General features: G+C 64.3%; 46 protein-coding genes and 2 tRNA genes (2 of these 48 cut by a window edge). 26 read left to right on the top strand and 22 right to left on the bottom strand.

What is annotated here, in order from left to right; genetic code table 11:
* Nucleotides 1-1,649, top strand: the 3' portion of a protein-coding gene (locus VN634_16585) for a hypothetical protein (protein HXC52500.1). Its footprint begins 463 nt before the window's first position; 1,649 of the gene's 2,112 nt are visible here — the last part of the coding sequence; its start codon lies off the left edge, out of view; its stop codon occupies nt 1,647-1,649.
* A gap of 23 nt (nt 1,650-1,672) precedes the next feature.
* Here VN634_16585 and VN634_16580 read toward each other — a convergent pair whose 3' ends face one another.
* Nucleotides 1,673-2,089 carry a hypothetical protein gene (locus VN634_16580; GenBank protein HXC52499.1) on the bottom strand — a complete coding sequence of 139 codons (417 nt, stop codon included), beginning with the start codon at nt 2,087-2,089 and terminating at the stop codon, nt 1,673-1,675.
* A 15-nt stretch (nt 2,090-2,104) separates the two neighbouring features.
* A complete protein-coding gene (locus VN634_16575) occupies nt 2,105-3,133 on the bottom strand; it encodes a hypothetical protein (GenBank protein HXC52498.1) in 1,029 nt (342 codons plus the stop codon).
* A gap of 228 nt (nt 3,134-3,361) precedes the next feature.
* Here VN634_16575 and VN634_16570 point away from each other — a divergent pair, with 228 nt between their 5' ends.
* Nucleotides 3,362-3,694 (top strand): hypothetical protein, encoded by a 333-nt coding sequence (locus VN634_16570; GenBank protein HXC52497.1) that lies wholly within the window; start codon nt 3,362-3,364, stop codon nt 3,692-3,694.
* 144 nt (nt 3,695-3,838) lie between these two features.
* Here the strand turns inward: VN634_16570 and VN634_16565 are convergent, their stop codons facing one another.
* Entirely contained in the window at nt 3,839-4,150 is a 312-nt protein-coding gene (locus VN634_16565) for a hypothetical protein (protein HXC52496.1), read from the bottom strand.
* A gap of 478 nt (nt 4,151-4,628) precedes the next feature.
* Between VN634_16565 and VN634_16560 the strand changes: the two genes are divergently transcribed.
* Nucleotides 4,629-5,264, top strand: coding sequence for a Fe-Mn family superoxide dismutase (locus VN634_16560; protein ID HXC52495.1), 636 nt, complete (start codon nt 4,629-4,631; stop codon nt 5,262-5,264).
* Between the two features lie 735 nt (nt 5,265-5,999).
* On the opposite strand, the gene VN634_16555 is transcribed toward VN634_16560, so the two are convergent.
* Nucleotides 6,000-8,936, bottom strand: coding sequence for an AAA family ATPase (locus VN634_16555; protein HXC52494.1), 2,937 nt, complete (start codon nt 8,934-8,936; stop codon nt 6,000-6,002).
* A gap of 138 nt (nt 8,937-9,074) precedes the next feature.
* On the opposite strand from VN634_16555, the gene VN634_16550 reads away from it, so the two are divergent.
* The 4 genes from VN634_16550 to VN634_16535 all read left to right on the top strand — a co-directional run bounded on the left by VN634_16550 (nt 9,075) and on the right by VN634_16535 (nt 12,887).
* On the top strand, nt 9,075-9,281 hold the full coding sequence (locus tag VN634_16550; protein HXC52493.1) for a hypothetical protein: 207 nt from the start codon (nt 9,075-9,077) through the stop codon (nt 9,279-9,281).
* 32 nt (nt 9,282-9,313) lie between these two features.
* Nucleotides 9,314-10,492 carry a hypothetical protein gene (locus VN634_16545; protein ID HXC52492.1) on the top strand — a complete coding sequence of 393 codons (1,179 nt, stop codon included), beginning with the start codon at nt 9,314-9,316 and terminating at the stop codon, nt 10,490-10,492.
* Between the two features lie 288 nt (nt 10,493-10,780).
* The gene (locus VN634_16540; protein HXC52491.1) at nt 10,781-11,194 is read left to right on the top strand and encodes a hypothetical protein; all 414 of its coding nucleotides are present in this window, start codon (nt 10,781-10,783) and stop codon (nt 11,192-11,194) included.
* A gap of 304 nt (nt 11,195-11,498) precedes the next feature.
* Nucleotides 11,499-12,887 (top strand): ATP-binding protein, encoded by a 1,389-nt coding sequence (locus VN634_16535; GenBank protein ID HXC52490.1) that lies wholly within the window; start codon nt 11,499-11,501, stop codon nt 12,885-12,887.
* A gap of 875 nt (nt 12,888-13,762) precedes the next feature.
* On the opposite strand, the gene VN634_16530 is transcribed toward VN634_16535, so the two are convergent.
* Both VN634_16530 and VN634_16525 read right to left on the bottom strand, forming a co-directional pair.
* Nucleotides 13,763-14,647, bottom strand: coding sequence for a hypothetical protein (locus VN634_16530; GenBank protein HXC52489.1), 885 nt, complete (start codon nt 14,645-14,647; stop codon nt 13,763-13,765).
* An 86-nt stretch (nt 14,648-14,733) separates the two neighbouring features.
* Nucleotides 14,734-14,898 (bottom strand): hypothetical protein, encoded by a 165-nt coding sequence (locus VN634_16525; GenBank protein ID HXC52488.1) that lies wholly within the window; start codon nt 14,896-14,898, stop codon nt 14,734-14,736.
* 213 nt (nt 14,899-15,111) lie between these two features.
* Here VN634_16525 and VN634_16520 point away from each other — a divergent pair, with 213 nt between their 5' ends.
* Nucleotides 15,112-16,650 (top strand): anti-phage dCTP deaminase, encoded by a 1,539-nt coding sequence (locus VN634_16520; GenBank protein HXC52487.1) that lies wholly within the window; start codon nt 15,112-15,114, stop codon nt 16,648-16,650.
* Nucleotides 16,651-17,116: 466 nt separating this feature from the next.
* On the opposite strand, the gene VN634_16515 is transcribed toward VN634_16520, so the two are convergent.
* Nucleotides 17,117-17,193, bottom strand: a tRNA-Val gene (locus VN634_16515).
* Nucleotides 17,194-17,349: 156 nt separating this feature from the next.
* On the opposite strand from VN634_16515, the gene VN634_16510 reads away from it, so the two are divergent.
* Nucleotides 17,350-18,159: an enoyl-CoA hydratase/isomerase family protein gene (locus tag VN634_16510; GenBank protein HXC52486.1), complete on the top strand. Its 810-nt coding sequence runs from the start codon at nt 17,350-17,352 to the stop codon at nt 18,157-18,159.
* Between the two features lie 110 nt (nt 18,160-18,269).
* Here the strand turns inward: VN634_16510 and hemQ are convergent, their stop codons facing one another.
* The 5 genes from hemQ to infA form a co-directional block, all read right to left on the bottom strand.
* Entirely contained in the window at nt 18,270-19,103 is an 834-nt protein-coding gene (gene hemQ, locus VN634_16505) for a hydrogen peroxide-dependent heme synthase (GenBank protein HXC52485.1), read from the bottom strand.
* A gap of 167 nt (nt 19,104-19,270) precedes the next feature.
* Nucleotides 19,271-20,827, bottom strand: a complete 1,557-nt coding sequence (locus VN634_16500; protein HXC52484.1) for a HAMP domain-containing sensor histidine kinase — start codon at nt 20,825-20,827, stop codon at nt 19,271-19,273.
* 9 nt (nt 20,828-20,836) lie between these two features.
* Nucleotides 20,837-21,724 (bottom strand): hypothetical protein, encoded by an 888-nt coding sequence (locus VN634_16495; protein HXC52483.1) that lies wholly within the window; start codon nt 21,722-21,724, stop codon nt 20,837-20,839.
* A 73-nt stretch (nt 21,725-21,797) separates the two neighbouring features.
* Nucleotides 21,798-21,873 (bottom strand) — tRNA-Gln (locus VN634_16490).
* A 72-nt stretch (nt 21,874-21,945) separates the two neighbouring features.
* Entirely contained in the window at nt 21,946-22,167 is a 222-nt protein-coding gene (gene infA / locus VN634_16485; GenBank protein HXC52482.1) for a translation initiation factor IF-1, read from the bottom strand.
* Nucleotides 22,168-22,404: 237 nt separating this feature from the next.
* Here infA and VN634_16480 point away from each other — a divergent pair, with 237 nt between their 5' ends.
* Nucleotides 22,405-23,187 carry an enoyl-CoA hydratase-related protein gene (locus VN634_16480; protein ID HXC52481.1) on the top strand — a complete coding sequence of 261 codons (783 nt, stop codon included), beginning with the start codon at nt 22,405-22,407 and terminating at the stop codon, nt 23,185-23,187.
* Nucleotides 23,188-23,437: 250 nt separating this feature from the next.
* Nucleotides 23,438-23,623 carry a hypothetical protein gene (locus tag VN634_16475; protein HXC52480.1) on the top strand — a complete coding sequence of 62 codons (186 nt, stop codon included), beginning with the start codon at nt 23,438-23,440 and terminating at the stop codon, nt 23,621-23,623.
* Nucleotides 23,624-23,835: 212 nt separating this feature from the next.
* On the opposite strand, the gene VN634_16470 is transcribed toward VN634_16475, so the two are convergent.
* On the bottom strand, nt 23,836-24,399 hold the full coding sequence (locus VN634_16470) for a hypothetical protein (protein ID HXC52479.1): 564 nt from the start codon (nt 24,397-24,399) through the stop codon (nt 23,836-23,838).
* 8 nt (nt 24,400-24,407) lie between these two features.
* Nucleotides 24,408-24,662 (bottom strand): hypothetical protein, encoded by a 255-nt coding sequence (locus VN634_16465; protein HXC52478.1) that lies wholly within the window; start codon nt 24,660-24,662, stop codon nt 24,408-24,410.
* 155 nt (nt 24,663-24,817) lie between these two features.
* Between VN634_16465 and VN634_16460 the strand changes: the two genes are divergently transcribed.
* The 5 genes from VN634_16460 (at nt 24,818) to VN634_16440 (ending at nt 33,645) form a co-directional block, all read left to right on the top strand.
* A complete protein-coding gene (locus tag VN634_16460; GenBank protein ID HXC52477.1) occupies nt 24,818-26,215 on the top strand; it encodes a TldD/PmbA family protein in 1,398 nt (465 codons plus the stop codon).
* A 21-nt stretch (nt 26,216-26,236) separates the two neighbouring features.
* Nucleotides 26,237-27,592: a metallopeptidase TldD-related protein gene (locus tag VN634_16455; GenBank protein ID HXC52476.1), complete on the top strand. Its 1,356-nt coding sequence runs from the start codon at nt 26,237-26,239 to the stop codon at nt 27,590-27,592.
* 133 nt (nt 27,593-27,725) lie between these two features.
* A complete protein-coding gene (locus VN634_16450; GenBank protein ID HXC52475.1) occupies nt 27,726-30,209 on the top strand; it encodes a chondroitinase-B domain-containing protein in 2,484 nt (827 codons plus the stop codon).
* 204 nt (nt 30,210-30,413) lie between these two features.
* Nucleotides 30,414-32,972 (top strand): DUF4215 domain-containing protein, encoded by a 2,559-nt coding sequence (locus VN634_16445; GenBank protein HXC52474.1) that lies wholly within the window; start codon nt 30,414-30,416, stop codon nt 32,970-32,972.
* A 109-nt stretch (nt 32,973-33,081) separates the two neighbouring features.
* Nucleotides 33,082-33,645, top strand: coding sequence for a hypothetical protein (locus VN634_16440; protein ID HXC52473.1), 564 nt, complete (start codon nt 33,082-33,084; stop codon nt 33,643-33,645).
* 67 nt (nt 33,646-33,712) lie between these two features.
* Here the strand turns inward: VN634_16440 and VN634_16435 are convergent, their stop codons facing one another.
* Together VN634_16435 and VN634_16430 are read right to left on the bottom strand one after the other, a co-directional pair.
* A complete protein-coding gene (locus VN634_16435) occupies nt 33,713-34,804 on the bottom strand; it encodes a PLP-dependent aminotransferase family protein (protein HXC52472.1) in 1,092 nt (363 codons plus the stop codon).
* A gap of 120 nt (nt 34,805-34,924) precedes the next feature.
* Complete coding sequence (locus tag VN634_16430) at nt 34,925-37,003, bottom strand: sulfatase-like hydrolase/transferase (GenBank protein ID HXC52471.1); 2,079 nt, start codon at nt 37,001-37,003, stop codon at nt 34,925-34,927.
* A gap of 321 nt (nt 37,004-37,324) precedes the next feature.
* On the opposite strand from VN634_16430, the gene VN634_16425 reads away from it, so the two are divergent.
* The 4 genes from VN634_16425 to VN634_16410 all read left to right on the top strand — a co-directional run bounded on the left by VN634_16425 (nt 37,325) and on the right by VN634_16410 (nt 45,534).
* Nucleotides 37,325-39,343, top strand: a complete 2,019-nt coding sequence (locus VN634_16425) for a hydantoinase/oxoprolinase family protein (GenBank protein ID HXC52470.1) — start codon at nt 37,325-37,327, stop codon at nt 39,341-39,343.
* A gap of 2 nt (nt 39,344-39,345) precedes the next feature.
* Nucleotides 39,346-40,929: a hydantoinase B/oxoprolinase family protein gene (locus tag VN634_16420; GenBank protein ID HXC52469.1), complete on the top strand. Its 1,584-nt coding sequence runs from the start codon at nt 39,346-39,348 to the stop codon at nt 40,927-40,929.
* A 268-nt stretch (nt 40,930-41,197) separates the two neighbouring features.
* Nucleotides 41,198-44,143: a hypothetical protein gene (locus VN634_16415; protein HXC52468.1), complete on the top strand. Its 2,946-nt coding sequence runs from the start codon at nt 41,198-41,200 to the stop codon at nt 44,141-44,143.
* Nucleotides 44,144-44,286: 143 nt separating this feature from the next.
* Nucleotides 44,287-45,534 carry an MFS transporter gene (locus VN634_16410; protein ID HXC52467.1) on the top strand — a complete coding sequence of 416 codons (1,248 nt, stop codon included), beginning with the start codon at nt 44,287-44,289 and terminating at the stop codon, nt 45,532-45,534.
* Here the strand turns inward: VN634_16410 and VN634_16405 are convergent.
* On the bottom strand, nt 45,531-47,048 hold the full coding sequence (locus VN634_16405) for a hypothetical protein (GenBank protein ID HXC52466.1): 1,518 nt from the start codon (nt 47,046-47,048) through the stop codon (nt 45,531-45,533). The two genes, VN634_16410 and VN634_16405, sit on opposite strands and share 4 nt — an antisense overlap.
* Before the next feature lie 159 nt (nt 47,049-47,207).
* Here VN634_16405 and VN634_16400 point away from each other — a divergent pair, with 159 nt between their 5' ends.
* From VN634_16400 to VN634_16375, 6 genes are all read left to right on the top strand, one after another.
* A complete protein-coding gene (locus tag VN634_16400) occupies nt 47,208-47,909 on the top strand; it encodes a class I SAM-dependent methyltransferase (protein ID HXC52465.1) in 702 nt (233 codons plus the stop codon).
* Nucleotides 47,910-47,934: 25 nt separating this feature from the next.
* Entirely contained in the window at nt 47,935-49,560 is a 1,626-nt protein-coding gene (locus tag VN634_16395; protein HXC52464.1) for a hypothetical protein, read from the top strand.
* 26 nt (nt 49,561-49,586) lie between these two features.
* On the top strand, nt 49,587-50,339 hold the full coding sequence (locus VN634_16390) for a methyltransferase domain-containing protein (GenBank protein HXC52463.1): 753 nt from the start codon (nt 49,587-49,589) through the stop codon (nt 50,337-50,339).
* Between the two features lie 78 nt (nt 50,340-50,417).
* Nucleotides 50,418-52,364, top strand: coding sequence for an asparagine synthase (glutamine-hydrolyzing) (gene asnB, locus VN634_16385; protein HXC52462.1), 1,947 nt, complete (start codon nt 50,418-50,420; stop codon nt 52,362-52,364).
* Complete coding sequence (locus VN634_16380) at nt 52,361-53,263, top strand: glycosyltransferase family 2 protein (protein ID HXC52461.1); 903 nt, start codon at nt 52,361-52,363, stop codon at nt 53,261-53,263. The genes asnB and VN634_16380 overlap by 4 nt, the downstream gene beginning before the upstream one ends.
* Complete coding sequence (locus tag VN634_16375; protein HXC52460.1) at nt 53,260-54,783, top strand: hypothetical protein; 1,524 nt, start codon at nt 53,260-53,262, stop codon at nt 54,781-54,783. Before VN634_16380 ends, VN634_16375 begins: the two co-directional genes overlap by 4 nt.
* Before the next feature lie 212 nt (nt 54,784-54,995).
* Here the strand turns inward: VN634_16375 and VN634_16370 are convergent, their stop codons facing one another.
* The 5 genes from VN634_16370 to VN634_16350 form a co-directional block, all read right to left on the bottom strand.
* Nucleotides 54,996-55,496: a hypothetical protein gene (locus VN634_16370; protein HXC52459.1), complete on the bottom strand. Its 501-nt coding sequence runs from the start codon at nt 55,494-55,496 to the stop codon at nt 54,996-54,998.
* 284 nt (nt 55,497-55,780) lie between these two features.
* On the bottom strand, nt 55,781-56,062 hold the full coding sequence (locus tag VN634_16365) for a zinc ribbon domain-containing protein (protein ID HXC52458.1): 282 nt from the start codon (nt 56,060-56,062) through the stop codon (nt 55,781-55,783).
* Nucleotides 56,063-56,114: 52 nt separating this feature from the next.
* Nucleotides 56,115-56,435, bottom strand: a complete 321-nt coding sequence (locus tag VN634_16360; GenBank protein ID HXC52457.1) for a DUF167 domain-containing protein — start codon at nt 56,433-56,435, stop codon at nt 56,115-56,117.
* Nucleotides 56,432-57,259 (bottom strand): pyrroline-5-carboxylate reductase, encoded by an 828-nt coding sequence (gene proC / locus VN634_16355; protein ID HXC52456.1) that lies wholly within the window; start codon nt 57,257-57,259, stop codon nt 56,432-56,434. The genes VN634_16360 and proC overlap by 4 nt, the downstream gene beginning before the upstream one ends.
* Nucleotides 57,260-57,337: 78 nt before the next feature.
* Nucleotides 57,338-57,671, bottom strand: partial view of a YggS family pyridoxal phosphate-dependent enzyme gene (locus VN634_16350; protein ID HXC52455.1) — the 3' end only. The gene runs 428 nt beyond the window's last position; only the last 334 of its 762 coding nucleotides appear in the window; its start codon lies off the right edge, out of view; its stop codon occupies nt 57,338-57,340.

Here is a 57,671-nt window from a genome sequence, read left to right as displayed (position 1 = left end):
GTTGCAAGACTGCGACGGCTTACGATTTCGGCTGGGACGGCACCGCCCATGGTCAGACGCTCAACGGCGAATCGAGGCTTCGTGTGCGAGTGGCGTGCTCGCCGCAGGAGGACGGGAGTTGCGGTGTCTGCGAGATTCTCGGCATCGACCCTTCCGCCGGAAACTGCCGCTGCAAGAGCGACGTTCACCAGACCTGCGACAAACCGCTTGCAACCGATGCGGACAACTGCCGGATCTGTGCGGACGGCCACTATCGCGGTCATCCATGCGACGACGACGGAGATTGTGATGCGACACCGTGCGCAAGACGCTGCCTGACCGACCGCTCGAAGCTCTGCAGCAGCAACGAGGATTGCAGCGACGGGCACTGCCTGGAAGAGTCGCGCTGCGAGACCGGCGCGATCTGCTCCGCCGACGCCGACTGCATCTCGACCTGCACTGCGGCAGCAAGCTGCAACTGCTTCGACGGCGCCCCTCAGCCGCTGGCGACGCCCGGATACGAGGCATGCATGCTGCCGATCTTCGAAGCCGACGTCCGCGGGACCGTCAACGTCGACACCGGTGAGAGCGCAATCGTCAAAGAACGGCTGATGTCGCCGTATTTCCGGAAAGCTACCGGAAGTCCTTGCGCCTACTGCGGCGGTGTCTGCGACCAGAACAGCTCCATCGGCTGCCTGGACGATCTCGATTGCGAAGGCGCAGGTCATTGCATGCTCGACGAAGTTGCGAATGACGGTGAGCGTGGCGGGACCTGCGTCGGTACGAGCGACGTTCCCGGCCCGGCGTGTGACGTCAATGGCATCAATTCGAGATATCCGCTGGGGGCTTTGCGTGGTGCATCCGGCTACAGTCTCGACTGCCTGAGCACTTCCCTGGTCGCGTTCGCCTGCTTGCGGGGCAGTTGTCCTGTGGGCCCGGCCATCGTTCGCGCGACGGAGACGACCGACCAGGCCGAGCTCGACTCGAACCTGTCGTGCGGCAGCAATCATCCCGATCTTCGTTGCCCGTGCCTCATCTGCAGCGGCGACCTGGCTACGCCGTGCAATACCAACGCCGAGTGCGCGAGCCGACAGGGCCGCTGCACCGGCGACGACGTTTTGTGCGACAGCAACACCGATTGCGTCGACATCCCGAGCACAGGCCCGTGTCTGGCCGGTCATTGTTTGTCGTCCTACGCGAAGACTTGTTCGAACAATGCCGATTGCAATAGCAGCTGTGTGCCGTCGACGTGCTCGGCGCACCGTGGCAGCTCGGATCCGAAGCCGAACGCGTGCAGCGACGGAGTCTGCACCGATCTCGGAGACGGCAGCGGCGAGTGCGCCAACGGACCGATCGACAAGAGATGCGACGGAGTGCTCACCATGGACAGCCGCGGCGTCGTCCCGTGCACGAGCAACGGAGACTGCGAAACGGCGGCAGACTGCCCCGGCGACGGGTGCTCCACCTGCACGCTGATGCAGCACCGCTCGTGTTTTCCGTCTCCGATTTCCGACATCGGAGAGGCCGATCCCGAACATCCCGTTACGACATCGGCGTTCTGCGCGTCCGTCGGGCCGTCGCTGTTACGGCGGCAGAATGTGCTGCGGGCTTATTGCGGCGGATCACCGGAACGAGTTTATGTTCCTGGTGCGGGCGGATGTGTGCCGTAGCCGGTACGTGAATGCCGCAGACTTCAGTAGAATCGGTCTTCGCCGGTCCACTCCAGCGATGAGTCACCTGCCGCGAAAAAGATGAAACTGTTGTAGTCCATGACGAACATCCAGATCGGGGTAGTCCCTTCTGGCGCGTCCGGCAGTGTCGGCCGGTACTTCCCGGGACTTCCTTCGCCGGTGTCGATCGAGATGCCGCCTGGCGTGGCAGAACCTGGACAGGAAGCATCCGGCGGCTCGACAACGAAGTAAGCGACGTCGCGACAGGTCACAGTCGCGAGGCGATACCTTTCACGACGCGGCGGCGGCTCATCCATGCTGCCGATCCACACCTCCAGGTTCAGGCGCAGGATTCGAGCCGCATAGTCCATCTCAAAGCTGCTGAGCTCGGCGTCATGAAATCGGTTCGGCAAGGTGCCGGCTAGTTCGACAAAAGTCACTACAGAGCCGCTGGGTCAGCGGACCTCAAAATCGAAGAGCTCGCCCGTCGGCAACGTGACGCGGAAGAGACCGGCATCGATCGTCACGACGGATGGTGCTCGAAATTCCGCAGGATCGGAGTCGGCCAGGAAGAGCTCAGGGCCAACCTCGCCGGTGTGAACGTTGAATGCTCTGGCATAGTAGCCGAGCGACTCTGTGTTTGAGTAGTACTCGTCCTCTACGGTCGTCCGGGACAAGATCCAGGTTGCCACGCAAATGCCGCGTTCGTCGCACTCGATCTGGTTGTGTCCCGCGCCGGTCGAGATTTCGGTATCGCCTTCGCCTTCCCTCACAACTCCCTTGAGGATGACCGTGCCGCGATGATCCACCGCATCCACATCGAATACCGTCGCCAGAAAAAACCTCTCCTCTTGGGAGAACGCCCTCGGTGTAGCCACGCAGCGATCGCTGCCCGCCGAGCAGTCCAGGCGTCCGTCCACATACACACCTTCGAAGAGAACGACGTTCGAGACCAGTTCGCCGTTCTCGTCGAGCAGCAGCAGCCGTGTCGTCAGCGGGTCCAACTGCTGCCGTCCGATCTTTGCCGTGCGCCCATCAGGAAGCAGCGTGGAAGAAATATTGAACCACTGCGGCGGAAGAGCAGAGCCATCAATGGTCGGGCTAGCGGCGGTGCTTGTCGGGTCGTCGCTGTTCGCCTCACCCTCGACCGCGTAAAGCGTCAGCGAGTTACACGCAGGACAATTGAGATCGCCGGCCGTGCCGACAGCGCTCCGTAGAATCCGGATCGCATCACTGGCAGTGACGCTGCCGTTCGAATCGACGTCGCAGCGACACGATGCGCAGTAGGCTGAGCCAACGGCCGCTTTCAGTGCTTCCAGTGCGTCCGCGGCCTGGACGCCATCTTCTGGACAGATCGACTGCCCGCAGGAGCCTTCCGTGGCCGCAACCTCGGGGCACTCCCACTGAGCAGCGGCAACACAAGGAACCAGGGTTCCCACAGCGAGGAGAAGGAAACCTGACGTGACTCGGAGGTATGTCTTCATCTTCGCTACTCTACGACCCTGATTCGCGCCTGGCAAAGAGGAAGATCAATACAACGCTGCTGGAAGGGACTGGTGTGTCATACAGTTCACTCTTCCGATAGCCGGTTTCGAACGACCGTGAGCTCCTGCGGCACGCGGCGTCGAAGGGGGCGACAATGTAAACAAGATCGCGGTAACCCGCGTCGGGATCTGGCGTCTCATAGGCAAAGCCTGCGGAGAGTTGTTCTGATGCGAGACAGCCGCGCGAACATTCTTAATAACTGTGTGGGCCGGAGAAAATACATGACACGTAAAACCGCATTCACCATTTCACTGGTCGGACTGACCTTGGCGACCGGCCTCAACAGCTACGCCGACACGGGCACCAATCGCGGGGAGGAGTGGCGCGTCGATCCGAGAACCGGCATTTCGGTGTACCGAACACTGCCGGAAATGCCGTATGCCTTGACTGAAGGCCTCGAGCCAGGAGTGTCGGCCTCCGCCCACCGATGCATCGACGTGCGGCGCTTTGACGGAAGCAGCAAGACGATGACCGTCGCATCGAGGTGCCCGGCGCGCTAGCGCCCAGTGGACACGACCAGTCCTGCGCATACGCCAGGCGGCGTGCTGCCGATCGAAACGTCGAAGACGATGGCGCCGTCGATGCTCGATCGCCGGCAAGCATAACTCGCTCACCGGCGATCCGGGTTGGTTCAGCGCGTAGGGTTACTTTTTTCGGCCCTGGCTTTCGGCTTTCTCGTCGTGCGAGCTCATGTACGTGCCATCGGCTGCAACCTCGATGCCCGTCTCCTTGCCGTCTTTCAGAACAACGGCTTCGTACACCGTCTTGCCGTGCTCCTGCTCCTTCTCCATGCGGACTATCTTCGCACCGGCTGCTTTCTCATTGATGGTCTTTTGAACTGCCGCCGGTGCATCCGACAGTTTCAGCGTCTCCTCTTTCTCTCTGGCCGATGCCGCGGTCCACGAGGCAAGGCCGAACGCGAATGTGATTGCGAGTAATGCAGATATTCGTTTCATGTTTGTTACCTCCGACTTCTCGTCTGGACTGAGATGAACTGCGTCATGTGAGGCGAGATCTTGTTTATCCCATGCAGCCCTCGCGACCGATGAGCCCGCTTCGAGATGACTCCCGAGGCCCCGAGTGGTGCAGCTGCATCATCTTTGACCTGATCCGCGATTCAACTGTATCTTTCACCCCGTGGGAGCTCGCTCACCCGGACTGGCGACGCACATCGATGGGCCGACTGCGCTGCACCAGAGTGACGAGGCTCGGCTCGCGCGCCGCAGCGATATGTTGGATGCGTTTCTCGCCTGCTTCGCGAAAGCGCTGCATTGAGCGGCAATGTCCCGCTCCACCCGCAAGCCATTCGATCCATTGCTCACGCGCCGGGAGGCGCTTACCGTCATCGCAGTCGGAAGTGCGGCGCTTGTCGCGGGAACGGCGTGCATCGACGCACTTGCTTCCAATGCAGGTCAAACCTCAGGAGATCACGACATGAGCACACCTGTCGCGCTCACGGGCAGCAATACGGTGACTCCGCTTCCGTTCGCCGCAGGTTCGCTGAGCGGCCTTTCGGAACGGATGATCACGTCGCACCACGAAAACAACTATGGTGGTGCGGTCAAGAACCTGAACCGCATCGAGCAGGAGCTGTCGAAGATCAACGCCGAAACGCCTCCTCCGATTGTCGCGGCGCTTCGCGACCGAGAGCTCACGTTCCGCAATTCGAAGACGCTGCACGAGGCATACTTCGCGAATCTCGGCGGCAACGGCAAAAGGTCGGGCGCGATCGAATCGGCAATCGCTGCGGCCTACGGAACGACGGCGCACTGGGAGGAGCAGATCCGCGTTACTGCGATGGGGCTCGGCGGCGGCAGCGGTTGGGCGATCCTAGGCTATGAGCTCGACACCGGCGCACTGCGTACTTTCGCGGGCGGCAATCATACGCAGGTTCTGGCGACGAGCGTTCCCCTGCTCGTCCTCGACATGTACGAGCACAGCTACCAGATGGACTACGGTGCAGCTGCAGCGAAATACATCGATGCGTTCTTCGCGAACGTGAATTGGGATGAGGTGAATCGCCGGCTAGAGGGTGCGCAGCGCGCGTCGGAGGCGCTGCGGGGTCGCTAGCGGTGGGAGTTCCACCGCTCCGCGCGTTCACCGGACTACCATTGTGGTCCGACGCTAGCCGCTCCGACGCAGAGAACACCGAAGAAGGCAGTTGATGGCCTCCTCGAACTCGCAGATTCCACTGACAGTGGCTCCGCGTTCCTCATAGCAGTTCCAGACTGGATCGAACTCGCACTCTTCGTCCGAGCCGCCGTGGAATGTGTCATACCGGATACCCGCCGAGTAGGACGCAAAATCCTGGAAATAAAAAAGCGCGGGGCGTCGATTGTGATCGTCGGGGCTTAGATTTCGTCCGGCAAAAATTAGCGGTGTCAGCTCGGGCACGAGCATCGTTTCGTCCATGTACGCGATGTGGAAATACGGAACGCCAACTTCCAGCTTTCTTATCGATACGTGTCTTATGTACGGCTTCAGATCGCGCGCTGGGAATCGGAGATGTTCTCTATCGACCATAAACAAACCCTACTTTACGAGTCCGTGAACGCCGGTCGCGGGTGGCGGAGCGGACGAACGGAGGATGGTAGAGATCTGTGGACAGCATCGCCACGACACGGGGTTCGCGTCCGATACTAGCCGCACCGTCAATCATCAACGAATTGGAGGCAGGCGGTGAAGTTGCGTTGGCGTCCGCGAATGCGGGAACTGCCGCACCACGCTGCCTAACTCAGATTACCAGCGTCGGACACGCCCCTGCGAGACGGCGACGAGGCTCTTGCGCGCGGCTCAGACGGAATTTCAACGCCTCATTTCTTCGAGCACCTCACGCGCCTCCCGCAGGTCGATTTCATCGTCGTCACCATCGACGCTGCCGATCACAGCCTCGAGTCGCTGGCGCGCCTCATCGCGCCAGCCGTCGCTCGACCGCAGTCTGCAAAGCTCGACGAGAGCGCGCAGCTCGAACAGCTTCGCGCCCTGCGAGTGCGCCACGTTGATCGCCTGCTCGAGCAGCTCTCCGGCCTGCTCGGAGCTCGAACCGCCCTGCTTCGAACGAGCCAGCACGATCGCCGCGCGCTGGCGCAACAACTCGGCGTCGTAGAAGCGTCCTTCCCCACGCGTTTCGAACGCCGCAGTGTTCGCTTCGCAGGCATCGTCGATGCGGCCCGCCGCCAGACACGCGTCGGCGAACATGCTGCATCCGCGCGAAACCTGCAGCGTCCCTGTCCCGAGAATGGAGTCGAGGATCTCGCGCATCCGGCCGAGCGGTTTCGGATCGAGAGTGCGGCGAACGTCGGCCCAGCCGCAGACGATCTGGTTCATCTCCCGGCCGTACGGCAGCGAGTTTTCTTCGCCAATAGCCAGCGCCTCGGCCGCCAGCTCGTGAGCCCGAGCAGGATCCCGGAGGATCAGCGCGACCAGTCCCGCCATGCTCACGTTGAAGATCAGATAGAACGGTTGCTGCTTGGCGCGAGCCATGCGGATCGCCGACTCGGTCAACGCTCTTCCTTCGCGCAGGCGCCCGGCAAGGACCAGACACCATCCTCGCGAAAGCGTCGCCGGCGCCGACGGATCGTAGCCGGAAGCGTCAAGGCGGAGCGCTTCGGGCGCTTCGAGATCGATCGATGCGACAGCGCGCTCGGAATGGACGAGCGCCGCGTCGATCTCGCCGAGATACAGCAGGCTCTGCCCCATCGACATGTGCGCGACGGTGACGGCACTGGACGATTGATCGCTTCCGGCGAGCAGGAGGCTTTCCTGAGCAATGGCCAGCGCTTCCCGGACCTGTCCCATATAGGTCCTGGCCATGATCGTCGCGCTGAGCGACGCCACGTACTCCGGTGTCCTGTTCAGCGCCCGCCCGAGCTCGCGCGCTTCCTGCCATACTTCGGCGGCTTCGGCGCTACCGAGCCCGTGCACGGTGCTCATCGCGATGCCGAGCGCAGTCATCGACTTGAGCAGCCGTTCCTGCCGCGCCGGAGTCATCGGGCCGCTTTTCAGCAACGCGACGGCGTGCCGGTACATCGCCTCGGCTTCGTGGGTGGCCGAACGCGAGTAGGCCTGCTTCGCGAGGACGTCGATGTACTCGGCCGCGCGCACAGCGTCGCCGGCCTGCTCGAAATGCACACTGAGCTGTCCCGCAATTTCATTGCAGCGCTCGCCATACGCGCTTTCCAGAGCGCTCGCGATGCGCTGGTGCAGAAGCGCGCGCCGTGCCGGCGTGACGTGGCGACTGAGAACCTGCCGGTAGAGCGCGTGTCGAAATCGATACTCGCGACCACGAATGCCGTTTGGCCAGACGACCTCGCCGCTGCTCTCGATGAACTGCCCAGCCCGCGCCAGCGGCTCGAGCTGCGTTTCCACATCCGCGCACGTGCCGCCCTCGGCTGCAGCGACGGCCTGCGCGGCGAATCCCGCTCCGACGATGCTGGCTGCCTCGAGAAGCATGCGTGTCGCTGCCGGCAGCTGCTCGATACGAAAACCGACCAGCTCGCGCGTGCTCTCGGGAACCGAGGCCACGATCGAGTCGAGATCGACGGTGCATCGCCAGACGTCGTCCTCTTCGCGTAGCCATCCGCGCTGACGGAAGTCGTCGAGAGCGTTCAGCAGAAACAGCGGATTGCCCGCGCTCTGTTCGTGAAGCGGGATCGCAAGCCCGGCCGGAAACTGGTGCCCGGAAAACTGCAGGTCGAGAAAGGATGTGACGCCGTCGATCGAAAGCCCCTCGAGCGCGATTTCGACGCATAGCCGCTTCGCGCTCAGCTCATGCTTCATCCGGATGATCGGGTGCTGCTGCGCAATGGCGTCGACGGACCGGTAGGTGCCGACGATCAGCAGCCTCGCGGGTTCGCGCCGCGCCGCCAGGCTCCATAGAAGCGATACCGTCGCAGGATCGCTCCAGTGCAGGTCTTCGATGACGAGCACGACGACAGCCCTGGTGCTCGCTGCTTCTAGCGCACGTTCGAGCTCGCGCTGCACACTGTCGCTGGTCGCGCCGATGACGGCGCGACGAAGCTCCTCGAGCTCGGCAGCGCTCGAAAGCTCGGGCATCGAAAGCAGCCAGCTCGGAGCGTGCCGGCGAAACGCCCGCAGCGTGTCGGGGCCGCTTCGCTGCAGCATCTGCTCGACCGCATCGCGCACCGGTCGGTACAGGTCGCCGACGCCGTAAGCTTCGATGCACTCTCCACGCCCGACGTTGACGCTCGCAGGATCGGACGCGGCGAGTCCACGGAGAAAGTTTTCGACCAGAGCGGACTTTCCGATGCCCGGCTCGCCGGTCACGAAAACGAGCTGGCGCTGACGCGCGGCCGCGCGCGCAAGATGACGCGCAAGCTCGGCAAGGGTCTCCGCGCGACCAACGAAATCGTCGGCGGCCGCGAAGCCGACACCGATCTCGTCACCGATCGCAGCCGGTGGCAGCGCGGAGGCAGTTTGTGACGGCCCGATCCATCGGAAGCCGCGTCGGTGAACGGTCTCGATGAACCTCGGCCGCCGTGTGTCGTCGCCGAGAGCCTGACGAAGCTGGCCGACGGCATTGTTGAGCACAGTCTCGGTGATGAAGGTGCCCGGCCATACCGTATCCAGCAGGTCGCTCTTCGTGACGAGCTGCCCCGGCCGTTCCATCAGTCGCCGCAACACGAGGAAGGCCTTCGGAGGGACGCCGATCTTTTCGCCGTCGCGCCAGATGCATTCCGCGGTGTCGTCGATGCGCGGTGCTTCGCGATCGGCCTCAGGCATTCCGCCCACTTACCATCCAGCCGGGCGGGCAGTCCAACAACGTAGACCGATGCGGCTGAAACGGGGGCGGGTTCAACGTGACGCAAACGTGAAGGTTTCGTGAAGACTCGCCGGCCGGCCGAAGTTTAGCCTGCACCCATGAACGATCCGCGACGAACCGGCCGCCCCGGGCTCTGTGCCGAGCAGGCCTTCGTAGTGCACCTCCTCGAGACGGAAGCCGTACACGGACGCGTCGAGCACGTCAGCTCGGGACGAGCGACGAGATTCGGCTCCGCCGCCGAGCTGATCGACTTCATGCGAGGCACGCTCGAACCGGCCGTCGTCTCGGAACCTGCAACGAAATAACCGCCGAAGTTTCGGCGAGGGGAGAGAGTTTCATGAAAGCGAACAGCAACCGTTTCCGGTCGTTCCTTGTGGCATTCGTCCTCATCGCTGCCGCTGCCGCTCCGGCGCGCGCAGCCGAGCCTTGCGATCCGACGTTTCTGGACGGCGGATTGATGGAATCGACAAGGGGCTGGATCGATCTGGCCTGTCCCTGCGCACAGTACGATGGCAGCGACGGGAAGGGGCGCGCCGAGTTCAAACGATGCGTCGCCGGGCAGATCAATCTGGCCATCGAAAGGGAAGGCCTGAACAAAACCTGCAAAGGCTTGCTCAAGAAAATGTACGCGACGTCCGTTTGCGGAATCGGCAGCGACGAGCTGGCTCCATGTGTGGAGCAGAGCGCCGCCGGCAAGGTCCGCTGCAAGATCAGAACTGCAACCGACTGCCAGGAGCGCTCCGGCGACGTGTGCTTCAACCGGCCGACCTGCATCGACGGAGCGGACACCAACGGCGACTACGCCGTCGATGCCAACGACTCCGGCGTGTGCTTCCCGCCTCCGCCGACGACCTCGACGACTTCGACAACGAGCACGACCACGTCGACCACCACGACGACGACGCTGCCGCTTTTGTGCGGCGACGGCAGTCCTGACATCGTCGTCGAGATCGATCGGGGTACGGATTTTTACGAGCTCGTGCGGGAAGAGGGCTTTTGGCCGGATTGTGGGATGCAAACCCCGAGCGCCGGCGGATGCAAGACTGTCGCTGATCTTGACGGATCGGGCGACGATATCGAGGGTCAGTTCCTCTATGCCGACCGGACTATCGACGAACGAGTCTGTTCGCAGGTTAACGCCGCACTGTCGTACCAGTGGGAAATCCTTTTCCCATCGACGCTGCAGGGAGGCCCGGTACAGATGCCATGGCTCACCGCCCACGCCAATTCGCCCGTACTGAAAATTCCGCCGAGCGGCCTCCCGAGTCTGGAAGATACCGATGCCGGCACCGACACGTACTGGCGGGTGCGCCTCACGGTCACACCGCTACCGCTCGATGGCGAAGAGATCACGCCAGCGCCCACGGTTCTGTACTTCCGCTTCAGGTACCTCCAGACGGAACTGACTCTGTGGTGCTACATCGGATTGCTGTACGATCGCGACTGCACCGGTCCGGATTGCCAGTCCCGATGCAATCCTCAGCACTGCGAGCTCTACCCGGAGAATTGCGAGTAGATAGCTCGCTCTACGAGGCGGCCCCTGCGTGCTCGCGCGGTCAATGCGTGAGTACGCCGGGCGCAGCACTGCTCGTCCCGCTCGCGACGCTAGAGATCGACACGTGTGTGGCACCGCTCGTCTTCTAACTCTGCCGTTCTGCGAGCCGCTTCCAGTGGTTCTATATCGCAGTCCCAAGCGTGGGCGGTCATTCGGCCGAGTTGCGCCAGTACCGAGCCTTGTAACGATTTCTCCGCTTCGATCGTTTTCAGATCCATGAAGTCCAAATCTGTTCTCGTCGTGGGCGTCGTGTTGCTGCTCGCCGCTTCCGCTGCTTTTGCGACGAAAGCCCAGCCAATCGAAGTGGCACGCGACTCGGCGCAAGTCGTATTCGTGTGCCGGAACGGGGTGTCCATGAGTGTGTGGTCCGCCGCCTATTTCAACCGGCTCGCATCGGCGCGCGGCCTTCCTGAGCGCGCCATCGCACGGGCGGCTATCGCTAGCTATTCCGCCGTACCGTACCGCATGATGTTCGCTCTGGCGGTCGACGGATTCCGCCTCGATGGCTACCGACCGCACGTCGTCTCCCCGGAGGATGTGAAGGACGCTGAGCGCGTCGTCGTCGTCCAGAGTACCGACGATACGGTGCTTCCAACCGACGTCCAGGCTGCGGTGCGCAACAGCGAAGTCTGGCAGGGATTCCCCGCAATGCGAGATCACTAGTTCCCATCGCGTTCGGCGCTTCGGGCCAGGATCGAAGATCTGGTCGAACGGTTGGCGACAACGAGCCGGTAGTGTGTCCGGTATGAAATGAACCTATGTGACCGGAATAGACCGTTAGAAGATGGTGCGCACCTGGAATCGCATTGATGCGGTAAGTACCTGACCTCGCGGCAAGAGTCGGAGTTCTGCCTCGCCGAGTGCCCCCAAAGTTGCCCCCACCTCCCAACGCTGCGATTGCGGCTACCTCCTCGCAATCCGCACAACGCAGTTCGCCGGGTGCGGGACCGCCGCTCAAAGTAGGAGGATGCTCGACTACATTCGCATTCACGGGCTGCGGGGGTTCCAGACAGCCCAGCAGCTCAACCTTGCCAAGCCCACAGGAACACCCGGCAGCGGACTGACTGTGGTCCTTGGCGCAAACAACTCGGGCAAGACGACGATCATCGAGGCCTTCCGCGCGATCCGAATGGCGGAACCTCCTTCGTTCTCGCAAGGCCGTCGAAACCTGCCTGCCGGAGATAGGGTGGAAATCGTCGCTTCGTGCGATGGTGGTATAGCTACGCTTCGAAGCCTCCGACGTGGGCAGAGCGAAACTGAGCGAGAGACCACGGGCGACCTCATAACGCTTCGGAGACTGCTCGTTCTGCCGTCTCGCCGGTTCTTCGACCCGTACTTCAGCAAAGCGACGTGGAGCAGAGTTGACTATGCGCAGCACGCTGGGGGGCTTCCGTCCTCTCGATCTACCAACCTCCATGAGCTGACTCACCGACTCTTCGCCGTTAATCGCGACCGAGGAGGTTTCGACGAGTTATTCTCCAAACTCGTTTCACCCCTCCCTAACTGGACTATCGATCAGACTGACCAAGGGACTTATTTTCTCAAGTTTCAAGACGCGCGCGGCACACATAGCAGCGAAGGGTTAGGTGAGGGGTTGGTGAGCCTCCTCTACATCGTAGACGCGCTCTATGATTCGAAAGACGGCGACCTCATCATAATCGATGAACCGGAACTCTCACTCCACCCGGCTCTTCAGCGGCGGTTGGCAAACATAATATTCGAGTACGCGGCGAGCCGTCAGATCGTCATCGCAACGCACTCGCCCTACCTGATCGATCTCAGGGCACTCGAAAGCGGCATGGCGATTGCGCGTGCGCACCTCCGTGAGGATGGAGTGCGAGTCTCCCAGTTGTCGGTTGAAACGGCCGGACATCTCTACGGACTTCTTCGCGATAAAAACAATCCTCACTTGCTCGGACTCAACGCGAGAGAGATTTTCTTCGTCGACGATCGGGTAGTCCTCGTCGAAGGACAGGAGGATGTGGTCTTCTATGACGTCGTGCTCACGGAACTCAATCTGCAACTCGGTGGTGACTTCTTCGGTTGGGGCGTTGGAGGAGCGGGGAATATGGCACACCTCGCCGCTGTCCTGGCGGAGTTGGGCTATTCGAAGGTTGTAGGAATCCTCGACGCCGACAAAGCAGAACTCGTCGGTGAGCTTCGGCGACGGTTTCCCGACTACAGATTCTTTGCCCAACCTGCGAACGATGTCCGCACGAAGACTGAAAGACCTGGTCGGGCTGCAGTGGAGGGGCTACTTAACGAGAAGAACGAAGCCATTCGGCGGGAGCATCTGGAATCCATTCGGACGCTGTTCACCGACGTGAATCAGTACTTGGCCGATGCGCCAAGATGAAACGCTTGCCCACGCCCTGAAGGTTCTAGTTTCTCACCATCTCAACTTGTGAGCACTCGCGGCCACCGAGGACTACGGACTCATCCAAGTCACGTATGCCTGAACAATTCCGATGATAACGAGCACGACCGTGAGACGAGTCATCGCTCTAGCCGTACGGAAGTTCTCACGGTGACGTCGCTCGGCTTCTTGAAACTCCGCCAGGGCAAGAACCGCTTTAGGCTTCACTCGATAGCCAGTGGCTGTCCGCTCCAAAGAATCAGAACTCACAAGCGCATCGAGAAACAATTGTGTGCTCCCGCGGACGGTTTCCCAGTCTGGGTGCTCTATGCATCGTTCGCCGTAACGGCGAACTAGCAACGATACGGAGGAGTGTTCCTCGGTTGGATGAAGTTGTGCGGCTTCCACAAGGGTATCTAGCAATTCAGTTAGGCTGTACCGAAGTAGTGGCTTCCGATTGAACCCCAACTGCCGTGCGCGATCGTAGAGAAAGCTTGCTCTATCGAAGCCGGTCAATCCTTCGAGGACGTAACGCCACAGCCCATCGTATCGAAAACTCGTCAATCCATACCAGTGGATAATCTCGACATCCCCAGCTGAAAAATCTTCGTAGCTGAGAGACAAGGGTACTTGAAATCGACCCGCCTCTCGACGAAGGCCCGTAACTTCCGACGCTCCCGCGGATTGGACAAGAACCTCCGGCTCAGGCTCTGTTCGGCGAATGTACGCGACACGACAGTCAACTTGTCGCGCCGCCTCACCGCTTCGTGGGACGACATCCGGAGAGGGTTTCTTTAAAACATGCCTCAGCAGTAATCGCTTGAGGAAGTTAGGCATGGGGAGAACGGCTGGCACTGCGACTGTAGCGTCGCGCGCTACGCGTTCAGGTAAGCGCGAATCAGTGTCAGGGCATATTCGTTGCCCTTAGAGTGACCTTCGGTTTTTGCCAAGGCCAACTTGTACTGTGAGGCAAATGCGCTGCTAATCCCCGGCTTCACAGTACCAAGAGATTCATAGTAGTTGTGAAAGTGAATCATAGGCTCGAAATCACCGATATGGTTCTTGACAAGCACTGAATCGATGGCCTTTGCGGATTTCGAGATTACACCTAGCCACTCCTTAAACTTTGTGTCGTCAATAGTTCGCATGCGTTCCGTCGTTCGCGCCGTGAGATTTGGTTCTACCGTCAAATCCCTCCCAAATGCGTGCCCAGCGTTGTTACGAAAAATTCTGATCTGATCTAATTCTGGAACACGACTACTCAGCGCTGGAATTTCACCAAAGATATTCCGAACAGCCGCATAGCGCTGGAACCACGTATCCTTCGTAACCCGCTTCTTGATGTCACTGTAGTCCGGTCGAAGTCCCAACTTCAGCCAAGTCGCTCCATCGATTGCTCGAGACTTGCCATGCAACGCGGCAGGATCCGACATCAACGCAGTTAACACGACTCGCCAGATGTACGTTTCAAAGGCTCCGGTTGCTGCCAAAATGAAGCTGGCTCTGTTCCACTTAAGAAATTCGCCGAGATTCGCAACAAAAGCGGGACCCTCAGCCGAGATTCGCTGCGCGTCCGTTCCCGTGGCATGCATTACCACCCTTGCATTGACGGGCGGTGCACTACGCCGAATCTCGTAGCTGGCGCGAGAAACTGCCGCGACCCCAGACCAGTACGCGCTGTTGATCTGAGTTTCGTACTCATTGAACTGCCAAAATGCCCAGCTCGTCCCTTCGAACCGATTGAATCTGTCGTATTTCATTGGTGGCGTCCGTGGGTTGGTTCCATTGAGCGACTAAGATCACGCACGCCTAGCGAGATCGCCATATGGAGAGCAGGCAAGCGCATCTATGTTACCGGCCCCTTCTTCTTGTTTACCTTTTTCGCGAGTACCTTCAGCGACTTTCCCTTGCCTTCGTATACTTCGGACAAGATGTGTTCGAGCAGGTCGTAGGCGACACGCACATCCGCGACGCTGGCTTCTCCGCCGTCGTGACTGCCCGCGTTGCCCATTCTTCGCCCATTGCTGAAAGGAATTGTTGCTGTGTCGCTTCCGCTGTCGAAGAGCGTGGCATGGGCAGTCCTCCCGAAGTGAGCCAAGTTACTGTTCGCCTCACGAGAAGCAGCCCAGCCAAATCGTCGCTGCAAGGGTCCGGACGGCGACTTCAGTGAGAAACGCACAGCTCAGCTGCCAGGAAGCCGTCAAACCTCTATAGTCTGAGGCGCGTGGGGACATCTGAGGTTTCACTCTTTGCGACCGCCAACTCCGAACTCATCATTGGACTGGTCGCACCAATTGGCTGCAACCGCGATTTCGTCACGTCGGTTCTACGCGACCTGTTCGCCGTTCGGCGGTACGAGGTCAACACTGTAAAACTGAGCGACGACCTTCCGAATTTCGCCGAGATTCTCGGCGTGCCGATCGAAGGCGACCCCTACTTCAATCGCGTCAACTCATATATGACCGCCGGAAACGAACTCCGGCGACGGTCCGGTTACTGCAATGCGCTCGTGCTGTCAGCCGTGTTCAACATCTCAGAGCGCCGCGCACAGGCGACGGAGGACATCGAAGACCCGGATCCGACTCTGCCCCGGCACGTTCACGTTCTTGATTCGCTGAAACGCCCGGAGGAAGTCCGGACCCTACGTCAAATCTACGGACCCGGGTTCTATCTGATCGGCGCTTTCGCCCCACGCAACTTGCGCAAGCGCCATCTCCAAGTCTCGCAAGGTCTCTCCGAAGAGCAGGCGGAGAAGCTTTTGAGACGTGATGAGGACGAAGAGGAGGACAAAAAGTTCGGGCAACAGACCCGAGATACATTCCATCTTTCAGATGTCTTCATCGATGTTTCCAGCTACGAGTCCACACAGGCGGCCCTCCATCGCTTTCTCGACTTGGTATTCGGCAACCCTTTCCACACCCCCACGCTCGACGAATTTGGGATGCACGCAGCGTTCGGAGCATCGATTCGTTCGGGCGCGCTCGCACGACAGATCGGAGCTGCTCTCATCGCTGAAACCGGGGACCTGATCGGCGTTGGGCACAATGAAGTCCCACGTCCCGGCGGCGGGCTGTATAGCGCTGAGGACAATCCCGACATGCGAGACCTCGCCATTGGGTTCGACTCGAACACCGCACGTCTCCGAGTAATCGCGGCGAGGGCTGCCGAGGCCCTTAGGGAACAGGGCTTGGTGGATGATGTCGAGAAAGCGACACGCGTGCTTTCCGAATCAAAGCTACGGGACATCACCGAGTATGGACGAACCGTTCATGCGGAGATGGAGGCACTCTTGTCGGCGGCGCGTGTTGGCGTGAGTGTCCGAAACGCGGTCCTCTACACGACCACCTTCCCGTGTCACAACTGCGCTCGGCACGCGGTTGCGGCGGGAGTGAAGCGAATCGTCTATATCGAGCCATATCCGAAAAGTGAGGCTCTACCTCTCCACGGAGATGCGATCCATCATGCGGGAGAGGATTCAGCGGTGGATGCTCAAGCGGCCCGCATGGTGCTGGGACCCTTCCTCGGCGTTGCACCTCGTCGGTATGGCGACCTGTTTAGCATGGTGAGGTCAGACGGGGTGGTTTTGTCCCGAAAGGACGAGGAGGGGAATCGCGTTGAGCTTCCGACAGGTGAGGCCAGCCACCCGCGGACCCCAATGTTACCCATCGCTTACCCCGTACGAGAACTGCTGGCGGTTGCGGCGTTAGATGAGTTGCGACAGAAGTTGGAGGAGGACGAGGCGGATGTCGAAGCAGAACCATAGCAAGTCGTTTTGGACCGGAATAGAAAAGACCGCCCAACGTGTGTCTGCATGGCCGGAGTGGAAACGACGATCGTCGACCTCATCTTCCGCCAATTGCGTTGGCGGCGCTTCGGTCGGCCATACCGAACCACGGACTGCGCCATCGGAGGAACGGCCCCCTCGTCGCAAGTAGCGATCGATATTTGGTTCCGGTTCTAGGCGCTGCGAAACAGCGGCACTACCACCGCCCCAGCCTTCAGGCCATTCAGGTAGCTCGCCCACGCTTACATCATTCTGCGCCGCTCCGGCAGATGCTCGGCGAAGTTGTACGCCGCGCTGACTGCGAGTTCCCCGAGAATGGCGACCGCCTGCTCTGACAGCGGAACAATGTGCTTCACCCGCATCTTCATCCGAGCCGCGGGGCATCTGCCATTCGCCCTTGACAATTCGTGTTTCGGACTTCGCGGGACGTGCAGGGAATCAAAGATGGTGGTCGCACCTGGATTCGAACCAGGGACCTCTCGCATGTGAGGCGAGCGCTCTAACCAGCTGAGCTATGCGACCGAACGAGCAGTGGAAGGCCCTTCTGCTAGCCACTTCGTCGCCCGATGTCCACTCGCCGGCAGGCGACGCGCAGGAAGCGCGCCGCAGCACGCATTTCGCCGCCGATTTTACTCGCCGACGGCCTTCGGCTTTGAGCCGATGCCGGAGGACCCGCGCATGCCCACCGATCTCGTCCGCACCGAAGACCTTCGCCTCGACCTTGACGGCAGCGTCGCCACACTGACGCTCACGCGACCGCATCGCCTGAACGCGATGTCGCCCGGCCTCATCGACGACCTGCACTCGTGCCTCGACGTCCTCGCAAAAAACCGCGAGGCGCGCGTCGTCATCCTGACCGGCGAAGGCCGCGGCTTCTGCGCCGGCCTCGATCTGCAGGAACACGGCAAGTGGCCGATCACCGAAGGCCTCGATTCGGTCGAAGGCGGCCTTGCGGTGCAGCAGCGAATCGCGTCGTTGATGCCGCGCATGCGCGAGGCTCGGCAGCCGTTCATCGCAGCTGTCAACGGCGCTGCGACCGGTGGCGGGCTCGCGCTCGCTCTGTCGTGCGACGTTCGCTACGCAGCGCCGTCGGCGCGCTTCAGCGTCGCCTTCGTAAAGCTGGGGATATCCGGATGCGACGTTGGCGTCTCGTATCTGCTGCCGCGCCTGGTCGGCGCAGGTCACGCTTACGAGATGAGCCTTACGGGACGTCTCATCGAAGCGGACGAAGCGCTGCGTATCGGTCTCGTAAACCGCATCGTTCCCGCCGAAGGGCTGCTCGCGGCAAGCCGTGCGCTCGCCGACGAGATCTGCGCAAACTCCGAGTATGCGGTCTCGACGACCAAGCAGGTTCTCGCAATCAACATCGATGCCCCGACGCTGCGCACGGCGATCGAGCTCGAGAACCGCACGCAGGTTCTCGGCACGCACACCGCGTCTGCACGCGCACTGATGACAAACTGGAAAGACGTAGCGGCGCGCCGCTGAAAAAAGGGACCAGGTACATTTAAAAATCACGTGGAAAATCGCGCACGCATTTTATGCGCCGCAACGCCGCCGCGATTTTAAACGGTTTTTTTAATTGTACCTGTCCCCTTTTACTCAAGCCTTCCTTCCATCAGGGCGGCGACGGCGGTCGGGGCGATGTGAACGCCGACATAGAACGGGCCGAACTCGGCGAACCATGAGCTCGCGGGGTCGAAGCGCATTTCGTAGATGAGCTTCTTGAACGACAGCGGGTCCTCGGCGTGCAGGCTCACGCCCCATTCCCAGTCGTCGAGACCGGTCGATCCGCCGATCACCTGCGTGACGACGTCGGCGTACTTGTGGCCGATCGATCCGTGACCGCGCATGATCGCGCGGCGATCCTTGAGCGGCAGCGCATACCAGTTGACCTGCTCGCCGCGACGCTTGTTCATCGGATAGAAGCAGATGTAGCGCTGCGGCGGGATCCTGCGGAATAGGCGCTCGTTCATGCGCTCCTTCTGCACTTCCATTTCCTTGGCCAGGGCTTCGTCGTGCTCGGGAGTCCCCGGCGCAATGCCGCGATCGGAAAGGCGGCGCATCGCCATCGCCTGCACTTCGTACAGGCTCACCTCGATCACCGACAGGTACGAGTACGCCGGAGCAAGAAACTCATAGATGCGTAGCTTGCGAAGCTGGAGCTCGATCTCGTTGAGCGCAGCCGGGCTGCTCCGGTAGTGGCAGAACATGAGGTCGCCTTTCTGCGTGACGACGCTGTAGAGCTTCGAATCGCCGCGTTCCGGATAGGCCGCGAGACCCTCGAGCCAGCTCGAAAGCTCGCTGCCGACGTGCTCGCGCTCCAGATCATCGAGCGCATGCCACAGTGACCAGTCGACCGTGTAGACGTCGTGAAGCGTGTACCAGCCTTCGATAGTTTGAGGGGCTTCGACGGCGACGAACTCGGGCACTTTTCTATCTCCTGAAAACCGGCACCGGAAAATCGGACGTGCTCCTGAAAACACGGCACGCTTCTGAAATGAGCGCGTCTCTGAAAACCGCGCGCTCCTGAACCAGCGCGCGACGCGATGCGGCCGCCGCATTCGACCCGAACCGCGCCGACAAGCAAATCGCGAAGCTACGCGCTCAGAGCGATATCCCGTCCGACCCTTCCGGCCTTGAGCGTAAACTGAAACGACGTCCCGACGCCTTCGGTCGATTCGCACCAGATGCGGCCGCCATGACGCTCGACGATCTTGCGCACGAACGACAGGCCGATGCCTTCGCCGGGAGCCGCGTCCGCACGAAAACGCCGGAACGGCAGGAACGCCTTTCCGCACTGCTCTGCGGTCATGCCCATGCCTGTGTCGCGCACGAAATAGACGGTCTCGCCGGCCTCATCGCGGCTGCCGATCTCGATTTCGCGCGGCTTGCCGTCGCCCATGTACTTGACGGCGTTGTCGACGAGGTTTCGAAACACCACTTCGACCTGGACACGGTCGCCGTCGGTGTTCGGCAAGGGTCCGACCGAAACCTTGATGCCCTTCTCGCGCATATGGAAGCCGAGCGAATCGACCACGTCGCCGACGAGCCGCGACATCTCGAGCGGCTCGAAATGATACTCGAGTCGCGCGATGCGCGAGAAGTCGAGGAGCCTTTGCACCATTCCGTTCAGGCGCTCGACGCTGCGAATGCCGTCTTCGAGCGGCTTGGCGATGCGCGTGCCCTGAGTGGCAACCTCGTGATCGGGCAGATCCTCGAGCGACGTGCGCAGGTCGTCGAGCTCGTCGAGCGCGATGTGCATGAATCCGTAGATCGCGGTCATCGGCGAACGCAGGTCGTGCGAGACCACGTGAAGCATCTCTTCCATCTCGCGCGCCTGGTTGCTGAGCATCTCGTTTTCGACTTCGAGACGCATCGATTCGCGCTCGCGAAGCAGTGTATGCGAATTCTCGACGGCGATTCCGACGATGCGCGTCGCGGCGCCGAGCACCTTCAAGTCCTCGGAGCTGACCGTCGTCGTCACCGAGAACGGAACCAGCAGGTATCCGTAGCGCGCGTTGTCGGTCGCGATGCGGACGACGATGAGCTGCGAGCGGCGGCCGAGAAGCGACGCGCACTCCTTCTGGACTTCGCGCGTATCGCCTTCGCCGGGAAGCATTGTCACATCGTCTTCGAGCTTTTCGAGCGTCTTGATCGCGCTCGCCGGAACCTGGCGCGGGTGCTCGAACCCGAACAGCGTGTAATCGGTGGCGCCCGCAACGCGCACCAGCGCGCAGCCGCGCTCGAGATTGGTCGCGTGCGCAAGCACGCCGAGCACACGGCTCAGCATCGGGCCCGGCTCGAGCGCAAGGTTGGTGCTTTCGCTCATGCGAAGCAGTGCGTTGGTCTGACGCCACAGGCGCGCGGTCGCGTCCGCCATGTCGCCGATCGTCAGCTGATGCGCGAGCTCGCGCTCGCACGCGGCCCAGCAAAGCCGCACCGTTTCCGGAGAGGCGTTCCCGCACGCGTTGAGGCGTGCGATGTGCTGCTCGGCAATCGTCAGCCGGTGTCGCGCGACCGCCGGCCTGTCATCCGATACCGACCCGGCCACGACGTTGCCGGACTCGTCCTCGAGATAGAACGACAGCGCGCCGCCGGCAGGCTCCGTGAATTCACGGAAGATGTTTTCGAATTCCGACCAGCGGATGCGCATCGCCGGTAATCAGGGCCGTTGCCAGAGACCGTCGAGCATGACGAGCCGGTTGACCGGCCGGCCGGCCGGCACCATCGCCGCTCCTGATTCATAGTCGCTGTCGCCCGGATACAGGATCACGATCTCCTCACCGAGAAGGATCTTCGGAAGGATGCACGGAATGTCGGCGACGGCGAAAGCCGCGAGCGCCGCATCGACGCTCGCGTATTCGGACAATCGTTCGAGCGATGCGATGGTCGGCGGCACGAGCTCGATCTCGCGTGCATGGTAGCTCGCAAGCGCGCCGCCGGGCGTGATCCATTCGCCTGCCGACGACTCGATCTCGCAGTGACGCGCGGACTGACGTTCGGGAGCGCGCACCAGGAAGAAGCGGGTATCGAAGCGCTTCTTCTCGCGATCGGGCGTGATCCAGTGCGCGAAGAAGCGAAGGCCGCTTACGTCGAGGCGAAGCTCTTCGGCCGCAAGCAGACCGCCGAAATCCCCGCCGCGATTCGACAGTGCAGCGCGGCCGGCGGCGAGCCGTTCGGTTCTCGGAGCAGCTTCATCCAGATCGATCCAGTCGCCGGCAGAAGTGCGAGCCAGCAGGATCCCGGACTCTTCGAAAAGCTCGCGCGCCGCAGCGACGAGAAGGCCGCGCGCGCGGACCGGATCGGCGTGCAGCCGCTCGAGAGGACCGGCCTCATCGAAACCGGAAGTGATCGAAAAAAGCGCGCTCTCGCAGTCGGCAGCATCGACGGCGCCGCCCGGAAAGACGTGCGCGCCGCCGAGAAATCCCATGCGCGAGTCGCGACGGACCATGAAGACCTGCGGACCGCCTTCGGTATCGCGAAGCGCGAGCACTGTTGCAGCGTCGCGAATCGGGGCGGGAGTCTTCGGTGCCGGATCCGTCGAAATCATTCTGGTTGCCCGCGAGAGACGACCGGACCGCGACATTCCCGTCGTGCCGGCCCATGGAAGCGGAAGGAAGAAGTGGCTGGGGAGGTAGGACTCGAACCTACAATGCCCTGCTCCAGAGGCAGGTGCCTTACCAATTTGGCCACTCCCCAGTACATCGCGAAGTCGGCGCGCTCGGCGCTGCGCCTACTTTCTGGCCGGCCGCGAGGCCGGCAGCACGGTCATCAGACGTTCTTTTCTCGCCACGTGATGCGACCGCGCGTCAGGTCGTACGGCGACAGCTCCACCTTGACCTTGTCGCCCGGCAGGATGCGGATGTAGTACTTGCGCATCTTGCCCGAGATGTGGGCGAGGACGGTGTGGTCGTTCTCGAGCTTCACCCGGAAAAATGCATTGGGAAGGCTCTCGACCACCTCTCCGTTCACCTCGATCCCGTCTTTCGCCATAGTCTCCTTCGTCCCTGCCGGGCCCATCCCGGTCAGCCGGACAGGCAGTCCTAGCAGCCGATTCCGACGCCCACAACCGGCGCATCCGGCCGCTCAGCCGAGGACAGCGGGGCGCTCGCCGTCCCGCACACGACCTCGGGCTGACGCGACGGGGTCACGTTGAGCCTGCAACTGCCGGTCGTTAAGCCTCGCTGCGGCGGCGGAACGCGTCGCCAATCCCCTGGGAGAACTGTTGCTGTGGCCACTGCCGAATCCCTGCGCACTGAAATCGACGGTCCGATCGGCTGGCTGACCGTCGACCGTCCGGAAAGCCGCGGCGCGATGACGCGCGCCATGTGGCAGGCCATGCCCGACAAGCTGAACGAGCTGGCCGGCACCGACGGCGTCCGCCTGGTCGTCATCCGCGGCACGGCCGGCTTCTTCATCTCGGGCGCCGACATTACCGAGTTCCGCGAATACCGCTCCGATCCCGAGCTGGCCCGCAAGTACGACGAAGGCAGCACCGGCACGCTCGAAGCGCTCGCGCGCCTGTCGGTGCCGAGCGTCGCGATGATCGACGGGCCGTGCGTCGGCGGCGGATCGCTGATTGCGTTCGGCTGCGACCTTCGCGTCGCGTCGGACCGCTCATTTCTTGCGATTCCCGCTGGCCGGCTCGGGCTTGCGTATCCGCACCATGGGCTTGAGCGGCTGGTGGCGGTAATCGGCGAAGCCCGTGCGCTCGACATGCTTCTGACCGGACGGCGGATCGGCGGCCGCGAGGCCCTCGAGCTCGGCCTCGTGCATCGGTGCTTCCCGCATGGAGAGCTCGAAACCGAGACGCGAAGCCTTGCAGCCGAGATCGCGACGATGGCGCCGAAGGCTCTTCGCTACGTCCGGCTAGCCGTGAGGCGGCGTCTGGTCGGATTCCTGTCTTCGGAAGAAATCGGCACGCTCGTCGCGGACTGTTTCGGGAGCGACGACTATCAGGAAGGAATGACGGCGTTCCTTGAAAAAAGAAGCCCAGTGTTCCGTGGTCATTGAAGTTCCGACTGGCCGGGCGCGGTCGTCCGCGGTCGCCGGGCTGGCGCTTCGCTCCCTCGCGTGAGTCGAAAAATGCCGCGATTGGCACCCGTACGAGTTTGTACACGTCAGTTCGGGCGCGTTCGGGCCTTCCTCATCGCTGCGGAAGCGATCACTGTGAATTCAATGAGTTAGGGGAGGGCCCCCGAGAGGCACGAAAATCGCTTCTCTCCCGGTGACTGAACGCAAGCCACCCGAGGAGACCTGAGCCATGAACCTTTCAAGAAACAAGAACGAGACTTCGACCAAGGCGGACAGCCAGAAGCTGGTCTTCTCCGGCAAGCGCCTTCAGGGCACGTGGATCATGGAGACCAACCTGCCCGTGCCGGTCCGCCGCAGCGTCCTCAACCAGGACATCGTCGTCTCCGACAACCGCCGCGTCCGCACACTTCACTGATCGAAACCCGGGACAGCCCCGGACTCACCGCGCACCGACCCGCGACAAAGAACGGGACAGCTCCGGAAACCAAAACCGGATCTGTCCCGTTTTTATTTAATCGGGGTTAATCGGGGACAGACACTGATTTCCACTATTCGGGGACAGACACTGATTTCGGTTAATCGGTGTCTGTCCCCGATTTCGCGTAATCGGTGTCTGTCCCCGATTTTTCAGCGGAGCCAGAGGTAGCGGCGATTGGTGAGAATTGCTGCGGCGGGCAGCGCGAAACCGAGCACGAAGAGGCGCAGAAGCCCGACCGGTCCGCCGACGGCGGTCATCCACGAATCGACGGCGCCCGCAGCCATCAGCGCGAGGCCGAGGCCCGCATACCACCGGAAGCCGATCGTTCTTCCCCAGAACAGGAACGCTGCTCCCACGCCGAACATCCACAGCGTCATCACGGCCTCCACGCGGCCCGCCGAAGCGATGGCAATGCTGGCCGACGTAAGCGTCGCAAACACCACGAGCCACATGCGGCCGGCTCCGGCGAACAGCGGCGCTCCGGCGGGCCCGAACATTTTTGCGACTCGCCGCTCGGTCGTCATCGACGTGAGCAGACTGGCGCCGACGATCACGACTAACGCCGCGATGCCGGTCGCCTGCGTCGTTGCGCCCGCCGAGCGCAGCCGCACGTCGAGGACGAGCGCAGCAAAGCTCCACGAGGCAAGATGATACGCGCTGGCTCGCAGCCAGCGATCTTTGCGGAATACTTCGGGCTGCAAGTCAGCCGCCACCCGAGGCGTCACGATGCAACGAAGCCCGTCACGCGGGTTCTTTTCTTGCCCTCATGCACGACTTCTTCGACCAGATTGCGGCCACCGCAGCGCGGACAAGGAAAGAACGCCGCATCGCCTTCGCGGGTTGCGATTTCGATCATGTTTCCGAGCAGGAGACCCTCGTCGGTTTCTTCGAACGGCAGCAGCGCGCGGCACGAGTCGGACCGGCATCGCAGTACATGGACCTTGACGTCTTTCTTCTTCTCGGGCGCGTCGCTCACCAGCGACCGCTAGCCCAGGGCGAAATTGCAGGCAACTACCCTGATGCCCACGGCTCGAACAGGGCATTTCCGGCCCGCACAGGAGATCCCGGACGAGCAAAGGACATTTCCCGGGAGCGGTGGATCGCTTTTTTTGCATGGTTAGAATCCCCGGCATGAATGATGCTCTAGAGCTTCTGAGTGAGATTGCGGCGGCGCAAAGCGGGTTTGTAGAGCTTCGTTACCACGCGAAGACCTCTCGCAGCGTCGGCGTCGACAAGGGCAAGGTGGAACGGTCGCAGGCGCGCCATCGCAAAGGCGTCGGTGTCCGGGTCTTCGAGAATGGCGGATGGGGATTCGCGTCGACCGGGTCGATCGATGGCGATGCGATCCGGCGTGCGGTCGATGCGGCCCGCGCGGGAGCAATCGCGAGCGCGGTGCGCTCCAAGCACGACTTCATGAACTTGCCCGCCTGCCAGCTCGCGCGCGGCGTGTTCGATCAGCCGGGCCTCGCCGACATTACGGCGCGCACGCTCGAAGAGAAGATCGGCCTTGCGACCGGCCTCGAGGCTCGCGTTCGCGGCGCATCGTCGGCGATCCGTTCGGCGAGCTGCAGCTACAACGAAATCTTCGAAGAAAAAGCGATCGTGACGACCGACGGAGCGCGCGCGGCGTTCCGGCTCGTGCGCCCCGAGCTTCGCGTATCGGCGGTTGCCGAAAAAGACGGACAGCTTTCGACCGGCAACGAAGCCGTCGGCGCAACCGGCGGCTGGGACTGCCTGTTCCACAGCGCGACCGGCGAAGCTCTCGCCGAACGCGCGGCCAAAGTCGCACAGGATCTGCTGTCGGCGCGCCACGCCGACGGCGGGCGCACGACCGTGATCCTTGCTCCGTCGATCGTCGGCCTGCTGGTGCACGAGGCGATCGGCCACACGGTCGAAGCCGACTTCGTTCAGGCGGGTTCGGTTGCGGCCGGCAAGATCGGCCAGCGCGTGGCGAGCGATCTGGTTACGCTGTGCGACAGCGGCGTCTCCGAGCACTACATCGGTGCCGGCGGCACCATTCCGGTGGACGACGAAGGTGTGATCGCCGGCCGCACGACAATCATCGAGAACGGAATCCTCGTCTCGTACCTTCACAACCGCGAGAGCGCCGCGCGCTACGGCGTCGAGCCGACCGGCAACGCGCGCGCGTGGGAATACTCGGACCAGCCGCTGATCCGCATGCGCAACACGTACCTCGCGCCCGGCACGCAGTCGCTCGAAGAGATGATCGCGACGACCAAGGACGGATATCTTCTCGACGGGCCGCGGAACGGGCAGGCCGATGCGACCGGCGAGTTCATGTTCGGCGTGCAGGAAGCGTGGCGCATCCGCGACGGCAAGAAGACCGAGCTGCTGCGCGGCGTGACGCTTTCCGGAATCGCATTCGACGTGCTCGCCAGCGTGGACGCGGTCTCGAGTGATTTCCGCTGGGATCTCGGTGCCGGCTACTGCGGCAAGGGCCAGCCGGCCAAGGTCGATGCCGGCGGTCCGTACATCCGCTGCCGCGCGCTCCTCGGCGGCGAACAGTAAACCGCAAAAGGAACACGCAGCGTGAACGAACAGAATCTGCTCGACCTCTGCCACCGGCTGCTCGAGCTCGCGCGCAAGGCGGGCGCCGACAAGGCCGAGGCTGCTGCCGCGTGGGGCCGCAACTCGGAGACGCACATCGAAAACGGCGCCGTCCACACGGTGCAGAGCGGCGAAGAGACGCTCTACGGCCTGCGGGTGATCGTCGGATCGTCGCAGGGTTTCGTCACGGCCAACGATCTCGAGCCCTCGCTGATGGCCGAGCGCGCGGCCGAAGCCGTCGCGCAGGCACGCGTCAATCCGGCCGATCCGTTCTTCGATCTGCCCGAGCCGGCTGCGATCACGCGCGTCGACGGCATCTACGACGCGGCCGTCGAAAAGCTCGGCAGCACCGAAGTCACCACGATGGCCGCCGACATGCTCGCGCGGATTCGCGAGCTCGACCCGCGCGTGCGCGTTGATTCCGGCTCGGTCTCTTCATCGGTTTCCGCGCGTGCGCTGGCATCGACAACAGGTATTTCTGCAAGCGAATCCGACAGCACGCTCGACGCGAGCACGTTCGGCATGGCGGTCGACGGCGACGATGTCGCCAGCTTCGACTACGACAGCGCAACCAGCCGCCGCTGGCTCGGGTTCAATGCCGAGATCACGCAGGCGTGCCGGCGCTTCGTCGAAAAATGCGTCGCCGGGCTCGGCGCCGGCAAAGGGGAAAGCTTCCGCGGCCCGATCGTGCTGTCGCCGGATGCGGTCACCGAGTTCCTGCTGCCGACGTTGATCGGCGCGATGTGCGCCGACAGCGTTCGCAAAGGCCGCAGCCCTCTTGCCTCGAAGATTTCCCAGAGCGTTGCCGCAAAGATGCTGACGATCTGGGAAGACGGCCGCCTGCCCGGCGGCGCAAACTCGAGCGCATTCGACCGCGAAGGAATGCCGATCGTTCGCCGCCCTCTTGTTTCGGCCGGCGTGCTCGAAGGCTTCCTGTTCAACCATTACGAAGCGGTTGCCGCCGGCCACGGTGCACGCAGCACCGGCAACGCCGCAGGCGGAGTCGGCTCGCTTCCGATGGTCGGGCATCACCGCCTGGAAGTCGACGCCGGCCAGACCGCGATGGCCGATCTCGTCGCGTCCGGCGAGCGCGCGATCTGGGTCGGACGCTATTCGGGAAGCACCAACCCAGTGACCGGCGATTTCTCCGGCGTGGTCAAGAACGGGTTCCTTGTCGGAAGCGGCGAGCGCAGGCCGGTGCGCGAAGTGCTGATCGCGGGAAACGTCTTCGAGCTCCTGACGAAGATCTCGGCGATCTCGCGCGAGCGCCAGGAGATGAGCGGCTCTGCGCTCGTGCCGGCGATCCGCGCCGAAGACGTCTCGATCACCGCCGGATAACGCCGCCCTGAACGTCTTTTCGCTTTTCTTTGCGTGCGCGCGGCCGCGCCATTCGGCGGTAGTGCGTCGAAAGTCCGTTGCCTGGTACGCCGCTGATCGATAGGGTCGCGCGATGGCGGGGGAGCGCCAGCATATGTTTTCACCACGTTGGCCGGCGGCACGTCTCGCCGCATTCTCACTCGCGCTCAGTGCTGCGGTTTCTTTGGCCGCTGCGGTTTCATCGGCTGCACCCGGCCCTGGTCCGGGCGAGCCGTTCGGCGGCAACGACAGTGGATGCGTGCCGCTCGGTTCCGACGTTCGCCGCTGCTCGGATTCGGCGGCAGGCGCCTACTCGAAGCTCGAGAGCGCGATCGGCAAGTGCCATATCGCTCTCGCTGCCGCGCGCTATTCGGAAGTCGTCCTCGGCAACCCGTCGTCGTTCGACGAAGAGGCGTGCGAGGCCGATGCGCTCACGGCTCTCGACGGCGCGGTCGGCGATCTCGAGGCGAGCTCGGGATGCGCGTCGAGCACGGTGCCGTCGCTGCTGTCAGGCGAAGCGTCGTCGCTCGAAACCACTCTCGATGCGCGCGGCGCCGATGTGTACTGCGACGCGACCAGCGGTGCGTCGCTCGATCCGTCCGGCGACGACGCCGGCAGCGTTCCCGCTACGAGCGATGCGCTCGCGTGCACGAGACGCGTCAGTCTCTCCCTGTCCAAGCTCGCGAAGTCGGTGGTCAAGTGCCATCAGAAAGCCGCGTCGTCGGGCCTCACGCTGCACGATCCGCCGTTTGACGAAGAAGGCTGCGAGAACAAGGCGCGCTCGAAATACGCCACCGTCACGTCGCGGCTGCTCGTCGCGGGCACCTGCCCGTCGTGCCTCGATTCGGCGGCGCTCGTCGCGCTTTGCGAAGATACCATCGACCGGCTCGATGCACGCAACGAAGCGTTCTATCCGTGTCCCGATCCGGTGCTTCACGCGGGAACCGCAGTGCTCGACAGGCCCACGCTGATGGCGCTCGGCGTGCAGCTTCCGATCACGGGCGACGCGGACCGCGACGCGACCGTTTCGCTTCGCTATCGCGAAACCGGCGCGCTCACGTGGAACGACGCGCTGCCGCTGCTGCGCGTGCTGCCAGAGACCGTGCCGTCGGGAGACGACAACGTCATCGTCGAGCAGTTTGCCGGCAGCATCTTCGACCTTCGGCCCGCGACCGAATACGAGCTCGAGCTTCACATGGTCGACGCCGACGGCCCGGTCGACGACACGATCACGCTCACGGCGACGACCCGCGCGGTTCCGGCCGATCCGGTCTCGCCGCACTCCGTTGCCGTCAGCAATGCGACGCAGCTTCAGGCGGCACTCGATGCCGCAACCGCCGGCGATGTCATCACGCTCGCCGACGGCACGTACAACGGGCTTTTCGTGCTCGACTTCGGCGGAACGGCGGACAATCCGATCGTGGTCCGCGGCACCAGCCGCGACGGAACCATCCTCGACGGCGGCGGCTGTACCGGCTGCAACGTGCTCGAGGTCTACGGCAGCTACGTGCACGTCGAGAACCTGACGCTGCGCAACGCGAGCCGCGCGCTGCGTTTCCAGACGGCCGGCGCGGTGGAAGACGTCGTGCGCAGGGTGCACACGATCGACACGACGCTCGGCATCGCCACGCGCGAGGTCCAGTACGACTTCTACATCTGCGACAACGTGCTCGAAGGCCGCCTCGTGTGGCCCGAGGTCTACACCGACAACGGCGGCGACAACGCGAACGACGACGGGATCAACGTGCAGGGCCATGGCCACGTGGTCTGCCACAACCAGATCATCGGCTTCGGCGATGCGATGAAGACCGAGCTGCCGGGCGCGCGCGCCGTTGATTTCTACGGCAACGAAGTGCTGTCGGCATACGACAACGGCGTCGAGCTCGACGGCGGCGAAGGCAACGTGCGTGCGTGGCGCAACCGCTTCACGAATACGTTTTCGACCATCAGCTTCCAGCCGATCTACGGCGGGCCTGCGTATGCGCTGCGCAACGTCGTCGTCAACATCGCCGACGAGCAGATGAAGTTTCACGGGAACGGCCAGGAGTTCGGTCCGAGCGGCGTGCTCGCGTACAACAACACTTTCGTGACTTCTGACGAAGAGCTGCACGTGTACACCGAAGTGGCCAGTCACAACTTCGAAGTCCGCAACAACCTCTTCATCGGGCCGTCGATGCTTCCCGGTCGGGCGGTGGACTGGACCGCGCTCATCGTTGGCGGCCTGTTCGATTCGGACGGTTACTATCCCGATGGAGCGTTTCGCTTCCGGCTTCCTCCGGGCGATCTGGTGAGCTTCGCGAGTTTCGCAGCGATGCAGGCCGGCGGGATGGAAACGAATGGCACGCTGCTCGCCGAGCCGATCTTCGCGAACGGTCTTGCCGCGCCTTCGTCGTACACGCTCACGCTGAGCCCGGCCGATGTGACTCTCGACGCTGCATCGAACGCCGTCGATGCCGGCACGGTGCTTCCCGGCGTCACCGATCACTTCCAGGGCGCGGCGCCGGATCTGGGTGCACTCGAGCGCGGATGTCCGCTGCCGATCTACGGCGTGCGTCCGAACGGCGTCGACGAAAGCAACGAGCCGGTCGGCTGCGAGTAGTTCGAAGCCAGCTTGCTCTGCAGTTGAGCTGTCCTCACAACACGGCGCTCACTCCTGCATCATTCGCTTCGATCAGTTCGCAGGAAAGCTTTGTTCGTTCAAAGTAACGTGCCGTCACGGACGATCCGTACTCCGGTTTGCTGCAACTGTGACCGAAAGCATAGATTCGCCTCCGCAATGCTTCGGAGTTACGCATCGTTTCTTTTGGCGCTTTCGGCCGTCCTGGTGATCGCCGCGTGCTCGCCCGCACGCGCCGGCTCCGATCCCACCACTGCTTTCGCGTCGGTCGATGCGCCGATCTTCAATCACGTGCGCACCGTCGGTCGCAGCTACGTTCCTGAAGCGCCAACCTTCGACACCAGCCTGTTCAGCCTCAAGGACGACGGTAGCGGCGCGCTGCTTCTGCGGCGCTGGCGCCAGGTGCGAAGGTACAGCGACACCGGTCTCGGCGTGTCTTCGCTGTACGCATCGCGCGATGCGGGGCAGCAGTGGGCACCGGCATCGGACAGCGCATTGCCGGCGGACGCGATCGTCTCCTCGGCGCCATGGGATGGCGTTTCGAGCGCCGGCACCACGGTCGCAGTCGAGTTATACCGGCAATCGGCCAGGACAGACGACGGCTACGAACTTGGCCAGGCGGAACATCTGGTCAGTCGTCGATCGAGCGACTTCGGCAGGACATGGTCCGACGATACCGCGATCAGCACGGTCCTGTGTGGGAACTGCAACTCGGAGTATCACCAGGCTGCGGTTGCTTCCGACGGCAACGGAAACTGGATCGTGGCCTCGATCAAGAGTGAGCTTGTCCAGACCGACACGCCACCCGAATGCTGCCACAACAATCGCAAGACGAGCATCATCGTCTATTACTCTTTTGACGACGGTCGAACGTGGACCGAAGGCGCTGAAGTATGGTCCGAGGAAGTTGTTCTAGGCGGCAGTGAATTCACGGAGGATATCGGATCGCGCCACCCGCTCGTCGCGGCAAGCGGGGCCGACGGCAGTTGGGGCCTTGCGTGGCGCGGTGAACATGACGGCGCTCTTCGAGTCGCGCGCGCCGCGGACGCCGCGTCTCCGTGGGTTCTCCATCCGATCACGCCGCCGGGGTCCGCCGATCCGCTTCGGCGTCCGGACTGGTTTGCCTACGGAGGACCGTCTCTCGCAACAACGGCCTCCGGTGCCTGGCTCGTGGCATGGGAAGAAGAATTGCCGGGTGAGCAGTACGGCACCGACAGCGACATCTACTTCTCGCGATCCGGCGACAACGGTCAGAGTTGGGGCGAGCCGCAGCCGCTCGGCGCCTACGTCGAAGACGACGACCGCGACGACCTGACTCCGTCGCTGGCGACCGATGGCAAAGGACACGTCCTGGCCGTCTGGTCTTCGCGCGTTTCGCTCGGATGGCGCCGGGGCGCGCCCGCCTACATCGTATCGTCGATCTCTGCAGATGACGGCCTGAGCTGGACCGCTCCTACGCCGGTCGATCCGGCTGCCTCCCATGACGAACGGCAGGATTTTGCACCATTCGCTGCCGGAGACTCGGCCGGCCGCTGGACCGTGGCGTGGAGCACTCTGCCGGCGGAGACCATGTGGTACTGGAACTCTCAGGAAGCCGAAGTTCATGTTGCGGTGGCTGGTCTGCGGTGCGGCAACGGCACCGTTGAGATCGGAGAACAATGCGACGACGGCAATGCGATCGACGGCGACGGCTGCAACTCCGACTGCATGCCTGCGTCGTGCGGTAACGAAGTCGTCGAAGAAGGCGAAGAGTGCGACGGCCTCGAGCTCATCGATAATCACACCTGTTCTGCCAATTGCGGACTGTCGCGCTGCGGCGACGGCGAGCGCGACGTCTGGACCGAGGCATGCGACGACGGCAACGGCGAAGAGAGCGACGACTGCCCGGGAAGCTGCCAGCCCGTCTCCTGCGGTGACGGATACGTGAACGCCGGCGAGCAGTGCGACGACGGAAACTTCGATCCGACCGACGGCTGCAAAAATTGCAGATTTACGTATTGCGGCGACCACGTTCTGCGTTCGGGCGTCGAGCTTTGCGACGACGGCAACAGTCTCGAGATCGACGCGTGCACCGAACAGTGCCTGCCGGCGGTCTGCGGCGACGGCCGCGTGTGGATCGGCGTGGAAGATTGCGACGATCCGGACGGCGTACGCTATGGCGGGGCGTGCACGCCGGACTGCAAGCTCGACAACATCTGCGGCGATCCTGATGCCGATGGCACGGTATCCGCTTCGGACGCGCTTTCCGTCATACGCTACGCGGTCGATCTGTCGAGCGGCTGCAATCTCGAGCGATGCGACATCGACGGCAGCGGCCGGGTTGCGACCGACGACGCGCTCGACGTGCTGCATCTGTCGTCCGGGCTCGACGTCGTGCGCCAGTGCCCCGTCGGACAGTGGGCGACGTTCACCCTCAAGGATTCGCGCGCGTTCCAGTATCTGCAGTTCGACATCGATGCGCGCAGCCGCGGGCTCGATTTCGACCTCGGCTATCATCAGGGACATTGCGAGCTGATCGGGAACCGGGCGTCCTACGTCGTGGGCATCGCCCGCGAGGGAGCTCTCGATGTTGCCGTCTTTTCGATCCACGCGCACAAAGGACCGTCACCACTCGTGCGCTGCCGGATCTATCGGCGTCATGACGCTACGGGCGACGGTCCCGTTTCGATCACCGTCGGCGCCGCGGTCGATTCCGATCTGAACGAAAGCCTTCCGCTGCCGGAGGTTCTGTTGCGGCTCGAGTGACGCGATCGCCGGCTGTCGCGGTGCCCGCGTCGGCTTTCCTCCGGACAGGTGGCGTTTCTGAAGCGGCGATCATAGCGTGCGCCGCACTCCAGCCTTGTGAGGTTTCGGCATGACCGCACCGCTCAATCGAGACGAATGCACGCTTTACAGCGGCGCCGCGCAGGGCGCCGAGTCGGAATTCGGAGCTGCCGCCGAGCGCTACGGAATCGACGAGGTCAATTTCACGTTCGAAGGCCACAAGGATGCCCGCACGCGCGGCATCCGCGTGCTGACGCACGGCGAGCTCAAGCGCGGCGACGTGAGCCTCGCCTACGTGAGCAACCTCATGCATCGCCAGTTCCACGACACGACGCTGTTCAAGAAAGTCCTGCAGACGATCTGGCACCAGGTGAACAGCGGCCAGGAGATCTACGTCGTCGGAAAAATCCTCGACGACGCGACCGTCAAAGGCGGCACCGGCTGGGGCGCGGAGTTTGCGAAGCTCTGCAACAAGCCTCTGTTCGTGTTCGACCAGGAACGCGGCGGGTGGTTTCGCTGGGACGAGGCCGCGTGGAAGGAAAGCGCGGATCCCGTGATCCGGCATCCGGAGTTCACGGGAACCGGCACGCGATTTCTCAACGACGAAGGCAAGCGCGCGATCGAAGGGCTGTTCGCGCGCAGCTTCGGGCGCTAGGCGCTCCGCACATCGAGCGGCAAGCGATCGCACGCGATCGCGTCGGCCATCGTGCCGGCGGCAGGCGTCAGTTGCCGGCGCTTTCCTTTACAGACTCGCCGAGCCGCTGGATGCCGTCGTCGATCTCCGCAGGCGACAGCGCGCAGTACGGAAGCCTGAGGAACCTCTCGCCGCCGCCGTTCGGAAAGAACGCCAGACCATCGGCGAGGTTGAGCTGCCGCTTGACGGCCGACTCGCGCACCTTCGTCGTCGAGCTTCCCTGCGGCAGCGTGATCGACAGGAAGAATCCGCCGTCCGGCCGCGTGGCCACGGCGTCCGGCATGTACTTGTCGATGGCTTCGAGGCACGCGCTGAGGCGCGGCGCGTAGAGCTTCTTCAGCCGCTCGATCTGCGGTGTGAGAAGGCCGCGGCGGCACCACTCGTACGCGATTCCGTGCGCGACGTAGCCGGGCGAGATGTACGTGTCCTCGGCGATCTTGCCGATCTTCTTCAGTACCTCGGGCTCGCCGAGCATGAAGCCCATGCGCACGCCGGGTGCGATCAACTTGGTGAACGAGCTCATGTGCAGCGTGCGGTGCGGCGCGAGCTCGAACAGCGTCGGCTCCTGCGTTCCGCGGTAACGCAGCAGCCGGTACGGCGCGTCTTCGACGAGCAGGAAGCCGTGCTCGTCGGCGAGCTCGACGAGGCGGCGGCGCTTGGCGGCCGAGCACGTCGCGCCCGACGGATTCTGGAAATCCGGAATCACGTAGAAGAACTTCGGTACGTGCTTCGACAGCGCCTTCTCGAGCGCCGCGATGTCCGGGCCATCGGCTTCGAGCGGGATGCCGACGACTTCGGCGCCGTGGCGGCGCAGCAGCGTGATCGTGCGGTCGTACGTCGGCGCTTCGGTGAAGACGCAGTCGCCCGGACGGATCATCTGGCGGCACAGGAACTCGATCAGCTCGAGCGAGCCGTTGCCGGTCAGCACCTGGTCGACCGTCACGCCCTGCCATTCGGCGAGCCACTGGCGCATCGGCAGGAAGCCGAGCGCAGGACCATACTGCAGCACGCTCGCGCTGTGCTCTTTGAGTACCGCGGACGCCGCATCGATGAGCTCATCGACGGGAAACGATTCGGTGGCCGGAACTCCGCGCGTAAAGTTGATTGCTTGAGTGCTCATGACACTGCGCGTCTACGCGAAAAATCCAACCGGCACAATTACTCCGAAGCCATGCCCGGCCCCTGTTTTTACGCGCGATTTTAAAATGTACCTGGTACATTTTTTCAGCGGTACATTTTTTCAGCGGGCGTAGCCGAGGGACTCGAGGCGGGAGCGGTTGGCGGGCGAGAGGTTGGCTTTGCCGCCGGGGCGCGCGTGGCGCGCGGCTGTTGCGGGATAGTTACGGAGCGTTGCGGCCATTCGCGTTGCCCACTCTGGCGAAAAGCTCACCGTCACCAGGTTTCGTTGCTCGTCGGGATCGCGCGCGAGATCGAACGCCTCGTACGTATCGCCCGCGCCGGCGTTCCAGATGAGCTTGCGCGTCCCATCGCACATCGCGTACGACGGCGGTCCCCACAGCATGAGCTGGCCCTTGTCGGTAAGCCGCACCGGGCGCCGCGCTTCGCTGAAACGAGGCGCGGCAAGCACGCTGCGCCCCGCCTCGAGAAGCGGCGCGAACGAACGGCCCTGCATTCCGGCAGGCGCACGCACGCCGGCGAGTTCCAGAATGGTCGGCGCGACATCGACGAGACCGACGAGGAGGCTCTGCTTGCCGGTCTCTTCGATTGCGGTTCCGCGAAGCATGAGCGGCACACGTACCGCTTCGTCGTAAAGCTCGGTGCCGTGGCCGACCGCGCCGTGCTCGAAGAACGCCTCACCGTGGCCCGACGTCACCACGTAGAGCGCGTGATCCTCGTCGATACGGCCGTCGAGCGATTCGAACAGCCCTTTCAGCGCCGCATCGGCGCGATGCACCTGCTCGGCGTACGCCGCGAGCTGATCCTTGCGGATCTTCGGATCCGCCGTCCCGTCGACGCCGCCGTGGACCGGACGGGTCGCATACGTGTGCACGAACACGAACAGCGGAATGCCGCTGTAATCTTCGAGCCAGTGCTTTGCACGCTCGATGGCATCGGACGTCGACGGCTCGATCTCGGTCGAGCTGCCTTCGTCGTAAAGGTCGAAGCCGCGGCGGAAGCCGAGCTCGCCGGCGAGCGCTCCGCCTTCGGTAAATGCGGCGGTATGCCAGCCGCTCTCGCGCAGCACCTGCGCGAGCGTCGCGACACCCGGCCCGAGCGTGTGCGTCTCGTCGACGACGCCGTGCGACATCGGGCTGAGCCCGGTCATCAGCGTAAAGTGTGACGGCAGCGTCGTGACCGATTGCGTGAGCGCATGCGTCATCACCGCGCCCCGGCTGCCGAAGAAATCGTCGAGAAACGGCGTTGCGTCACCGACCGCGCTCTTCTTTCCGAACAAGCTGCCGAGAGAAGGCGCGGTGGTCCTGCCGGAGTAGAGCCCGACCTCCGACGCGCGCAGCGAATCGAGCGAAACCACGAGGATCAGCGGATACGCGCGCCGTTTCTCGTCGACTTCGATCGCGGGCGCTCCCCACACGATGCCCGGCGCGCCCGCAGCGGCATCTCCAGCCGGCCGGCTGCGAAACGCGAGCTGTATGCGATGACCCGCAAGCCTGCCGAGATCCTTGGTCTCGTCCTCCCACTTGCCCGACCTTCCGCCGGAGACGCTCGTGCTCAGAAGCGTGACCGGCTGCATGCCTTTCTCGTTCTTTGCCGGCCGCGCTTCGACGACGAGCTCGACCGGCGGCGATTTGCCGGTCGAGCCTTCGAGCGTGTAGCCGAAATGCAGACGGCCCTTGGCCGGGACGTCGATCTCCTCGGTCACGATCTCCTGCCACTCGGCGACGTGCACGCCGCGCACGTGAACTTCAACGAGCGCCGGCCCCGGCACGAGATCCGGTAGCACGAACAGGCGCGCGACGCGGCGGCTGCCGCCCGGCGTGAAGTGGATGCTGCCGCGCACCTTCATGCCGTCTTTTCCGTCGATGAGGACGTCGAGATCGCGCTCGCTCGATGCGAGGGCTTCGGGAAGCATCGCGTAGACGAACACCTGGCCGCCGTCCTCGACGAGCGTCATGCGGCGCGCGATCGCGACGCGGCCGGTCACGCCGAGCGTACGGTGCGTGTCGGCGCCGACTTTCTCGCTTGCGAACGGAACCTCGCCGCCGGTGCGCAGGTCCATGGCATGGACTTCGCGGCGCATCGTGTACGCGAACTGGTCGGCAGCAGCGGCATGCGTCGCGGGCAGTCCGGCACAGAGCCACGCGATCAGCGCAGCGGTGGTTCGAGGGAGAGTCCGCACTGTGAGCTCGACGGGTACGGTGAAAAGGCCGGCGTTGGTGCGCCGCCCTGCCACCAGGGGCCGATTCAAACACGAGACGCAGCGCGGGTCACTTCGCCGCGCTCCCGATCCCGCAGCCACGCACGGAAATCGGGGACAGACACCGATTTCGTCATATCGGGGACAGACACTGATTTCGGAAAATCAGTGTCTGTCCCCGATTTCGCGATTTCAGTGTCTGTCCCGGATTTCTGAAAACCAGTGTCTGACCCCGATTCTGTGAGCCGGTTGCGTGCCGGTCGGTCCGCTGCCATCGTTCGCGGCCGCTTCCGGAAGACTCAGGTGCCGACAACTCGCAAACCGACGCTCACGATCGGCGTGGATACCGGCGGCACGTTCACCGACATCGTCTATCGCGACGTGGATGCGAAAGGCGTCGTCACGCGCGGACGCCTCAAGCTGCTGTCGACCCCGGCCGATCCGGCGCGCGCGGTGCTCGCCGGATTCGCGCAGCTCTTCGGCGAGCGTGAGCCCGACCTGTTCACGTACGGGACGACGGTTGCCACCAACGCGATGCTCGAGCGGCGCGGCGCACGCACCGTGCTCGTCACCACCCGCGGTTTCGAGGACGTGATCGAGATCGGGCGCCAGGCGCGGCCCGATCTCTACGACCTCGAGCCGCGCCGGCCCGAGCCTCTGGTCGAGCCGGAGCTGCGCCTCGGCGCGCACGAGCGCGTGCTGTTCGACGGAACCATTGAGCACGCCCTCGAAGACGCCGAAGTCCGCCGGGTCGTAAAGGCTGTCCGCAGCCTTAAGGCCGAGGCCGCAGCCGTCTGCCTGCTGCACTCGCCGGTTCGTCCGGCGCACGAAACGAAACTCGGCGACGCGCTGGCGGCGCTCGGGATCCCGGTCACGCTTTCGCACGAAGTCTCGCCGACCTCCGGCGAATACGAGCGCACGAGCACGGCCGTCGCCAACGCCTACGTGCAGCCGAAAGTTGCCGGCCATCTCGAAAGCCTTGCTACCAGAAGCCGCGCGCGCCGTTTCCGCGTGATGCAGTCGAGCGGCGGTGCAATCGGTTTTGCCACAGCCGCGCGCGAACCGGTGCGCACGATGCTTTCCGGACCGGCCGGCGGAGTTGCCGCCGCAGCTGCCGTCGCCGCCCGTCGAAAGATCGCCCGCATCGTCACCGTCGACATGGGCGGCACGTCTACGGACGTCGCGTTCGTAGACGGCGAGCCTCCGCGGCGCGTGGACACGTGGATCGGCGGCTTCGCGCTGCGCGTCCCGTGCATTGACATCCATACGGTCGGAGCCGGCGGCGGATCGATTGCGTACGTCGACGACGGCGGCGCGCTGCGCGTCGGGCCGAAGAGCGCAGGCGCCGATCCCGGGCCGGCCTGCTACGGGCGCGGAACCGAGCCGACCGTGACCGACGCCAACGTCGTGCTCGGACGCCTTCCGGCGGCGCATTTCCTCGGCGGCACGATGTCGCTCGATGTCGCACGCGCGCGCCGCGCGCTCGACGGGCTGCGACGCGCGATGCGCGTCCGCACGATCGAGGAAGCAGCCGAAGGCGTCGTGCGCGTCGTCGAAGGCAACATGGAGCGCGCGATCCGCACGATCACGGTGCAGCGCGGGCAGGATCCGCGTACCGCCGTGCTGTTTCCGTTCGGCGGGGCCGCCGGACTGCACGCATGCGGCATGGCGGCCGAGATGGGATTCGGCGAGATCCTCGTGCCGGCCGATCCGGGCCTGCTGTCCGCCATCGGCATCCTCGACGGGCGCATCGTCGTCGACCGCATCGTGCCGGCGCTGCTCGTCGACCCGTCGGCGCGCACGCTCGCAGCGCGCGCTGCAAAGGCGGTCACGGCGCTGCGACGCGAAATCGCTCGCGAAGGCGTCGTCGCACGCGACATCGACGTCACGGTATTCGTGCGCGCACGGTACCTGCGCCAGTCGATCCAGCTCGAAGTTCCGCTGACGCCGGACTTCCGCCGGCGCTTCGACGACGTGCATCGCGCGCTCTTCCACAGTGCGGACGCAAAGCTGCCACTCGAAGTCGTCGGCCTTCGCGTAAGCGGCGCGAGCGGCGCGGCGCAATCGAACGTGCGGCGCGGCGCCGGGCGGACGCGCACACGGACGACGGCGCGCAGCAAACCTCGCGTGCTCGAAACCCTGCCGGTGGTGTTCGCGGCAAAAGCGCGCCCAACGGCGATCTACGCGCGTGATTCGCTTGCCGCCGGCATGCGCCTTCGCGGGCCGGCCGTCGTCGTCGAATACAGCTCGACCACGGTGGTGGCGCCGGGCTGGGCCGCCGCAGTCGACGCCGACCTCAACCTCGTGCTTTCTCCGGAGTGACGATGCCGCGACTTTCCGCAGTCGACCTCGAGCTGTTCGCCAATCGCCTGACCGGCGTCAGCGAGGAGATGGGCGTCGTGCTGCAGTCGGCGTCGATGTCGCCGAACATCAAGGAGCGGCGCGACTTTTCGTGCGCGCTGTTCGATGCCGACGGGCAGATGGTGGCGCACGCGGCGCACATTCCCGTACATCTCGGCTCGACGCCGCTCGCCGTGCGCGCGGCGCTCGACCGCTGCACGTTCGCGCGCGGCGACATCGTGATCCTCAACGATCCGTACGCCGGCGGAACCCATCTGCCCGACGTCACGCTGGTCGCTCCGGTGTTCACCGGGCGCGGGCCGAGGCCGTTCGCGTACGTCGCCGACCGCGCGCATCACGCCGACATCGGCGGCGGCAAACCCGGCTCGATGGCTCTCGCGACCGACATTCACCAGGAAGGCCTGCGCATTCCGCCGGTGCATCTGGTGCGCGGCGGCGAGTGGGTGCGCGAGACGCGCGAGCTGTTTCTCGCCAACACGCGCGTCGCCGAGGAACGGCTCGGCGATCTCGAAGCCCAGATCGCCGCGCTGAGCGCCGGTGCCGCACGCACCATCGACCTCGTGCGGCGTTTCGGCGAACGCGAAGTCGCGCTCGCGATGCGCGAGTTGCAGGCCTACTCGCACCGCCTCGTGAATGCGCTGATCGCGAAGTTCCCTCGCGGCCTGTGGAAAGCCGAGGATTTCCTCGACGACGACGGCGCCGGTGCGCGAGACATCCCGCTGCGCGTCGCGATCCAGCGCGACAGCCCGAGCCTCGTCTTCGATTTCTGCGCGAGCGGCGACCAGGTGCGCGGCCCCGTCAACGCGAACCTCGCGATCACGACGTCGGCCGTGTTCTACGCGATCGCATGCGTCGCCGGCCGCGACGTGCCGGCCAACAGCGGCATGATGAAACCGGTGCGCATCCGCACGCGCAGCGGCAGCATCGTCGACTGCACGTTCCCGTCGGCCGTCGCCGGCGGCAACGTCGAGACGTCGCAGCGCATCGTCGACGTGATCTTCAAGGCGCTGGCGCGCGCGCTGCCCGACCGGATTCCCGCTGCGAGCTGCGGCACGATGAGCAACCTCGCGCTCGGCGGCTACGACTCGATCCGCGGGCGGCATTTCTCGTACTACGAAACTGTCGGCGGAGGCTGCGGCGCCGGTCCGCGCGGCGACGGCGCGAGCGCGATGCAGACGCACATGACCAACACGTGGAACACGCCGGTCGAAGCGCTCGAAGCGTACTACCCGATGCGCATCAGGCGCTACGGCGTGCGGCGCGGCTCGGGCGGCAGCGGAACCCATCGCGGCGGCGACGGCATCGTGCGTGAAGTCGAAGTGCTCGTCGAAAGCGAGGTCACGCTTCTGTCGGAGCGAAGGACGCGCGGACCGTGGGGGCTCGGCGGCGGCAAAGACGGAGCGGCCGGCTGCGACGAGATCATCGACGCGCGCGGGCGACGTCGCCGGATCGCGTCCAAATCGTCGCTCACGCTCGCGCCCGGCGAGACCATCGTCGTTGCGACGCCCGGCGGCGGCGGCTGGGGAAACGGGCGACGCCGGCCGTAACCGCGACGCGTCGCGTTGATCGGTCGCTCGGAAATCGGGGACAGACACCGTTTTCCCGAAATCAGTGTCTGACCCCGTTTTTCAGAGACATGCGTCACTTAGATTTCTGTAAGTTTCGGCTTGCGGCGCAGTATTCCTATTGATGTCCAAGGGGAACGGCCACTACTCTGCGCATCCAACGGTGGGTGCGCGGCGGGGTGAGCCAGACAGCTTCGGACCGACGTTGCCAGGGGACGGGACGTCGGTCCGCGTACGGCGGAGGGGCCATATGCGCTCGCGAATCGCGTTCCGGATTACGGTTCTGGTCTACAACCTGCTGGTCGCCAGCATCCTTCCAACCGCTTCTGCGTGGGCGGTCTGCGGAAACCTCATCCTCGAGGCCGGCGAAGACTGCGAGTTCCCGTTCGACACGTGCTGCGACGCAGCCACGTGCAAGTTCAAGACGGCCGGCACCGTCTGCCGCACCGGCACCGGCGACGTCTGCAACGCCGACGAGACCTGCACCGGCGCGAGCGCCGCGTGTCCCACCGACGTGTTCGCAGCGCCGCTCACGGTTTGCCGCGCCGGCTCCGGCGACATCTGCGATCCCGAGGAAGTGTGTCCGGGACTCGGCCTTGCGTGTCCTGCAGACATCGTGACGCTGGCCGGCGTTACGTGCCGCATCGGTTCGCTCGATTCGTGCGATCCGAGCGAAACCTGCACGGGTGTCGCCGGTCAGGCTTGTCCGGCAGACGTCGTCGAGCCGTCGACGACGGTGTGCCGCGCGGGCACCGGCGACGTCTGCAATCCGAGCGAGTTCTGCACGGGCATGCCAGGCCAGATGTGTCCGACCGATTCGTTCGCGCTGCCGCTGACGACGTGTCGCCCAGGCTCCGGCGATCTTTGCGACCCGGACGAAGTGTGTCCCGGCGCGGGCGTCGCGTGTCCGGCCGACACCGTGCTCGGAGCAGGAACGGCATGCCGCATCGGATCGCTCGATTCGTGCGATCCGAACGAAACATGCACCGGCACTCCCGGCCAGACGTGTCCTGCCGATATCGTGACGCCCGCAGGAACAGTGTGTCGCGCCGGCACCGGCGACGTCTGCAACCCGAGTGAAACCTGTACCGGTGCTGCCGGCGCGATGTGTCCGACCGATTCGTTCGCGCTGACCGGCACGACCTGCCGCATCGGATCCGGAGATCTTTGCGATCCGTCGGAGGTCTGCCCGGGCGCCGGCCTCGCGTGTCCGGCCGACACCGTGCTCGGCGCGGGAACGCCGTGTCGCATCGGATCGCTCGATTCGTGCGATCCGAACGAAACGTGCACGGGCACTGCCGGACAGACCTGTCCTGCCGATGTGGTCACGCCTGCTGGAACCGTCTGCCGCGCCGGCACCGGCGACGTCTGCAATCCGTCCGAAACGTGCACCGGCACTGCGGGCCAGACGTGTCCGGTCGATTCGTTCGCGGCGCCGCTTACGACGTGCCGCCTCGGATCGGGTGATGTGTGCGATCCGAGCGAAGTGTGTATCGGCGGAGGCCTCGCGTGCCCGCCGGACGTCGTCGTTCCCGCCGGTGTCGCCTGCCGCATCGGATCGCTCGATTCGTGCGATCCGAACGAAGCGTGCACCGGCACCGCAGGCCAGACGTGTCCTGCCGACGTCATCACGCCGGCCGGAACCGTGTGCCGCGCCGGCACCGGCGACATCTGCAATCCAAGTGAAACCTGCACCGGTGCTGCCGGCGCGATGTGTCCGACCGATTCGTTCGCACTGACCGGAACGGTCTGCCGCACAGGTTCGGGGGACACGTGCGATCCGAACGAAGTCTGTCTCGGCGCAGGTCTCGCGTGCCCGGCCGACGTCGTCGTTCCGGCCGGAGTTCCATGCCGCATCGGCTCGCTCGACTCGTGCGATCCGAACGAGAACTGCACCGGCACGGCCGGCCAGGCGTGTCCGGCCGATGTCGTCACCCCCGCCGGAACCGTCTGCCGCGCCGGCACCGGCGACGTCTGCAATCCGTCGGAGACCTGCACCGGAACCGCAGGACAGATGTGTCCGGTCGATGCGGTCGCGCTGACCGGAACGGTTTGCCGCACCGGGTCGGGAGATACCTGTGATCCGAGCGAAGTCTGCCTCGGCGCGGGGCTCGCGTGTCCGGCCGACGTCATCGTTCCCGCCGGAGTGCCCTGTCGCATCGGTTCGGGAGACTCGTGCGATCCGAGCGAGAGCTGCACGGGTGCTGCGGGGCAGAGCTGTCCTGCCGACGTCGTCGCTTCGGCCGGCACGGTGTGCCGCGCCGGCTCGGGCGACATCTGCGATCCGGCGGAGACCTGCAGCGGCGCCCCCGGATCGGCGTGCCCGATCGATTCGTTCGCGCTCATCGGCACGGTCTGCCGCGCAGCGGGCGCCGTCTGCGATCCGGCCGAAACGTGCGCCGGCACTCCCGGCGCGGTGTGCCCGGCCGACGCGTTCTCTACGCCGGGAACCTCGTGCGACGACGGCTTCTTCTGCACGGTGTCCGACGCCTGCGACGGCGGCGGCGCGTGCATGGGAAGCGCGCGGGACTGCTCCGACGGAAATCCGTGCACTCCCGACTCGTGCGACGAAACGGCCGACTCGTGCGAAAGCGACGTCGCGACCATGTGCGACGACAACAACCCGTGCACGGACGACTCGTGCGACACCGGCAGCGGATGCCTCCACGATTCGACGCCGCTGACCGGATGCTTCGCATCGCCTAGAACGAAGCTCGCGGTGCGCGACAATGCAGTCGACGCGAAAGACTTCATCCGCTGGGGCTGGGGGCATGGCGAAGTCGTGCCCGAGGCCGCGATCGGCTCGCCGCAGTCGACCACGACCTATGCACTGTGCATGTACGACGACCGCGGTTCGGTTCCGACCCTGGTCGCAAGCCTGGTCATCCCGCCGAATGCCGAGGCGTGGCATCTCAAGAACGGCAAGGCCACCTACGTGGATGCCTTCGGGTCCGCCGACGGCGTCAAGAAGATGGGCATCAAGACAGGCGGAGACGGCCGGACCAAGGCCCAGCTCAAGGCCTTCGGCCTGAACGTCGACGTACCCCCGCCGTTCGACGCGGAGTCCCAGTTCGCAATGGACCCGTCGGTCATCGTCCAGCTTCGCAACACCGACGACTACTGCTGGACCTCGACGTTCAACATGTCCGGGGTGAAGAAAAATCGCCCGGGTTTCTTCAAGGGGAACGGACAGTAACCGACAAACGACAGGTACGCTTTGCGCAAAGCAGTGTACCTGTCCGCTTCCATCCGCAGTTGCACGCATGTCGCAGTGGCTCTGCCGTCATGCGCCGGTTACGCTCGCGCCGTGCAGTACTCCCCTGACCTTCGTTGTGCGAAGTGAACATCCGGCGCCTGCCGGGGGCGCTCGGACATCCGGGCTTTGCGCTGTTCCTTTCCGCCAGGTTTCTCGCGACGTTCGCCGTGCAGATGCAGGGCGTTGCGATCGGCTGGCAGGTCTATGAAATCACCGGCAATGCGCTCGATCTCGGCCTGATCGGCCTTGCGCAGTTCCTTCCGTTCTTCGTGCTGGTGCTTCCGGCCGGCCAGGTTGCCGATCGTCTCGACCGCCGGCTGATCCTGGCGACCTGCTACTTCACCGAAGTTCTGTGCGCGGCGCTTCTGCTCGCCTTCACGCTGTACGGGCTGAAGACCGCCTGGCCGGTGTTCGCGGTACTCATGATGTTCGGCTCCGCGCGCGCGTTCGCGATGCCGGCATCGCAGGCCATCACGCCCAACCTCGTACCGCGCGAGATGTTCGCGAACGCGATCGCGCTCAATTCGTCGACGTTCCACATCGCGACGATTGCCGGTCCGGCGATGGGCGGCATCCTTTACGCCGCCGGTGCGGCGACCGTGTACGGAATCGTCACGCTGCTGCTTGCCGTCTCGGTCGCTCTGATGCTGCTCGTGCGGACGCCGGCGTTCGTACGCAGCGCCGAGCCTCCGAACTGGCACACCGTGCTCGAAGGACTTCGCTTCGTGAGGTCGCGCCCGGTCGTGCTCGGGGCAATCTCGCTCGACCTGTTCGCCGTGCTGTTCGGCGGCGCGACCGCGCTTCTTCCGATCTTCGCGAGGGACGTCCTTGCAACCGGGCCCGCGGGGCTCGGGCTGCTGCGCAGCGCGCCGGCGATCGGAGCCGCGGTGACGGCGGCGGTGCTTGCGGTCCATCCGATCACGCGTTCGGTCGGTCGCTGGATGTTCGGCGGAGTGGCGCTGTTCGGCGCGTCGACGATCGTCTTCGCGCTGTCGAAGAGCTTCGCACTGTCGGTTGCGGCGCTCGCGATCCTCGGGTCGGGTGACATGATCAGCGTGTACATCCGCCACATGCTGATCCAGCTCGAGACTCCGGACGCGATCCGCGGTCGCGTCAGCGCCGTCAACGCGGTCTTCATCGGGGCATCCAACGAGCTCGGCGAATTCGAATCGGGAGTGACGGCGGCGTGGCTCGGGCTGGTGCGTTCGGTCGTCCTCGGAGGGCTCGCGACGATCGCGGTCACCGGATTGTGGATGCGGATCTTTCCGATGCTGCGAACGATGGACCGGTTTCCGGGCAGCTATCGCGGGGACGAACCGGATCTTTCCTAAATCGCGCGCCGGGAGAATGCGGTGCTCACCGCGAGCACGATGGTCGCGAGCATGAACGGGTGCAGACCGGCCTGATACCGATAAAGCGGCGCACCGAGCACCGCGAATACCGCAAGGAACGCGAGCGGCGGCGCGGCGAAGAACAGAAACGCGCAGAGCTTCGACGCCCGGATTCCCGCGAGCATCGGGAGCGCCACGAGGTAGAGCGCGAGCAGCGGCAGGCCTTCGAGCGCAAGCAGGCGGACCCACCACGAGAACAACGCCGACGCAGCGTTGTCGGGATGCTTCGCACGATTCTGAGCTTCGCCCACGAGGTCGCTGAACGTGTAATCCAGGCGACCTTCGGTCCACGTGCGCCAACCGTCGGCGTAGAAGCGGTTGCGAAGGGCAGTACCCGCATCCGGCCGCAATGGCTCGAGCCATTCCTCGGGACCTGACCCCGGTTCGAACAAGCCGCGCATCAGCGCGAACCGCTCGGCAAGAACCGTGGCGGGCGGTTTCGCGCGATATGCCTCCAGCGCAAGCTTTCCCATCGCAGCATCGGCGTCCGCGATCGAGAGTCCACCGGCCATCAGGCGTCGCAGCGTCTCGTTCGAGATCGCAAACGAGCTGCCGACCGACGTGCCGTGCTGGTCGTGAATGCCGTAACGCTCGACGAGCGGCGCGCGCTCGAGCGTATCGCTCCAGAGCGCGCTGAAATAGAGATTGCGGCCGGTGCTGGCGCTGACCCGCCATATCCCGTGCTCGCGATGGTTATGGACGAGCCACGGCGAAAGGCCCGCGAGCATCGCGACGCCGCACGCCGCGAGCCAGACCGCGAACGACCTGCGATCGGTTCTCGTGACGAACGCGAGCACCAGAAGAAGCGGCACGAAGATCTGCGACGCCGTGCGCAGCAGGATCTCGGCCGCCATCAGCAGGCCGCAGGCCGCGCCATTTGCGGAGGCGCGCATTCCGCTGCCGCTCGAAAACGGCGCGGCAACGACCAGCCATCCGGCAATCCAGTACAGCGGCACGGCCAGCAGGTCGGGCATCACCAGATGCTCGAGCCACGCGATGGTCGGCGCCGTCACGAGGATCGCCAGCAGCGCGAGCGCCGCGCCGCGACCGGCGCATCGCCGCGCAACGTCCGCGGCCGCGAGCATGCCCGCAAGGCTCACCATCGATTGCGCGATGAGGATCTCCGGAAGCGTAACGCGTCGGCAGATCGTCCAGATCGCTTCGATGAACCACGCGTAGCCGGGCACCGCATGAAGCCCGCCGCCGGTCGTCGCGAGATCACGAAACAGCGGCGGCAGCTCGTTGCCCGCCCACAGCGCATCGGCGCCGCCGAGGTACTTGTAGCTGTCGCCATCGACGAATGGCGTGACCCCGAAATGCAGCGCCGCCCGCGTCGCAATGAAGATCCCGAGGATCACTGCCGTCGCGATGGATGCGTCGAACGAAAATCCAGCCGGCCGGCCGCGATCGGCAGTCTCAGCGGTCGTGGCCGTTCTGAGGGAAGGGTCGGTCATTTCTGCTTCGCCCGCTTCACGCCCCGACGCCCCTTGCTCGGGCCGTCGGCTGGTCGTGCTATCCTGCCGCGCGATCGAGCGTCACGTCGCGCCGAGCTACTTCCAATGCACCGGGATACCAGCAAGCCAGAGGCCGAGCCACTGATCGGCGATCGCACGATGAGTGGAGCGCTGCCGGAAGCGGTCAACTATCATCGTTATCTGTACTCGAAACTGCGGCCGTCGCTCGGCCGGCGGGTGTGGGAGATCGGCTCGGGCTACGGCCAGTACACTTCGATGCTTCTCGACGACGGGCTCGAAGTTCTCGCAACCGACATCGATGCCGGCATGCTGGAAAAACTCCGGCAGCGTGAGCAGCGCGCGGGGCTGTCCACCGCTCCGATCGATCTGGCCGACGAAGCTTCCGTCGCCCGCTGCGCGTCGTGGCACCCCGACAGCGTGCTGTGCCTCAACGTGCTCGAGCACATCGGCGAAGACCAGCGTGCGCTCGCCTGGCTTCATCGCCATCTCGCGCCGCGATGCCGCGCCGTGTTCCTGACTCCCGCGCATCCTTCGCTTTACGGATTCATGGACTCGGAGGCCGGACACGTGCGGCGCTATACGCGCCGGACGCTTGCCGGCGCATTCGAACAGAGCGGATGGCGCGTCGAGACGAGCTTCTACATGAACGCGATCGGCGGGGCCGGCTGGTTCGTCCGCAACCGCATGTTCCCGCCGAAGTCGAAAGACCTCGACAGTCCGCGCGTCAACGACGACATCCGTTTCTTCGACCGCTGGATGGTGCCGGCAACGCGTGCGCTCGATCCGGTGTTTGCAAACCTGTTCGGCCAGTCGGTCGTCGTCATTGCGATCCGGGATTGAGAATCGCGCCCGAGCGACGGCCCCGATGACTGAGAACAATCTGCAGCGGGTCCGCGTGTTCGTGCGTGCGCACGCCGACGTGCTGTTCGCGGCGGCAGTCTTCGTGCTGTCGATCGGGATCGTTCATTTCGTCCCGCAGTCGCCGTTTGTCGCGTACGCCGGCGAGAAATGGCTCGATCCCTATCCTTCCGGTGTCATCGCGACATGGTATGCGGCAGCGCTGGCGTTCTCGCTCGCGGTAGCGGCGCTCGCGCCCCATCGTCCGCCGAGGCCATTCTCCACGACCCACCGTGCGATCGTCTTCGCGTTCCTGCTCTATGCTGCGACCTGCGGCCTGCCCGCTTACGGCGGAACCGATGCGCAGATCCTTGCGCGCCTCGAGTACCTCCAGGCGGCCCGATGGATCGCACTTGCGTGCGGCCTCGGCGCGTTCCTCAGGCCTGCACTCGCTCTGCCGCTGATTCTCTACGTGCTCTGGTTCCGGCTGGAGTCGGATTCTCTCTACGGTCTCGGGTCCGACAACATCGATATCGGCGCCATCGTCTACTACGGGCTGCTGCTGACGGTGAGCTGGATGCTGCTGGCGATTGCCGCGCGCGCGCTCCCCGGCGTGCGGCGGCAGATGGAAAGCGGCGACGCATACGGCCCGCGAGCGCTGCTGTACGTGCTCGTGCTGTGCACGGCCAGCTATGCGGCCAATTACGTCAATTCCGGATTGGGCAAGCTCGCGCTTCCAGGCCCGCCGGGAACATGGCTGCTGGAAAACCACACCGACGCGCTGATCCCGGTCTCGCACGCCATCGGAACGCTCCCGATTGCCGGGCTTGGATGGCTGGCCGTGCTCATCTACCGGCTGAACGTGCACTTCGTGCAGGTCATCAATGCGATGACGCTGCTGGTCGAGATGGCGCCGCTGATTGCGATCGCGCGACCGCGATGGCTCGCGATCGCGTTCGCCGCGATCGTGCCGTTTCACCTCGGGATCTTTCTGCTGAGCGGGATTTTTTTCTGGAAATGGGCGCTCGTCGACGCAGTGCTGGCGCTGGTGTTCTGGAGACTTCGCACGGTTCGCCTGCCGCTCGTCGTCGCACTTCTTTCCATCGCGATCGTGCTGCTGTCGCCGCGCTGGCTGCCGACCGCTCGGCTCGCGTGGTACGACTCGACCACGCTCAACAATTCGTACTTCGTCGCCGAAACCGAAGACGGCACGAAGGCCAGGGTTCCGTCCAACTATTTTCTCTCGGCGTCACTGCCGATGGCGCAGATGCGTTTCTCGTCCGGGTTCCCGACAGGCGTGTTCGGCTCGACGACGTCTTACGCCGATCTCCGCAAGGCCAATGCATGCGAAATGAAGCTCGTGACCCGGCCTGCCCCAATGGCGGCAAAGACCTGGACCGGCCTCGAGCGCTTCATCCGCGAGCACCATGCCTGGATCGTCTCGCGTGCCGACGCGGACGGCCGCTACGCGTACGATCTGTATCCGCATCACGTGTGGTCGAACCCCGTGCTCTACGAGGACTTCTCCGCGATGGACAAGCGAAAGATTGCCCGTTACGTGTTTGTCACGGACTATGTGTGCGTCGGATACGACGACAACGGGCTCGTGCGCCGCGTTCTCGGCAGCGATTCGCGCCCGATTTCGGTTCGCTGACGCTGCTTCCTGACCCGGCCGCCGCCATGCAGAAGACCAACGAACGCGAGCAGAGCGCGCACTACGACCGCATCCAGGATGCATACGAAGCGCACTACGACGATGAGTCGAGCCAGCGCTACCGCCGCCGCTTCCTGTACGAACCGCTTTTTTCGGGCATCGATCTCGCCGGCAAGCGTGTGCTCGAAGCGATGTCCGGCAGCGGCCAGGTGACCGGCTTTCTTCGCGAGCGGGGCGCGGAAGTCACCGCGCTCGACATCTCTTCGAGAGCGGTCGCGTCGTTCCGCGAGCGCTGGCCGGAGTGCACCGCAGTCGAAGGATCGATCCTCGAAACCGGCATGCCGTCCGCATCGTTCGACTGCGTGGTGGTGCTCGGCGGACTCCACCACGTGCACCCTCACGTCGACCGCGCGGTCAGCGAGATTGCGCGCATCCTCAAGCCCGGAGGCTATTTCTGCTTCGGTGAGCCGCACGCGGGCTCGCTTCCGGACATCGTGCGGCGAGCCTGGTACCGGCGCGATTCGCTGTTCGCCGAAGGCGAAGCCGCAATCGACGTGGCCGCGCTCGAGCGCGCGCATGCGTCCGAGTTCGAGCCCTTGTGGAAGCGTTTCATGGGAAACGCGGCTTACATCCTCGTGCTCAACTCGATGGTGCTTCGTCTGCCGCTGGCAGCCAAGCGCTTCTACGCTCCCGTGCTGTCGGGCATCGAAGCGGCCGTCCAACCTCTTCAGGGCAAAGCGCTTTCGTGCTTCGCGCTGTGCCGCTGGCGGCGGCGCTGATCCGGCATTCCCGTCAGCAGCACGACACCGAGAGGGCGGCTTTGCCGTGCGGCGCAATGCAACGTATAGGCGCGACGCTTGTGCGGCATCTTCGGAATGGTTCCCGGCCACCGGTCCGGCTTCGAGGAGACTCGGGTTCGCGCTGCGCTCGCTCTGCTTTCATCGCGCGGTCCGGATGACGAAGGCTGGCTCGCCGACGACGGCGCGTATTTCGGCCATCGCCGTCTTTCGGTCATCGACGTGTCGTGCGGCGGCCACCAGCCGATGTCGAACGAAGACGGCTCGGTCTGGCTGACTTACAACGGCGAGATCTATCGATTCGAGAAGCTCCGCAGCGAGCTCGAGAGCCTCGGGCACCGCTTCCGCTCGACGTCGGACAGCGAAGTGCTTCTGCGCGGCTACGAGCAGTGGGGGAAAGGCGTCCTCGCGCGCATCGACGGCATGTTCGCACTCGCGATTCGCGATGCACGCTCGAACACGCTTCTGCTCGCTCGCGATCGGCTCGGGAAAAAGCCGCTATTCTGGGCACGCAGCGGGAACGTACTCGCATTCTCGTCGCTGCTCCGGCCTCTCGTCGAAGTCGGCATCACCCGGCCGGAGATCGATCCGATCGCACTGCGCCAGTATCTGCACCTGAACTACGTCATCGGTCCGCGAACGATCTTTGCCGGCGCACAGCTGCTTCCGGCCGGCACGTGGCTCGAGTACTGCGACGGCGAAATCCGGTCGCAGCAATACTGGGATCTGAAGACGGCTTCCCCTGCGCGAGACATCGCCGATCCGCAGCAGCATTTCGAGACGCTGCTGACCGACGCCGTTCGTGCGCGGCTCGTGAGCGACGTTCCGCTCGGCATTTTCCTGAGCGGCGGCGTCGATTCGGCACTGATCGCGGCGCTCGCACAGCACGAATCGGAAGCGAGGCGCCGGACCTTCAGCGTCGGCTTTCGCGAAGCCTCGTACGACGAGCGCGCGAAAGCGCGCAAGGTTGCCGCGAGGCTCGGCACCGATCATCACGAGATCGAATGCAGCGCCGACGACGTCCCCGGGCTGCTTCCGCGCATCGTCGCAAGCGCCGACCATCTTCTCGCCGACCAGTCGATGATCCCGCTGACCAAGCTTGCCGGCTACGCGAAGCAGTCGGTGACGGTCGTTCTCACCGGTGACGGCGGCGACGAGCTGCTGGCGGGCTATCCGACCTACCGCGCGCTCGAGCTCGCCGCGCCGTACGTTTCCTATGTCCCCGGCGCGGTCCGCTCGATGCTCGCATCGGCCAGCACGCTGCTTCCGGCGCAGGCCGGAAAAATGGCTTCGGTAACGCTGCTGCAGCGCTTCCTTCACGCCACCACGTCGGATCTGGCCCGTGCACACGCCGGATGGCGCACGATCTGGACGGAGGACGAAATTGCGTCCATCGCACCGGCTGCCTGCGCCGGATCTCAGTCCTTTGGCTCGAAGGCCACGCCGTCCGAGCCGTGGAGTGACTATGCGATGCAGCTCGCGCCGCACGGCGACTGGAACGTGCTGCAGCGTGCAGTCTATGCCGACATCCGCGTGTGGCTTGTCGATTCGATTCTCGGCAAAGTGGACCGCGCAACGATGAGCTACGGTCTCGAAGCCCGTTCTCCTTTCCTCGATTCGAAGCTCGTCGAGTATTCGTTCGCGACGCTGCTGCGCGATCCCGCCCGTTTCGCGGGAAAACAGCCGATCCGCCGCATGGCGAGCCGTTTTCTCGGCGACGAGCTCGCGCAGACCGCAAAAGCGCCGTTCCAGACGCCGTTTGCGGACTGGTTCGCCGGTCCGCTTCGCGGGTTCGTCAAGGAATCGCTTCGGACGCTCGAGTCGAATCTGCCCGGCGTGTTCGACATCGCCAGGCTCGAGGCGCTCGAGTCCGAGCACGCGGATCGCCGCCGCAATCACGATTACAAACTCTGGGGCCTGGTGACGCTGGCCGAGTGGACAAAACAGTTCGCCGGTCTTCGCCTTGCGGCGACGCCGTATTCCGAACGCGCGAGCGCCCTGTCATGACCAACGGCAATCCGGAGGCCGAGCTTTCGCCCATCTCGCCCATCGACGGCCTGTCGCTGATCATCCCGGCTTACAACGAAGAAGGCGGAATCGAGAGCGTGCTCGACGACGCCAAGGCCGTACTGCGCGAGATCGGCATTCCGCACGAGATCATCGTGGTCGACGACAGCAGCCGCGATGCGACCGGCCGCGTGGCCGAAGCCAGCGGCGTGCGCGTGCTCCGCAACATCCAGAACGGAGGCTACGGCTACTCGCTGATGCGCGGCGTGACGGCCGCGAAATACGCAACGGTCGCGATCATCGACGCGGACGGATCCTATCCGGTCGAAGAGTTCACGCGTCTGTTCGACGAGTACCGACGCGGCTTCGCAATGGTCGTCGGCAACCGCGAAGGCGCGCAGTACGACGGCACCACGCAGATGAAGATCCTTCGCTGGGCGTTCCGGTCGCTGACGCAGTTCATCGTCGGAAGGTCGGTGCCCGACGTGAACTCCGGCATGCGGATCTTCGACCGGGCGATCGTGATGCCGCTGTTTCCGCACATGAGCTACGGCTTCTCGTTCACGACGTCGATCACGCTGCTGTTCATGATGCGGGCGCTGCCGGTCAGCTACGTGCCGGTCGCGTATCGAAAGCGCCACGGCGAATCGAAGGTGCGCTACTTTCGCGATTCGCTGCGCGCGCTCCAGATCCTGACGTCGATCACGGCGCGCCTGAACCCGATCAAGCTTTTCCTGCTCGCCGCAGGCATCAATGCCGTGGTGATGCTGCCGCTCGTGCTTCTGCTTTCGTTGTGGGGCGGCGGCCGCCTCATGCTCGTGCTCGTCCTCGAGACCAGCGCGATCCTGGTCGCCCTCGGCTTCGTCGTCGAAGCGCTCGTCGAAAAGCGCCCGCGGTGACTTCGCCGCCGGCCGGATCGCGTTCGAAGCTCGCGCGTGCGGCGCTTCTCGTCGCGCTCGCCGTGCTGATCGGCGCGTTCGGTGCAACGCGGATCGCGATGTACCGGACGATCCCGCCGATCCTCGACGCAGACTCGTACAAGTATCTCGCCGGTGCCGATTCGCTGTCGGCGGGAAGCGGATGGCCGCCGGTGTTTCTCAAGCTCCACAATGGCGGCGGTGCGCTCCATGCGGTGCCCGGATACGCGTGGTTCATGCTCGCGATCTGGAAGCTGGCCGGTGTGCCCGTGCTTTCGGGCGTCGTGCTCGCGCAGTCGCTGCTGTCGCTGGTCGCGCTTGGCGCAACGATCGACCTCGTGCGCCGGTGGCATGGCCTGGCCGCTGCGGTGATGGCGGCCGCGCTGCTGGTATCCTCACCAGCGCTGGCATGGATCGATCAGCTGCTGATGCCGGAGGCAGTGGGCGCTGCCGTGCTGGCGATCGCGATCTGGCTTGCGGCGGTCATGCCAACGACGACGATCGGAGGTCGCACGCTCGCTGCCGCGATCGGTTGCGGCGTGCTGATGTCGGCCGCCGTGCTCCTGCGTACGAGTGCGCAGGTCTTCGTGCCGTTCCCGCTGCTCCTTGCGGTGCTTCGCATCGCCAGGGCGCGCGGAAGCCTGCGCAGCATTGCCGGCTGGACACTCGTGTATGCGGCAGCATTCGCCGTGCCGCTTCTGCCGTGGATCGCGCACAATCATGCCGTTCACGGGCGCTGGGTGCTGTCGGCGAGCACGGGCCGCAATCTTTATTTCAGCGGCGTGTGGAGCAATACCATCGATCGCCAGGCCGAGATGGACAAGTTTCACCCGGGCAAGGACACCGACGTCGAAAGCTCCTACGATCTGCTCGACCTGCGCATGCAGAGCTTCATCGACAGCGGCATGGACATCGCTGACGCGGACGCTGCGATGCAGAGGCTCGCGCTCGCGGGTTACCGGTCGGCGGGCCTCGAGCGGTACCTCGCCGGCCGCGCAGCGATTCTTGCGGGATTGTTCGAGGAGGAGTCGTTCGGCCGCCAGAACATGACGCTCTACGGCCATCTCGACTGGTACCTGACCGACGGCTTCGGCAGGGACGTGATGCGAAACTATCTCGAGAGCCGCTGGAAGTATCATCTCTCGCCGGCGCTCGACCAGACTCTCCGGGAAGGCCACGCATCGCATCCCGGCCCGCACGTGTGGATTCACTGGTGGGTTCGCCGCCTGCTGTTCGATGACGCGCCGCTGGCGATCGCATTCCTCGCGGCGACTCTCGTGCTGCTGCTCGCTCCTCGCCGGAACGCACCGCCGCTCGTCGCATGGGTCCTGCCGACGTTCGCGTATCTTTTTGTGTATACGATCTTCGGTGCGCCGCTCTACCGCTACCAGGCAACGATCCACGCGCCGATGCTGACGGTGATTGCGGTGGCGGCGGGCGAGTTCGTGAGCGGGCTGCGACGGCGCGCCGCAAGCGGCGCTGTGCCTGTACTCGTGGACTAGCCGCCGCGGTTCTCGAGGCGGGTTGCGGGTACTTCGGACAAAAAAAGAGGGCGTGAGGGTTGCCCCTCACGCCCCTCTGCCCGGGAGGAGGGTCACGAGCCGCTGACCAGGCGACTCGATCAGGCAGAGACCAACGCGGCTTGCGCCCCGTCAGTGCTTTCCGGCGAGCATCGCGTGAGTGGCTCGCCGTCGTCCGTTGAGATTGCGGCGGCTCAGGCCGCCGCGCTCTCGTCTTCCTTCAGGCTCTCGATCAGATCGTCGATCTTGCGCTCGAGCGCGCCCATGCGTCGCTTGATGCCGTCGACGTCGGCGCGAAGCGGAACTCCGATCGCCTTGAGCACGCGCTCGAGCTGCCTGCGTGCTTCCTTCTCGACGGTCTCGAGCGCTTTCTGGCTGCTGTCGACGGCGTCCTTGCGCAGTGCCTTGACGGTCTTGTCGACCGTGCCGCGAAGATCGAACACGCTGTCTTCGACGTCGGCGCGGACGGTTTCGACGGTCTTGGTGACGCGCTTCGAAACGGTGCCGGCGATGTCGTTTACGTTTTCGAGGATGTCGTTGATCTGGCGGCGGCTGGAAGTGGGAATGTAGCGTGCGGCTTCGCGGCTTACGCGATCGACGGTGCGCTCGAGATCCTTGCGCAGCCTGCCGACTCGTTTTTCGAGCTGGCCGAACGTCGGAATGGTCGATGTTTTCTTCTTCGCTCTGGTAGCCATGTGGTCCTCCTGTTTCTGCCTGTCCACGCTCGGTTCGGAGCGGACGGCCGGTTCCAATGTTCGGCCTCTCATTCCGGGCCGCGATCACTTTCTAACACGATGCGTCAGGGAGTCAACGCAGTGCGGCAAATTTTATGTGAACCGCGGCCAGCGGATCGCGGCCCGACAGTGGTGGGTTGGAGCGAGAGGAATCGGCTGACGCCGCCGAACGCGCGGACGAGGCGTTCAAGCCATTGAAAACGAAGGACTAAAGCTGACGGGAATTGTGAGGGCCGGCGCTGCGATCAGTCCGAGCTCGGAGCCGAGCCGCCCTTGCTGCCGCTCGTCGATGCCGTCGTGCTCGAGCTCTCGGTCGTCGTGCTGCTGCTGGGGGTCGAACTGGAAGGCGACTTCTTCTGATAGCCGTCCGAGTACCAGCCGCCGCCCTTCAACTGGAACGAGGGCGCGCTGATAAGCTTGCTGACCTTGGACTTGCAGGTCGGGCAGCGCTTGAGCACCGGATCGCTGACCGACTGGCGGACCTCGAACTCACCGCATTTCGGACAGCCGTATTCGTAGATTGGCATCCCCGGACCTCTCTCGTCGCGGCAGGGAAGCTAGGCAGCAACCCCCGGCTTGTCAACGAAACGCAGCAGCGATGGTTTCCAGCCGTCGCGCAGCCGCGACCGGGTCCGCGGTTTCGAGCCGCACGGTTTTCGATTTCGACGTCGCGCCGGCGACGAGCGATGCGCTGCGCCTCGGAAGACCGGCGCTGTCGGCGAGCAGCTCGAGCACGGCTTCGTTGGCTGCGCCTTCGACCGGAGGTGACGATACCTGGAGCTTCACGCGATCGCCGATGACGGCGGCGATGCGGTTTCGCGACGAGCGCGGGACGACGCGAACGCGAACCTCGATCGCCCCGTCGAGCACGCGAAGCCAGCTCGAAGCCGGACCGGTCACGCCCTCGACAGCTCGACCGAACGCTTCGATGCGGCGTCGACCGCTTCCTTGACCGTCTCGACGAACTTCTTGTCATCGAGGCGGGCGAGCCCGGCGAGCGTCGTTCCGCCAGGGCTCGAGACCGCTTTTCTCAAGTCGGCGGGCTCGGTGCCGGTTTCGATCATCATCGCGGCCGCACCGGCAATGGTCTGGTACGTCAGCGCGCGCGCAAGCTCGCCGGTCATGCCGCCTTTCTCGGCAGCTGCAATGAGGGCTTCGGCAAAGCGATACACGTATGCGGGGCCGGAGCCGCTCAGCGCGGTGACCAGGTGCATGAGCTTTTCGTCGCCGACGAGGTGCGCGTCGCCGACCGCCGCGAAAAGCTTCTTTACGAGCTTTACGTCGGCTGCGGTGGCGCGCGATCCGGCGCAGATGACCGACGCGCCCTTGCCGACGAGGCACGGAGTATTCGGCATCACGCGCACGACCCGACTCGCGTCCCCGAGGCCTTTTTCGAGCCGCGCGAGCATCACGCCGGCAGCAATCGAAACGTAAAGCTCGCCGCGCGTAACCGACGGGCGCAGCGCATCCATCACAGCCTGCAGCACCTGCGGCTTGATGGCGAGCACGACGGTGCGCGACCGGCGCACAACGTCGGCGTTGTCGGTCACCGCCGCAACGCCGTACTTCTTCGTGATGAGACGCCTTCTGGCCGCATCGGGCTCCGCGATGATCATCGACGTCGCAGCTCGCCCGCTCGCGAGCAGGCCCTTGATCATCGCCTCGGCCATGTTGCCGCCGCCGATGAAGCCGACGTCGATCGATTTGGATGTTTTCGTTGCCATGCGTCTCCTGTCGCGATGCGGCCGGCGCCTGTCCCGATCTGCCGAGCGGATGCCCGGGCCCGGCCCGAGGTCACCTGTTCAGTGCTGCGGCCGTTCTCCGAAGATCGCCGTGCCGATGCGAACGATCGTGGCGCCTTCGGCGATCGCATCCTCGAAGTCGCCCGTCATGCCCATCGAAAGCTCGCCGAGCGGTGCACGCTCGATTCCGTATGTTGCAAGGTCTTCGGCGAGCTCGCGAAGACGCGCGAACTGCGGCCGCGCCGGAAGATCCGGGTCGGCGACGCCCATGAGTCCGACAAAACGTATTCCGGCATAGGCCGAGGACTGCTCGAGAAAACTGAGCGCGCCGTCCGCTTCGATCCCGCCGCGCGATGCTCGGCCGCCGGCTGCACGGCTTCCGAGCCGGATCTGC

Source organism: Candidatus Limnocylindrales bacterium, assembly GCA_035571835.1.
In the GTDB taxonomy this organism is placed as follows: Bacteria; Desulfobacterota; Binatia; order UBA1149; family CAITLU01; genus DATNBU01.
This window is presented reverse-complemented; position numbering and strand designations above follow the sequence as displayed.

Excerpts from the sequence above, each read along its gene's own strand:
- VN634_16575 (HXC52498.1), bottom strand. The coding sequence starts at position 3,133 with ATGAAGACATACCTCCGAGTCACGTCAGGTTTCCTTCTCCTCGCTGTG.
- VN634_16570 (HXC52497.1), top strand. The coding sequence starts at position 3,362 with ATGCGAGACAGCCGCGCGAACATTCTTAATAACTGTGTGGGCCGGAGA.
- VN634_16565 (HXC52496.1), bottom strand. The coding sequence starts at position 4,150 with ATGAAACGAATATCTGCATTACTCGCAATCACATTCGCGTTCGGCCTT.
- VN634_16560 (HXC52495.1), top strand. The coding sequence starts at position 4,629 with ATGAGCACACCTGTCGCGCTCACGGGCAGCAATACGGTGACTCCGCTT.
- VN634_16555 (HXC52494.1), bottom strand. The coding sequence starts at position 8,936 with ATGCCTGAGGCCGATCGCGAAGCACCGCGCATCGACGACACCGCGGAA.
- VN634_16550 (HXC52493.1), top strand. The coding sequence starts at position 9,075 with ATGAACGATCCGCGACGAACCGGCCGCCCCGGGCTCTGTGCCGAGCAG.
- VN634_16545 (HXC52492.1), top strand. The coding sequence starts at position 9,314 with ATGAAAGCGAACAGCAACCGTTTCCGGTCGTTCCTTGTGGCATTCGTC.
- VN634_16535 (HXC52490.1), top strand. The coding sequence starts at position 11,499 with ATGCTCGACTACATTCGCATTCACGGGCTGCGGGGGTTCCAGACAGCC.
- VN634_16530 (HXC52489.1), bottom strand. The coding sequence starts at position 14,647 with ATGAAATACGACAGATTCAATCGGTTCGAAGGGACGAGCTGGGCATTT.
- VN634_16525 (HXC52488.1), bottom strand. The coding sequence starts at position 14,898 with ATGGGCAACGCGGGCAGTCACGACGGCGGAGAAGCCAGCGTCGCGGAT.
- VN634_16510 (HXC52486.1), top strand. The coding sequence starts at position 17,350 with ATGCCCACCGATCTCGTCCGCACCGAAGACCTTCGCCTCGACCTTGAC.
- VN634_16500 (HXC52484.1), bottom strand. The coding sequence starts at position 20,827 with ATGCGCATCCGCTGGTCGGAATTCGAAAACATCTTCCGTGAATTCACG.
- VN634_16495 (HXC52483.1), bottom strand. The coding sequence starts at position 21,724 with ATGATTTCGACGGATCCGGCACCGAAGACTCCCGCCCCGATTCGCGAC.
- infA (HXC52482.1), bottom strand. The coding sequence starts at position 22,167 with ATGGCGAAAGACGGGATCGAGGTGAACGGAGAGGTGGTCGAGAGCCTT.
- VN634_16475 (HXC52480.1), top strand. The coding sequence starts at position 23,438 with ATGAACCTTTCAAGAAACAAGAACGAGACTTCGACCAAGGCGGACAGC.
- VN634_16460 (HXC52477.1), top strand. The coding sequence starts at position 24,818 with ATGAATGATGCTCTAGAGCTTCTGAGTGAGATTGCGGCGGCGCAAAGC.
- VN634_16450 (HXC52475.1), top strand. The coding sequence starts at position 27,726 with ATGTTTTCACCACGTTGGCCGGCGGCACGTCTCGCCGCATTCTCACTC.
- VN634_16440 (HXC52473.1), top strand. The coding sequence starts at position 33,082 with ATGACCGCACCGCTCAATCGAGACGAATGCACGCTTTACAGCGGCGCC.
- VN634_16435 (HXC52472.1), bottom strand. The coding sequence starts at position 34,804 with ATGAGCACTCAAGCAATCAACTTTACGCGCGGAGTTCCGGCCACCGAA.
- VN634_16420 (HXC52469.1), top strand. The coding sequence starts at position 39,346 with ATGCCGCGACTTTCCGCAGTCGACCTCGAGCTGTTCGCCAATCGCCTG.
- VN634_16415 (HXC52468.1), top strand. The coding sequence starts at position 41,198 with ATGCGCTCGCGAATCGCGTTCCGGATTACGGTTCTGGTCTACAACCTG.
- VN634_16405 (HXC52466.1), bottom strand. The coding sequence starts at position 47,048 with ATGACCGACCCTTCCCTCAGAACGGCCACGACCGCTGAGACTGCCGAT.
- VN634_16400 (HXC52465.1), top strand. The coding sequence starts at position 47,208 with ATGAGTGGAGCGCTGCCGGAAGCGGTCAACTATCATCGTTATCTGTAC.
- VN634_16395 (HXC52464.1), top strand. The coding sequence starts at position 47,935 with ATGACTGAGAACAATCTGCAGCGGGTCCGCGTGTTCGTGCGTGCGCAC.
- VN634_16390 (HXC52463.1), top strand. The coding sequence starts at position 49,587 with ATGCAGAAGACCAACGAACGCGAGCAGAGCGCGCACTACGACCGCATC.
- VN634_16380 (HXC52461.1), top strand. The coding sequence starts at position 52,361 with ATGACCAACGGCAATCCGGAGGCCGAGCTTTCGCCCATCTCGCCCATC.
- VN634_16370 (HXC52459.1), bottom strand. The coding sequence starts at position 55,496 with ATGGCTACCAGAGCGAAGAAGAAAACATCGACCATTCCGACGTTCGGC.
- VN634_16365 (HXC52458.1), bottom strand. The coding sequence starts at position 56,062 with ATGCCAATCTACGAATACGGCTGTCCGAAATGCGGTGAGTTCGAGGTC.
- proC (HXC52456.1), bottom strand. The coding sequence starts at position 57,259 with ATGGCAACGAAAACATCCAAATCGATCGACGTCGGCTTCATCGGCGGC.